Origin of the sequence: Haloplanus natans DSM 17983, assembly GCF_000427685.1 — an archaeon.
Classification (GTDB): Archaea; Halobacteriota; Halobacteria; order Halobacteriales; family Haloferacaceae; genus Haloplanus; species Haloplanus natans.
Map to the genome: position 1 here is coordinate 2,320,437 of NZ_KE386573.1, position 53,579 is coordinate 2,374,015.

Consider the following 53,579-nt stretch of genomic DNA (forward strand, 5'->3'; position numbering starts at 1 on the left):
CGCTGGTCGCGGACCACGACGGCGACGTGCCGGACACGATGGACGAACTCACCGCCCTCAGCGGCGTGGGACGCAAGACGGCGAACGTCGTCCTCCAGCACGGACACGACGTGGTGGAGGGCATCGTCGTCGACACGCACGTAAAGCGGCTCTCCCGGCGGCTCGGGCTGACGACCGAAACGACGCCGACGAACATCGAGACCGATCTGATGGACGTGGTGCCCGAAGGCGACTGGCAACAGCTCACCCACCTACTCATCAGTCACGGGCGGGCGGTCTGTGACGCGCGCAACCCGGACTGTGACGACTGTGTCCTCGAAGACGTCTGTCCCTCCTCGAAGCTGGATGCCGAGGTCGATCTGGCGAGCGGCGAGACGTGGGACTAGAGGTGTAACTGGACGTACCGTACGACACCGATCAGGTAGGCGCCGATCCAGAAGAGCACGTAGCCGAAGACGCCGATGCGGAGGCGCCCGCGCCACGCGCTCATGTTCTCGTGAAGGTCGTCCAGATCCACGTCCCGATCGGGATCGCGATACAGGTTGGCGGCGTGTTTGGCCTGGAAGATGCGGACGATACCTGTCAGGGCGAACGCGAGCATGGCGTAGGCCTGGAGGCCGAGGACGGCGTGCAGAACGGCGAGGCCCCCGAACTGATCCATCAGCCGCGGCGCCATCCATCCGACGACTGGCACCGTCGTCAGGGCGAGGCCGACGACGATGAACTTCAGATGCCGGAGGAGGACGCTCCACGTGACCGTCTCGCTGTCGATGACGATCCACGCGCCGTAGAGGTAGAAGGGGAAACTGGCCGTCACGGACACGCCGGCCAGCGTCGCTGTTGTCGCCTCGCTCACCATCGTCGGTCGTTAGGAAGGGGACGTTAAAACGAACCCGACTCGGGGACGATACGGACAGTCGGAAAGCGTATGCCGCTGTGGACCCAAGTTGAAGCGATGGCTGATTCGTCACCGTCGTCGACCGACGGGACGGCCGACGCCGAGGCCGACGACCGCGACTCCGGGCCGCCGGCGGCGGGGGTCGACGGCGGGGCCGACGCCGACTCGGTCGACGCCCTCCGGCGCGAAGTCGAGGAGAAGTACGACTTCGAGAACTTCGGCCCGAGCGACATGGCACAGATGAGCGCCGAGGAGTGGGAGGCGGCGTTCGATCCGGACACGTGGATCGTCGGCCCCGACCTGCTGGACCGGGTGGAACAGGATCTGAAAGGGCGGATCGCCAGCCGCGAGGTGTTCGCGGTCCTCGAGCGGTTCGAGACGGACGGTGAGGAGCGGTTGATCGCCTACTCCGATGAGGGGTACGCCGTCGTCGCCCCCGACGGCAGCGTCGAGGGACAAGGAACGGTGTTGCGGGACGTGAAACCGACCGTCGCGCTGTGTTCGATGGACAGCTACGAGGTCCCCGAGGCGCCGGACGACGTCTCACTGCCCAGCCCGGCGGACGTGCCTGAGGGGACCGGCCAGCTCGGAAACAACCTCCTCCAACTCATCGCGTTCGCACAAATCCTAGTCGGGTTCGGGCTGGTCGGCGTCTGGCTGTTCACCGACGCCATCCCGACACCCGGCGGCTACGTCGACCTCGTCGCGCCGATGATCGCACTGATTTTCGTCGGCATCGGCGTCTTCCTGTTCGCCGTCGTCGCCAACGCCCGCCTCTCGGATCGCTTCCGGGCCGAGGAGTTCCGGGAACGGCTTCGCGCGACGGGCGTCGAGGACGGCGACCGGCCGGACTTCCTGCCGCCGCTCGACGAGAACGGGGAGCGGCCGGAGATGGAGCCGGGAACGACGAGCGGCGACGGGGCGGAGACGGCCGATTCGGACGACGGCCACGCGTGAAACGCGCGGTGGGGAGTCGGTGGGTTTAAGCGCGTTCCATCCTCAGATTCGACTGTATGAAGAGGCGGGACTTCCTGAGAGTGGCCGGTGGATCCGCCGCCGTCGGAACGGCCGCCGCCACGGCGACGCCGGCCGCCGCGCAGGCGTCGTTCGGCGGGTGGATGAGCGATGTGGGCAACTACAGCGAGGTAGCCGACGCGACCGGGCAGAGCGAGGTGACGATCACCGTCGGCGCCTCCGGCAACGGCGGAAACTTCGCGTTCGATCCGCCGGCCGTTCAGGTCGACCCCGGAACGACGATCATCTGGGAGTGGAACGGCCAGGGCGGGCAACACAACGTCGTCGCCGAGGAAGGCGGCGACTTCGAGAGCGAACTCGTCGCCGAAGCCGGCTTCACGTTCGAACAGACCTTCGACTCCGAAGGCACTATCAAATACTTCTGTCAGCCCCACCGCGCGCTCGGCATGAAAGGCGTCGTCGTCGTCGGCGCGATGCCCGACTCGGGCGGCGGCGGTGGTGGCGGTGGCGGTGGTGGTGGCGAAGTCGAACTCCACACGCTCGGCGTCCCGATCCAGGCCCACTGGGTCGGCGCCGGGACGATTCTCGCCATCATCGTCTCGCTGATATTCAGCTTCTACGTGCTGAAATACGGCGAGTCACCACACACCGGAACCGGGAGGGGAGAGTAAATGTCATCGAGTGGGAGTACCTACGGCGACATTCACCGATACGAACCGGCCCGCGAGAGCACGGCGGCCGCCATCGCAATCGTCCTCCTGACGGTCGTCGAGGTAGTGTTCGTGTTCATGTTCGCCTACGGTCTGGTGAACGGTTGGGGTCTCAGCGAGGAGGGCAACATGTTCCTCGGAGCGATCCTGGCCGTGATCTTCGTCGACCTAGCGTTCATCCTCGCGCTGTACCGCAAGGAGTTCCTGCCGGACGTCGTGATCGTCAAGAAGCGGCGTCGGAAGTGGGAGGACCTCTACATCCGCGAGGACGATGTCGACGGCGAGACCATCGGCGACGGGGCGTGGGACACAGTCAAACGCGCGGTGTATCCGTACTACAAGCGATAACATGAGCTTAGAAAAGAAAGACGACATGGACCACAAGGGGTGGATGAAACGGAAGGAGCTGACCCCCGTCGAAACCACCTTCCTGACGGCGCTCATCTGGATGGACAAGCGGCTCCGGATCGTCGATTATCTGGAGCTCTTGGAGGACCTGTACTACAAGGTCAACATGCAGATGCCGAAAAGCCACACCGAACAGTACGATCTGGACAACAAGTTCTGGTACTGGTACCCGCTGTACGCGCTGGGGTCGTTCTCGACGCTCGCGTACATCGTCGCCGCCGTCTCCGGGGCGTTGCTCGGGTTCTACTACGCCCCGGCACAGACCGGCGACCCCAGTACGGCGTACAACTCGATCACGTTCATCATGACGGATCTACAGTTCGGGTTCATGCTGCGCTCCATCCATCGATGGTCGGCACAGGTGATGGTCGCGGCCGTGTTCCTCCACATGCTTCGCGTGTACTTCACGGGGGCGTACAAGGAACCGCGCGAACTCAACTGGCTGCTGGGTATCGTCCTGATCAGCCTGACGATGGTGTTCGGGTACACGGGCTACCTGCTCCCGTGGGACCAGCTCGCCTTCTGGGCGGGACAGATCGGCGTCGAGATGTCGCTATCGATCCCGTTGGCCGGCGAGTGGATCGCCCAACTACTGTTCGGCGGCTTCACCCTGAGTCAGGCGACGCTCCAGCGGATGTACATCATCCACGTGTTCTTGCTCCCGTTCGTCGTGACGACGCTGATCGCCATCCACATCGGCATCGTCTGGGTGCAGGGCATCGCGGAACCCCACTAAAACCATGAGCGACCACGAAACCTCCGACGACACTCGAACCGACGGCGGCAGCCCGGGCATCGTCGCTCCGGACGACGAGACGCCGACGTGGCGCGAACGCAAAGAACGGACGACGGGCCTCTCGCGGCTCACCTACGAGTACTTCGAACGGGCCCGTCGCGAGGACCAGGACCTCCGAACCGAGTCCGACTACGTCGAACGCGACGTGCTCGCGTTCCCGACGTGGCCCCACGAGACCGTCCGCAACCTCTCCATCGCGGCCTTCTTTACCGGGATGATCTTCTTCCTCTCGGCGACGATGCCGCCACACATCGGCGCACCGGCCAACCCGAGTTCGACGCCGGCGATCATCCTGCCCGACTGGTATCTCTACTGGTCGTTCGGCCTGTTGAAGCTCGGCCCGCTGAACCCCGACCTCGCCATCCTCGGTGGGCAGAAACTCACCGCCGACCGCACGTACGGCGTACTGGCGAACGTCGTCGTCGTCGGCTTCATCGCCATCGTCCCGTTCCTGAACAAGGGATCGGCCCGACGCCCGGTCGAGCAGCCGTTCTGGTCGGCTGTCGGCGTCGGCGGCGTCGTCTTCGCGTTCACCATCAGTCTGCTCGCGGTGAAGAATCTGATGCCGATGAACGTCCACCTGCTCTTTGATCTAACCTTCCTCCTCCCCATCGTGGCGACGACGGTCACCTACGCGGTGTTGAAGACGATGCGCGAGGGGTACATGTATGACCTCAACCGGCGGTACTACCGGCTCCGCCCGCCGAAATAACGTCTCGGTCCACCATGTCTTCTTCCGACGACTCCGACAGCCACGCACAGGAGCGCGTGCGCGATGGGGCTAACGCCGCCGAGTCGGACGGCCGTCGGGACGTGGTCGTTCCCATGCGCCTCTATAAGACGATCACCGTCTTCTCGACGCTCATCGCCATCCTCGGCGTGGTGTTCGGCTTCGTCCTCTTGGACGCCGCGACGATCCGACTCAGCCTCCTGCGCCGCGCCGTGACCGGTGTGCTGCGGGTCGTTGGCGTCGTCCCGCCGGAAACGGTCCTGAGTGCCGTCCTCGCCGTCTTCGGCCTCGCGTCCATCGGCGTCGGCGCCGGCGTCTACGTCCTCGGGACGCGCTTTCGTGCTCGCGGAATGGGAAACCCTCAAGAGGACGCCGACGAATCCTCAGGTAATGGCTGACGAATTCATCAAAGGGCTCGGCATCTTCACGAGTGCCGGCCTCGGCTGGCTCGTGCTCGCGGGGTGGTACCGGACGCCGGGGTTCGAGAGCACGCGCCAACTCGTGAGTCCGGTGTCGCCCGATCCGGCGAGCGCAGACCTGTTCAACCTGATGGCTATCGGACTGATGGAGGTGCTGCTCTGGTTCGCCATCCTGGGCCCGCTCGCGTTCTGGGTGATCCTCCCGGCGGTACAGCAGGCCCGCAGGGCGATAGACGACCGCACGGCGTAGCGCCGAAACGACGATTCTACCGATCCGACTTGGAGACAGCCGTGAGTCGGTACGGGACGTGCGTGGTCACGTCAACGACAGTAGAGAAACGGGCCGCGGGTGAACTCGTCGCCCCTACACCACTAGGTTCCAGAGGGGTTCGATGAAGACGAACAGGCTCTGGTAGCCGGCGTACAGGAGGGCGAGCAGCGACGCCGCGACGGCGCCTTTCGGTCGTTCGAACGCCATCTCGTTCCGGGCTTCGACCTGCCGGGATTCGAATTCGAAGAAGTCGGTCACGAAGACCCCGACGGCGAGCACCGACATCACCATGCCGCCGTGGGGTTCGATGAGCAGGAAGACGAACGACGCGACCACCAAGGCAAGCGTCGACAGCGTATGCGGGACGTACCGGCCCAGTTCCTCAGCACCGTCCTCGACCTGGCTCTGCTGGACGGAGTGAGCGCGGATGCGCGTGAGCATGTTCACCACCACCAGCGCCAGCACGACGTGTGCGATGTACGGTTCGAGCGCGTCGAGAGCGCCGACCGGGACGACGAACTGTAGCGGTTGCATACCCCGAAGTCGGGTGTAGACTCATTAGAAGTTTTCCGTTCCGGTCGGCATCACCACGTCGAGCGAGCCGACGCGGTCGATCCGGAGGTGGGCGCCACGGTCGACGACGCCGCGTCGGACCCCGTCGACGACGAGGGCGACGGCACCCTCGCGCTCGACGGAACAGGTGAACGGGACGCCGGGATCGACCACCCGCGTTTCCGCGGCGGTCGAGAAGGGTGCGATCGGGACGACGGCGACGCCCGCTCCGGCTTCGAGGATCGATCCGCCCGCGGCGGCGGCGTACCCGTCGCTACCGAGCGGCGTCGCGGCGACGATTCCGTCGGCACGAACCGATCCCAACCGCTCGTCGCCGACAGCGAGGGCGTACTCCGAGATGCTCGCGGGCGCGTCGGTCACGAGCGTCACGTCGCGGAGCGCGCGGGCAACGCCGTCGCCGTCGTGATGGAGCCCGAGGACGGGATGGGTGCCGACGCGGCGGTCGCCGGCGGCGATTGCGGCGACGGCGGCGTCGAGGGTATCGCGGGTGACGAGGTGGCGCCCGCCCTCGGGCGTCACCGGGAGGAGTGGGGCGGCGGGCGGATCGGAGACGGCCGACCGGATGGCCGCGTCGCCGACCGCGACGACGGCGTCGGGGCCGGCCGCCTCGTCGACGACCGTCGCGCCGCCGACGCCGACCGCGGCCACGTCGTCGGCGTCGCCACCCCGGACGGCGACCTTCACCGCCGGTGCCCTCCATCCTGTCGTCGCGTCCGTCTCATGGAAGACACGTCGATCCTCGGCGTTAAAAAGTTCCCTCGGTCGCGAACGGCCAGTCGCCAGTGACTCGCATGCCAGGGGCCAGATCCTGTGCGTCGAGGTCGGCCGCGACCGCGTCGGGGTCGCGGCGCTCGATCCGGTCGGCCGCGGCGAGGTCGGCGACGAGCGCCGTCAGGAGGATCGCCCCCTCGCGGAGCGTCCGCCGCTCCAGTTTGTCGAGCGTGTCGGCGCGGGTGTGCCCCCAGCCACGCCCGCGGTCGCCGTCGTCGCTCGACACCAGGATGGCGGGTATCCCGCGGGCGACGAACGGCCAGTGGTCGCTGTGTGGGTGTTGGGTGGGGCGGACGGTGGCGGGATGGCCGAAGCGGTCGGCCACTCGCTCGACGGCCGCGGCGAGGGCGTCGAAGCCGTGGGTGTAGTACTGGAGCGTCCGGCCGCGACAGACGCCGTCGCAGTTGACGACCGCCTGTATCGCGTCGGGATCGATCAGGTCGGCCTCGCGTTTCGACCCCCGGAGCCTGACCTCCTCGGCGCCGAAGCAGACGATCCGGACCCGGCGGTCGAGGGTGGCGTCGCGGTCGAGGAGAGCGCGCGTGATTTCCAGAACCGTCGCCGTGCCGGCGGCGTTGTCGACGGCCCCCTCCGCGATGTCGTGTGCGTCGACGTGGCTGGTCAGGTAGACGGCGCGGTCGGTGTCGGGGCCGATGTCTGCGCGGACGACGCCGCTCGTGGCCCGTGGCGTCTCACAGTCGACGCGGAGCCTGACCTGGTCGCCCGCGTGGCGGCGGGCGAGACGGAGCCCCGCCTCGCGGCTGACGCCGACGGCGGGGATGGGGCCGATGGGGTCGGCGTCGGTGCCGACGCTCCCGGTCGGCGCGAGACAGCCGGGGGCGTGGTTGCGGAAGACGAATCCGACGGCACCGGCCTCGACGGCGCGGTAGTACTTCTCCCTGCGGTGGATGAAACGGTCGTAGTAGTCGGGGACGCCGGCGGAGACGAGTGCGATGGCACTGTCCAGATCGGCGTCCGCGAAGTCGTCGGGGAGGCCGTCGCCACAGTCGACCAGCGGAGCCTCGACGGCGCCGGCGGGACTGCGGGGGAGGGCGATGCAGTCGGCATCGCCGTCGGGCGTCTCGACGGCGCTCGTCCCGCGGACCCAGCCCTGAATCTCGAAGTCGTCGACGCTCGCGTTCCGGGCGCCGACGCCGTCGAGGGCGTCGCGGGTCGCCGCCAGCGCCTCGCGCTCGCCGGGACTCCCGGCCATGCGGTTCCCGATATCGACCAGTCGCTCCAGATGGTCCCAGCCGGCGTCGCTGGTGAACGTTTCGCCGATCCAGTTCATGCGGGGTGGTGTGGCCGCCCGTGACTAACGGTTTCGGTCGACCGAGCGGGGATTCGGCACACGTCGAACGTCGATCGATCGACGGACAGCTGTCGAACGGTAAACGGCCGATACCGGGCGCGAGAGCTTCCGAATCCGGCAGGTCTTTATCGGCTCGTCCGTCTATGAGAACCTATGACAGGCGTACGTGTCGCCGGCGTCGGACTGACGCATTTCGGGCGACATCCGGAGCGGACCGGGCGCGATCTGTTCGGGGAGGCCGCCCTCACTGCTCGCGAGGAGTCGGGCGTACCACCCGAGGACATCGAGTCGATCAACTACGGGAACTTCATGGGGGCGCTGGCGGAGCGACAGGGTCACCAAGCGCCGCTCATGGCCGAGATGGCCGGATTGCAGTGCCCGGCGACGCGGTACGAGGAGGCGTGTGCCTCCGCCGGCGTCGCCGTCCGCGAGGCGGTCCGGACCGTCCGCTCCGGCGAGGCCGACGTGATGCTCGCCGGCGGCTGTGAGCGGATGACCAACCTCTCGACGGCGGACGTGACCGAGGGGTTGGCGACCGCCGCGGACGAACTCTACGAGATCCGGGCGGGGATGACCTTCCCCGGCGCTTACGCCCTGATGGAGCGGGCGTACTTCGAGGGGTTCGGCGGGTCGCGCGAGGACCTCGCGCACATCGCGGTGAAAAACCACGACAACGCCCTCCCCAACGAGTACGCGCAGTTCCACCGCGCCATCACCGTCGACGAAGTGCTCGACGCGCCGATGGTTTCCGATCCAGTTGGCCTGCTCGATGCCTGCCCCGTCACCGACGGCGCGAGCGCCCTCGTCCTCGTCAGCGACGAGTACGCCGAGGCCGAGGGCCTCGACGCCCCGGTGTCGATCACCGGCAGCGGGCAGGGCGGGGACAACCTCGCGCTCCACGACCGGGAACATCTCGCGGTGACGCCGGCGACGGAGCGCGCGGCCGCCGAGGCCTACGACGACGCCGGCTGTTCGGCCGACGACGTGGACGTAGTCGAGGTTCACGACTGTTTCACCATCGCGGAGGTGCTCGCCGTCGAGGGGCTGGGCTTCTACGAGAACGGCGACGGCGTCGGCGCCGCGCGGCGCGGCGAGACGACGGCGACGGGCGAACTGCCGGTGAACCTCTCGGGCGGACTGAAAGCCAAGGGTCACCCCGTCGGCGCGACGGGAGGGAGTCAGATCGCGGAGATGACGCGTCTCCTCCGGGGCGACCACCCGAACAGCGACTACGTCGAGGACGCGACCCTCGGTGTCACGCACAACGCGGGCGGGACCGTCGCGAGCGCGGTCGTTCACGTCCTGGAGGTGGATCGATGACCGACGCCGGCTACGACGAGTGGCTTGACGCCGTCGGCGACGGCGAGGGGTACTACCTCGAATGTCCGAACGGACACGGCTCGCTCCCGCCGCGACGGGTGTGTCCTCACTGTGGGTCGACGGAACTGGACCACACCGACCTGTCGGCGACGGGGACGATAGAGACGTTCACCATCTGTTACGTCGGCGGCCCGGATTTCACCGACGAGGAACCCTACGCCACCGCTATCGCGGACTTCGGCAACGTGCGCCTGACCGGCGTCGTCCGGGGGTCGGACCCCGAGAACGTGACAGTCGGGATGCCAGTCGAAGCCGGAGTCGGCACCAACCGAACGACGGACGAGGATCTGCTCATTCTGCGGGTGCGATAGCTTCGCGGACCGTCTCGACGAACTCCGCCGGATGTTCGACGTGCGGCAGGAGTTTGGCGTGATCGAAGACGACGAGGCGGGCGTCGGCCTCGTCGGCTAGCGCCCGTCCCTCGGAGAGCGGTGGCAGCGTCGCGTCGCGCCCCCAGACGACCGTGACCGGCGCGTCGAGGGCACGGAGGGCGGGACCGAGATCCAGATCGGAGTTGCAGTAGCCGGCGACGAAGGAGGCGACGGCGAAGCGGGCGTTTCGCTGGTGGGTGCTCCGCCACTGGTAGTTGGTCCAGTCCGCCGAGACCGAATTCGGGTCGGCGTAGGCGTGGTCGGCGTTGAAATAGCGGATGGAGGCCCCGGAGACGAGGGCGTCGAACAGGGCAGTACCGATTACTGGTGATCGGAGGAGTTCGCGGAGCCACGCCTTCGGCGGGTCGGGACCGGCGAGGGTCGTCGGGCAGATGGTCAGGAGGGAGTCGACGTCGACTCGGCCGTCGTCGGCCGCGCGAGCGACGTACGCCCCCGAGAGCGACGAGGCGACGACGGCGGGCGAGTCGTATTCGGCGAGGAAGTCGGCGACGAAGTCCTCGTAGAGGGCGGCGGAGTAGCGAAGCGGCGGGCGATCCGAGCGGCCAAAGCCCGGCAGATCCGGGACGATCACGTGGCGGCTCTCGGCGAGAGCGGCGGCGACTTCGCGGAACTCGCCGCTCGATCCGGCGGCGTTGATGCCGTGGAAGCAGAGCAGGGTCGGATCGTCGGGGTCGCCCAGTTCGGCGTAGGCCACGTCCATGCCGCGCCAGCGGTACGTCCGCTCGGTCGCGTCGAGGGCCGGTTCGAGTTCGCCCGCGGCGCCACGGAGGAGTCGGTCACCGGCGACGACGCCACCGGCGAGGCCCGCGACGGCGGCGCCGAGTCGTCTGAGCTTCATGCGTATCCGTTTGGCGCCGGAGACTTATACGGATTAGTGTAACTGTTCACCGGTGGGTCGCCAGAACGGGTCGGCGACCCACCGGTAATGACTTACACTAAACCGTATTATACTCTCAGTCTCGCTCCCGATCCACGCAGTCCGCGACCGGGGCCAGAATCCGGTCGGCGACGGTGTACGGGTCCATCTCCCGCGCCTGCACCGCGTCGACGAGGGCGTCCATCCCGCCGTGGCGCTCGATTTCGTCTTCGAGCAGCGTCGCGGCGTCGCTCCGGAGCAACTGGCGAATCTTCTCGGCGTAGCGCGTCCGCTCGCGGCGGTCGAGCTCTCCCGTCTCGCGGAGGTGGGCGTAGTGGTCGTCGAGGGTGTCGATCAGGTCGTCGACGCCCTCGCCTTCGGTGGCGACGGTTTCGAGCACCGTCGGGTCCCAGTCGTCCGCGTCGTCCGCGTCGTCGCCGTCGGCCATCGACCCGAGTCCGTGGTGGCCGGCGGCGCCGGTCGTCGACCCGTCGCGCAGGTGAAGCATCTCGCGGAGGTCGGTGACGGTGGTCGCGGCGCCGTCCATGTCGGCCTTGTTGACGACGAACACGTCACCGATCTCCAAAATCCCGGCTTTGAGCATCTGCACGTCGTCGCCGCTGCCGGGTTGGACGAGGACGACGACGGTGTCGGCGGTTCGCACCACGTCCACCTCGTTCTGTCCGGCGCCGACCGTCTCGACGACGATCCGATCCTTTCCGAAGGCGTCGAGGGCGGTGATGGCGTCGCCGGTGGCGGTCGACAGTCCCCCTAACTGCCCGCGGGCGCTCATCGATCGGAAAAACACCGCCATGTCGCCGACGTTCGAGGCCATCCGGATGCGGTCGCCGAGGACCGCGCCGCCGGAGTACGGCGAGGACGGGTCGACGGCGATGACGCCGACGGTGAGGCCGCGGTCGCGGTAGGCCTTGGCGAGTTTGTCGACCAGCGTAGACTTGCCGGCGCCGGGGCTGCCGGTGACGCCGATCACCTCCGCGTCGCCGGTGTGGCCGTGCAACGCGGCGACCAGATCGCGGTAGCCCGGTTCGCGGTTCTCGATGATCGTGATCGTCCGCGCGAGGGCGCGGTGTTCGCCGTCGAGGACGCCCGCCACCAGATCGCCAACCCCCGCCTCGCTCATCGTGAGACGTTCTCGCGGACGAAGTCGATCGTCTCCTGCATCGGGGTGCCGGGGCCGAAGATTTCGGCCACACCCGCCGTCTTCAGGTCCGCGCGATCCTCCTCGGGGACGATACCGCCGACGATGACGAGGGTGTCCGCGAACGCACCGTACTCCTTCAGCCCCTCGATCACCTTCGGGATGAGGGTGTTGTGTGCGCCCGAGAGGATCGAGATGCCGAGGACGTCCACGTCCTCCTGAACCGCGGCCTGCACGATCTCCTCGGGGGCGCGGTGCAGACCGGAGTAGATCACCTCGAACCCGGCGTCGCGGAAGGCCCGCGCGATGACGTGTGCGCCGCGGTCGTGGCCGTCGAGGCCAACCTTGGCGACGAGACACCGGATCGTTCGCTGTTCCTGCCCCGTACTCATGTGGTACCGTTCGCCGTGGGGCTGTTTGACTCTAACGGAGTGATCGGGTGTCGACTGCCCATCGTGACGACCATATCTCAGTATCGGGACCCAGTTTTATATCAACCGGCATTCTTAACGAAAGACATGCATCGACTCATACTAACAGTTGGCGAGGGGTTCGAAGTCGTCGCCGCCGCCGCGGCGAGTATCGTCCTGACAGTGCTAGCTATCACGAAGACCGTTCTGACAGTGCACGCCGACCAGTCCGGGTGGGACGCGACGGCCACGACGCCGAGGCGGGGGTCGGAGGCTGACGACTCGACCCGCGAGAACGGAGGTGTGGCAGCGTGGGTCTGATCGGCAAACTGCTGTCGCTGTTCGGCGGGGGGTCGAAGACGGCCGAACCGGAACCGGAGCCGAAACCCGAGCCTGAAGAGGAGGCCGAAGGCGACGAGGAAGAGGAGGAAGCGGACGACGGCATGTCGACCAAAGCCGTCGCGGAGATGGCCGACCCGCGCCGTCGCGAGGACGAAAAAAACACCGTCCGCAACCGCGCGAAAAATCCAGAGGACCACGCGCCCGCCGAGGAACCGGAAGCCGAAGCGGAGGGTGAGGACGAAGCCGAAGCCGAGGGCGACGAGGAAAAAGAGGACGATGGCGGCATGTCGACCAAAGCCGTCGCGGAGATGGCCGACCCGCGCCGCCACGAGGACGAGGAAAACACCGTCCACAACCGCGCGAAAAATCCGGACGACCAGCGGGCGACGTAGCGGATTACCCGGTTTGCGTCGCGCTCCCCAGATGCGTATCGAGGAATTCGACGACGGCGGTGTAGGCCTCGATCCGATTTTCGAGTTTCGTGAAACCGTGCCCCTCGTCCTCGAAGATCAGTTCGCGGACGGGAACGCCCGCCTCGCGGGCACCCTCGACGATGCGATGGGCCTCGCTCACCGGCACCCGTGGGTCGTTCTCACCGTGGAGAACGAAGAGAGGCGCGGTGATGTCCTCGACGTGGTTGATGGGGCTGATCGATTCGAGCATCTCGCGGTCCTCCGCCAACGAACCGTACTCGGCCTCGCGGAGTTCGCGCCGCCAGTCACCCGTGTTTTCGAGGAAGGTGACGAAGTTGGCGATGCCGACGATGTCGACGCCGGCCGCCCAGATGTCGGGGTAGGCGGTCATGGCGGCCAACGTCATGAACCCGCCGTAGGAGGCGCCCATGACGGCGATGCAGTCGGGGTCGACGGCGGGGTGGTCGTGGAGCCAATCGACGCCGGCTTTCAGATCGGCCACCGCGTCCATCCGACTTTCCACGTCGTCGAGGTGGGTGTATGCCTTCCCGTAGCCCGTCGATCCGCGGACGTTCGGTTCGAAGACGGCGTAACCCCGCGAGAGGAAGTGCTGTTTCACGCGGCCGAAGGAGGGGCGCCGTTGGGATTCGGGGCCGCCGTGGACATCGACGACGACGGGTGTCTCGCCGTGCCCCGTGTCCGTCGCGGGCAGGGAGAAGAAGGCCGGAGTCTTCCGGCCGTCGAAGGTGGGGTAGCGGACGAGTTCGGGGGCGACGAAGGAGTCCCGCGGGATGCCGGCGGTGGAGGCGCGGGTCCAGCGTTCCGCCTCGCCGCTCGTGGCGTCGACGACGTAGACGTTGGCGGTGTCGTCGCTCCGGGTGACGGTGAGCGCGAAGCGGTCGCCGTCCGGGCCGAAGCCCACGCCGCCGGCGACGCAGGGTGGGAGGTCCGGCGCCGGGAAGTGGTCGAGGCGGCCGGGCGCGACGAGTTCGCCGACGGCGAGTTCGGTGTAGCCGTCGACGTTGCGGGAGTAGACCAGTCGTCGGGACTCCTGATCGACCGCGACGCCGTCGACGTTCCACGCGTCGTCGGCGAGGGGCGTCTCGCCCGAATCGGCCGCCTCGACGGCCGATATCTCGTCGGTCGCGAGGTCGATGTAGGAGAGTCCGAGCGTGTCCGACTCGCCGTCCGTAACGAGATAGACGCCCTCGCCGTCGGGGCCCCAGTTGGCGCTGAGATGACGGACGGTTCCCTCGTGGGGCGTGAGGTGACGGCGGCTCCCCGTCGCCACGTCGAGGACGTACACGTCCTGATCGAAACTGGAGTGTGATTCGGTGAGGAGGAGTCGGTCGCCGTCGGGGTTCCAGCCGGCGACGGAGAACCAGCCGTCGCCCTCGTGGACGCGTTCGGCGTCGGCGCCGGTAACGTCGCGGTCCTGGACGTACACGTCGAAGACGGACTCGTCGCGGCGGTTGGAGGCGAAGGCGAACTGCTCGCCGTCGGGACGCCAGCCCCCGAACCAGTGTTTGGCGTCGGGATGTTCGGTCAGATCGGTGATGGAGCCGTCGGTAACGTCGAGGCGGTAGAACGTCTCCTTCTCGTCGCCCCCGCGGTCACGGCCGACGACCAGTTCGGGGCGCTCGGGCGACCACGAGGCGAAGGTGACGCGGTCGTCGAAGAAGGTGCGCTGTTCGGGCCACGTACCGGAGGAGTCGAGCGTCCACACCTGCGGGACACCCGTGGTGTCCATGAGGAAGGCGAGTCGGTCGCCGTCGGGGCCGACGGAGGCCCCGTGTGCGCTCCGCACGTTGAGATAGCGCTCGATATCGAACATACGGGCCGTTGGTCGGGGGTAACCAAACGTGTTCTCCCTTAGAGCAGTCCTTCCGCTTCCAGCGCCGCCATCACGTCGTCGACGAGTTCGTCGACGGATTCGTAGGGGAACTCCTGGTGGCCGTCGAGGTTCGCGGCGAGTTCCATCGCCGAGAAGGACGCGTCGCCGGCTTCGAACCGGGTCCCCGGGCCGTCCGGGAGCGCCGGAACGAGGTCCATCTGGTCGGTGACGGGGAAGTCGGCGTTCTCGAATGCCGCCCTGAACTGCTCGCGGAGGTCGGCCGCAACGTCGTCGCTCATGAGTTGTGGTGGACGTATCGCGGGCAAAAGCGTTCCGAAACCGCTAGAAGAGCCCGTAGTCGTCGACGACGCGCTCGTAGCAGTCGACGTAGCGGTCGAGGACCGCGTCGTGGTCGTACGAGGCGTAGGCCTCGTTGACGGTCCAGTGTTCCAGCTTCGCCGCTGCGACGATTTCGTCCGCGAGTTCGCGGGGGCTGGTCACCAGCGACCCGCGGGCGTCTTCCTCGACGAGTTCGTGGGCGGCCGACTCGGCCTGGTACTCGACGACGCCGACGCAGCCACACGCGAGCGCCCGGAGGAGGCTCGTCGCGAAGGGCGCCCACGTCGCCGTCTGGGCGAACACGTGGGCCCCCTTGAGGATCGGCACCTGGTCGGTCGGATCGAGGGCGCCGAGGAACTCGATGCGGTCGGCGATTCGGAGGTCACGGGCGGTCCGTTCGGCCTCCGGCCGGACCGGCCCGTCGCCGATGACCGCCGCCCGCCACTCGCGTTGTCGGAGTTCCGCCAGCGCAAGGAGGAACTCCTCGACGTTGGCGCCCTCGTCGAGCGAGCGGGCGTAGACGATGTCGGCGCGGGGGTCGACGGGCGCGCCCCGGATGCCCGCCAGGTCGACGCTGTCGGGGACCACCTCGACGGTGTCGGCGGGGGCGCCGCACTCGCGGACGGTCGTCCCGACGGTTCGGGAGGGGACGAGCATACGGTCGGGCGAGCGGGCGGCCCAGCGGCGCCGCCACGGCGGCGTCGCGTCGTCGGGATACGCCCACCACTCCCCGACGACGGGGGTTCGCCGGAGGCGAGCGACCGCCTTGGCGGTGGGGGCCGCGAGGCGTGGCTGGGTGGCGACGTGGATCACGTCCGAACGGACGGTATTGAGCACGAACGGGAGTCTGAGGACGAACGCCCGGGGCGCGAGTTCGGTCGTCACCCGGCGGTAGGTGACGCCCTCGAAGTCGAACGAGGGGTGGTCGCCGTCCCACCACTGCGCACAGCAGACGGTCACGTCGTGGCCACGGGCCGCTAGGCGTTCGGCGACCCCCCGCATCCGACTTGCGTGCCAGTCGTCGGCGTGGTGAGCCGTCGTCATCGAAACGAACGTGACGCGCACGGACGAGCCCACGGGACGAGTTGACTAAAAGCCCTGCCGTCGTCGAAGACGGGGCGTTCCCGGCGGCCGAGAACCGGCGCGTAACTTGAGGCGAGCGGGGCCCAACGAACAGTCATGTACGATCGGATTCTGGTGCCGACGGATGGCAGCGACCCGGCGGTGGCGGCGACCGAACACGCGCTGGCCGTCGCCGAGCGTTTCGACGCGACGGTCCACGCGCTGTACGTCGTCGACACGGACGGTATCGCTCACGAAGCACCGGAACTCGGCCTCGACGTGCTTCGCGGCGCGCTCCGTGAGGAAGGCGAGGCGGCGACGGGGACCGTCGAGACGCGGGCAAAAGCGAAAGGCGTCGACGTGACGGCGGCCGTCGTCGAGGGCATCGCGGAGGACGCCATCGTCGACTACGCCGACGAGCACGGAATCGACCTGATCGTGATGGGGACCCACGGCCGACACGGGGTGGATCGGTATCTGGTCGGGAGCGTCACGGAGCGGGTGGTCCGGCGGACCGACGTGCCGACGCTGGTGGTTCGGGGGGAGTGGGACTAGGCGATACGGATAGTTGTCGGTCAGTTCCAGTGATCGTGAGTATTGCAAGTCGTTGCCGGTGGTTCGCCGGACCGGCTCGGCGACGCACCGAAAACGGCGACAACTACCCGTAGAACACGATAGCCGCCTCGACGAACTCCCAACTGTAGACGTGGTTGAGGAGGAGGTAGGTGACGACGCCGAGCGAGAGCGAGAGGATCCACGACCCGGCAGCGATACGGCCGATTCGGGCGTGGGCCGTCTCGCGGAGTTCCGCCGGTGTGTGGGTCACGCCGAGGACGATGGCGTAGAGGACGACGGGCACGGAGACGATAGAGAGGACGATGTGGATGGCGAGCATCGCGAGGTAGGCGTAGTAGACGAGGGTGGGGCCGACGAACTCCTTGGTCCCGCCGCCTCCAATTTTCGTGAGATAGAGGACGAGGAAGACGAGGATGAGCCCGAACGCGGTCGACATGGCGGCCGCGTGCTTTTTCACCTCGTTCCGGCGGATCCACCGCCAGCCGGCGATGAGCGAACAGGTAGCGAGCGTGTTGACGACGGCGATGGCGTCGGAGAGGAGGTTCACCTGCCCGAGCGAGAGGTCGGGAAACACCGATGCGGGCACGACCCCGAGAAAGGTGCCGACGACGAGCGTGTAGCCGACGACCGAGAGGACGAAGGTGGCGGCGGCGGGATGTTCCTTGACCGGACCGCTGGCGCTGGCCGTTGCCATGCTTGGGGGTTGGACCGCACCGGCTTGCCTCTTCCGTTCTACGCGTCGCGGCGGTGACGTTAGATCACGCCGGTGACCGTCGCGGCCTCGTGGGCGGCCGCCTCGCTGATGCCGTTGCCGAGGATCGTATACCGGTCGCGGATGCGGTGGGCGGTCGTCAGCGCCTCGATCACCGTCTCGTCGTCGAAGCCGAGGTCCGCGGCCGTAGTCGGCGCGCCGATGACCGCGAGGGCGTCGCGGATGTTACGCCACATCCCCTTCTCGCCTTCGTGGAGGTAGGCAACGAGGATGGAGCCGACGCCGACCTGGTGGCCGTGGAGGGCGCGCCCGGGCGCGATACGGTCGAGACGGTGGGAGAAGAGGTGTTCGGCGCCGCTCGCGGGACGCGAAGAGCCCGCGATGGACATGGCGACCCCGGAGGAGACGAGCGCCTTCACGACGACCCACGCCGACTCCTCTAGCCCCTGTTTGATCGACTCGGCGTTCTCGACGAGCATCTCGGCGGTCATCCGGGAGAGCGCGCCCGCGTATTCGGAGTATTCGACGTTCTGCAGTCGGTGGGCGAGCTGCCAGTCCTCGACGGCGGTGTAGTTGGAGACGATGTCGGCACAGCCGGCGGTAGTGAGCTCCCAGGGTGCGGCAGCGACGACTTCGGTGTCGGCGACGACGGCGAGTGGCGGGTCGGCGGCCACGCTGTGACGGGTGTCGCCCTCGGGGATCGAGGAGCGGCCGCTGACGATGCCGTCGTGGCTCGCCGCGGTGGGGACGGAGACGAACCCGAAGCCAAGGTGGTCGGCCGCCATCTTCGCCGTGTCGATCGGTTTGCCGCCGCCAAGCCCGACGAGATAGGTGGCGCCCTCGTCCTGGGCGGCATCGACGACCCGTTCGACGGCGCCAAAGCCCGCCTCCTCGACGATGATCGTCGCGGGGTCGCTCCCGAGTTGCTCACGAACGCGGTCACCGACGAGCCGATCCGGGGACGGACTCGTCACGACCAGCGGCCGGCCGACGACCGAGAGGTCGTCGACGACGGCGCCGAGGTCGGCGAGCACGCCGTGTCCCACGACAACGTTCCGCGGGAGCTTGATCCACGTCGACTTCTCGAACATAGACATCGTACTCGACGTGATCCTTTAGTACCTGAGGGTCACCGGCCGTCGCGCTCCACCGTCGGGAACGCGAGCGTGACGGTACTGCCGTCGTCGTCGCTCTCGACGGTGATGTCGCCGTCGGAGAGTCGGGTGACCCAGTAGACAAAGAGCAGTCCGAGGCCGGAGCCGTGGTGGAGTTGGTCGATTTCGTGGTCGAACGTGAGGGTGTGTCGCTCGATGTCCGGAATGCCGGGCCCGTCGTCGGCGACGCGAACGAGGCCACGCGCGCCCTCGTCGACGACCGTGATTCGGACCGTCGGGGTCCCGTCATCGGCGTACTCGACGGCGTTTTCGACGAGTTCGTCGACCGCGGCGGTGAGGTCCGGGAGCGCGGCCACGACCACGGAGTCCGCACGCGTGAGGTCGATGTCGGCGTCGGGGAACCGCTCCCGGAGCGCGGCCACCCGTCGCTCGACGAGCGCACGGAGGTCGATAGCGACCGTGTCGGCCGGGTTCGTCAGGATTTCGACGATCCGACGCTCGCGGTCCGCCTGTTCGAGGAGATGGTCGGCGTACGTTTCGATCCGACCGATGCCCGCGTCGGCGTCCTCGATCCGCCCCTCGCGGAGGTTCTCCGCGATGCCGCGGATGACGTTTACGTCGTTGCGGATGTTGTGACGGAGCCACTGTTCGAGCGTCTTCAACTGGCGCTTTCGCTCCTCCTGTGCGGAGATGTCACGCCCGATGCCGACGACCCTGTGACTATCGCCCCCGTGGAGTCGCCGCCCGCGGAACTCGTAGGGACGGGCGTGGCCGTGCCTCGTGACGAGCGTGGCTTCGATCGTATCGGCGCCCTCGTCGAGGACCGTCGCGATGGAGGCCTGCACCCGTTGTACGTCCGACGCCGCGAAAAGCGTCCCGACGTTCATCGACGCCAGTTCGTCGTCGTCGTAGCCGGTGATCTCGGTCACCGCCTCGTTCCACCGCAGGAGGGTGCCGTCGGCGTCGACGACATAGAACACGTCGTCGAGTGCGTCGAGGGCCTCCTCGACGAACCGGCGTTCGGCCCGGAGCGCGTCCTGTGCCTCGCGGAGCGGCGTGATATCGACGACGACGGCCTGGCCGATGTCCTCGCCCAGAAACCGGCCGACTGCCGTCGACACCTGGACGTATCGCACCTCGCCGTCGGGTCGCTGGAGTCGCATCTGCGTCGGCCCGACGGGCTCTTTCCGTTCGATGACCGTCGCGAGTTCCCGCCGGGCGAGTTCGTGATCGTCGGGGTGGACGAACTCGAAGATGGATCGCCCGACGAGTTCGTCCCGTCCGTCGAGTCCGAGCAGATCGAGCGTGGCGTCGTTACACCAGATGGATTCGCCGGTGGCGTCGAACAGGTTGATCGGGATCGGCGCCATCTCGATGAGGTGGCGATACCGACGCTGGTGTTCGTCCGTGAACCACGGCGCGTCCCGGTCGAGGGCGGCCCGGAGTCGGGCGAGGATCGTCCGCTCGTCGGCGTCGGCGGGCACGTAGCCGCTCACGCCGGCGTCGACCGCCTCGCTCGCCACCGACGGCGACGCGGATTCGAGGATCAGAACGAACGGGAGTCCCGGGTGAGAGACGCGGATCGATCGCAACAGGCGAACGCCGTCCAGATCGGGCAGCGCGTAACCGCTGACGATGCCGTCCACCTCGCCGCGTGCCACGAGACGGAGACAGTCACCCGCCGAGTCGACGGTCGTCGCGTCGATATCCGCGTCGCGAAGCGCCGACGCCAGCCGCCCTTCGAGTCGATCGGGGAGAGCAACGAGCGCGATCCGCGACGACCCGTCGGGCATAGCAACGTCGTGACACAGGATCGCAAGCACCAAACGTTTTGGGCATCGCCCGCACGAGCGCCGCGAAGGGGAAAGCGTCGCCGAATCCGTCCTCTATCCTTCGAGAACGACGACGCGGCGTGCCGGTCATCCACGCGTTCGCGGGTGCCGTCGACGTGCTCGCAGGCAGTCAGCACGGTTCCGGGTTCGGTAGCCTGATACCGCGGCCGCCCGACCGATCCGCTATGGACGTGGACATCAGCCGCTCACGGGTCGGGGGGCGAGCGCGCGCGCCGCCGTCGAAGAGCTACACGCACCGGGCGATCCTCGCCGCGGGCTACAGCGACGGCGCGGTGGTCGCCGATCCGCTCGTGAGCGCGGACACGCGGGCGACGATGCGGGCGGTCGAGGCCTTCGGCGGGCGGATCGAACGGAGCGACGGCGACCTCGACGTGACGGGCTTTGCCGGCCGGCCGGGCGTCCCGGACGACGTGATCGACTGTGCGAACAGCGGGACGACCACCCGGATCGTCACGGCGTGTGCGGCGCTCGCGGACGGGCTGACGGTATTGACCGGCGACGACTCGCTCCGCTCGCGGCCACAGGGGGCGTTGCTCGACGCCATCGCCCAACTCGACGGGCGGGCGGAGAGCACGCGCGGCAACGGGCAGGCACCGCTGGTCGTGGGCGGGGACGTGGGAGGCGGCACGGTGTCGATTCCCGGCGACGTGTCCTCGCAGTACGTCACGGCGCTGTTGATGGCGGGGGCGGTGACGGCGGACGGGATCGACATCGACCTGCGGACCGAACTCAAGTCGGCGCCGTACGTCGACATCACGCTCGAAGTGCTCGACGCGTTCGGCGTCGAGGCGACGGAGACGGACGCGGGCTATCGGGTGCCCGGCGGACAGCGGTACGGCCGGGACGGCCCGTATCCGGTCCCCGGCGACTTCTCGTCGATGTCGTACCTGCTCGCGGCGGGCGCGGTGGCCAGCGGCGACGACGGTGTCGTCGTCGAGGGGGCGTATCCGAGCGCGCAGGGCGACAGCGCCATCGTCGACGTACTGGAGCGCATGGGCGCCGATATCTCGTGGGATCGCGAGGCCGGGGAGATCACCGTTCGCCGGAGCGACCTGACGGGCGTCGAGGTGGACGTGGGCGATACGCCCGACCTCCTCCCGACGGTCGCGGTCCTCGGCGCCGTCGCGGACGGGGAGACGCGGGTCATCAACTGCGAACACGTCCGGTACAAGGAGACCGACCGGGTGCGGGCGATGGCGACGGAGTTGGAGACGCTTGGCGCCGCGGTCACGGAGGAAGCGGACGCCCTGACGATCCACGGCGGCGAGAGCGACCTCCGGGGGGCGGCGGTGGCGGGCCACGACGACCACCGGATCGTCATGTCGCTCGCGGTCGCGGGCCTCGTCGCCGGGGGGACGACCACCGTCGAGGGCGCCGATCACGTCGATGTCTCCTTCCCGGGGTTCTTCGATGTGCTTTATGACCTCGGAGCCGAAGTGGACGAACATGAACGGTAACCGATTCGGTCGTCTGTTTCAGGTGACGACCTACGGCGAGAGCCACGGCGACGCGATGGGCGTCGTCGTCTCGGGCTGTCCCGCCGGCCTCGAACTCGCCGAGGAGGACATCCAGCGCGACCTCGACCGGCGCAAGCCGGGCCAGTCGATGATCACGACCAGCCGCGGCGAACCCGACGAGGTGCGCATCCACAGCGGCCTGCAGGACGGCTACACGACCGGCACGCCGCTCGGGATGGTCATCCAGAACAAGGACGCCCGCTCTGGCAAGTACGAACCCTTCGTCACCGCACCGCGGCCCTCCCACGGCGACTTCACCTACTCCGCGAAGTTCGGCACGCGCAACTGGGGCGGGGGCGGGCGCTCCTCGGCCCGCGAGACGGTGAACTGGGTCGCGGCCGGCGCGGTGGCGAAGAAGGTTCTGAGCGACCACGGCGTCGAACTCAAGGCCCACGTCAACCAGATCGGCGACATCGAGGCGCCCGAGGTGAGCTTCGAGGAGATGCTGGAACACAGCGAGGACAACGAGGTGCGGTGTGCCCACCCCGAGACGGCCGAGCGGATGCGCGAGCGGATCGAACAGTATCAAAAAGAGGGCGACTCCATCGGCGGTTCCGTCGAGTTCGAGGCGCGTGGCGTCCCCCGCGGCCTGGGCGCGCCGCGATTCGACTCGATGACCGCCCGCCTCGGGCAGGCGATGATGTCGGTGCCGGCGGCGACGGCGTTCGAGTTCGGCCTGGGACGCGAGGCGCGCCGCTACACGGGGTCGGAGCGCAACGAGGACTGGGAGTTCGACGAGAGCGAGGCACAGAGTGCCTCGAAAGACGCGAGCGGCGACGAGCCGCGAGCGCGAGGCGACCCGGTGCCCGTCGGCAACGACCACGGCGGCATTCAGGGCGGCATCACGACCGGCCAGCCGATCCGTGGTGAAGTGACGATTCACGCCCCCACCTCCATTCCCAAAACGCAGACGACGGTCGACTGGGAGACGGGCGAAAAGAAGGAGATTCAGGTCGTCGGCCGCCACGATCCGGTGCTCCCGCCGCGGGGGGTGCCCGTCGTGGAGTCGATGCTCGCGCTGACGCTCGTCGACTTCATGCTCCTCGGTGGCCGCATCAACCCCGACCGGATGGACGACCGGCCGGGCGCGTACGAAACCGACTACCATCCGCGCAGTCCGGACAACGTCGACTCGTAGGAGGGTTTCACTGCTGATAACCCGGGGCAAGGGTATATCACACAGTAGTACTCCCCTCGAATCAGATGGCCGTCGACGCCAATCCGTCCGGAATCAGGGACTTCTTCGACGAGGTGAGCCGCGACGACATCTCGCTCGTAACGATCAACCGGACCCATCCGAAGCCAGTCCAGGAGTTGCTCGCCGATGTGTTCAGCACGCAGACCGTCGATCTGGTGGAGCGGTCGTTACCGGACGACGTCGACGACGACATCGTCGCGCTACGCAGGGACGGCGAGGTCAGCGCCGTCTCCTCGTTGCGGGAACTGATGCAGTCGTTCCTGCTCGTGAACGCCGATCGGTTCAAGACGGGGACCAAGGGGTTCGACGACGGTGTGCCCGACGTGCTCAGGGGGATGGACGAGACGCTCTTCGACCTGCGTGGCTATCCGGCGTCGAACAAGGAGAAACTCCTTCTCATCCTGATTTCACGGCATATCGAGCGGCTGGCGTACGAAGCGGGGACGGGAACGCTCCGCTCGACGTTCCAGCAGCTCTCGCGGCTCGAAGACGAACTCGGCACGAAGACGGTGTACGAACGGCTCGCGGGGCGGACCGTCGACGTCCACGTCTACGGGGTTCCGGACGGGATGCCGGAGCAACTCGACGCGACGGTCCACGCCGGAACGACCGACGAGTACCGAAACTCGTGGTGTGTCGTCTTCCGACCGCCGGAGGGGGCGGGGGCGGCGCTGATCGCCCATCAGCAGGAGACGAACCGCTGGAAGGGGTTCTGGACCTACGACCGCGACACCGTCGAACGGGCCGACCGTTATTTCGCGGACTCGTTTTGATACTGTCGGCTGTAAGTCAATCATGACATTCGCCACCCCGGGTGGCGAATGTCTTGAAACAGTTACAGCCGATGGTATGAGCACGGCCGGACACGAACGGCGCCAAACCTCCGAAATCGGGAGTCTTACATCATTTTTGCTTGGTAACGTATAGCAAAGGCTTTAGTCGAACCGTGGACAACCGTCTCGGTAGTGGCCCCCCGAGGGCCGTGATATAAATATGACTGACCACGAGCTCATGTGGCGAATTGCTGGTGGCTCCGGCGACGGTATCGCGTCGACCAGCCAGAACTTCGCCAAGGCCCTGATGCGCGCGGGCCTCCACGTCTTTACGCATCGACATTATCCGTCGCGGATTCGCGGCGGCCACACCTACACCGAGGTACGGGCGGATTCGGAGCCGGTACGGTCCCGCGGCGACGGGTTCAACTGCCTGCTCGCGCTCGGTGACTCCTTCGCCCGGAACCCGAAAGAAGGCGCCTACTACGGCGACGAGGAGGTCAAGCCGCTGGCGGAGAACCTCGACGAACTGAACGACGGAGGTGTCATCGTCTACGACACCGGCCTGCTCGACGCCGAGGACATCCCGAACTTCGAGGAGCGGATCGAGGAGAACGACTGGCACGTCTACCCGATCAACCTCCGCGAGATCGCCCGCGACCACGGGCGCGAAGTGATGCGAAACACCGCGGGCGTCGGGGCGACGGCCGCACTTCTCGGGATCGACCTCCAGTATTTCGAAGACCTGATGGCCGAGTCGATGCCCGAGGAGATCCTCGAGCCCAACAAGGAGATCCTTCACTACACCCACGACATGGTGCAAGAGGAGTTCGAGTTCACCCACGACCTCCGCGTGCCAGAGGGAAGCCACGACGAGGAGCAGGTGCTCCTGTCGGGCAGCGACACCATCGCCTACGGCGCCATCGACGAAGGCTGTCGGTTCATCGCCGGCTACCCCATGACGCCGTGGACCGAGGTGTTCACCATCATGTCCCAGGCGCTGCCCGAGGTGGGCGGCATCTCCGAACAGGTCGAGGACGAAATCGCGGCCGCGGCACTGGCACTCGGCGCCTCCCACGCCGGCGTCAAGGCGATGTCCGGCTCCTCGGGCGGCGGGTTCGCGCTCATGTCCGAACCGCTCGGGCTGGCGGAGATGTCGGAGACACCCGTCGTGCTCGTCGAGGCGATGCGCGCCGGCCCGTCGACGGGCCTGCCGACCAAGCCCGAACAGGCCGACCTCGAACACGTCCTCTATACGAGTCAGGGTGACTCGAACCGCGTCGTGCTGGCGCCGGGGACGGTCGCCGAAGCGTACGAACAGTCGCGGCTCGCCTTCCAGCTCGCCTACGGCTACAACATCCCGGCCATCCTGCTGTACGATCAGAAGATCGGCGGCGAACTGATGAACGTGCCCGCGAGCCACTTCGACCGCGAACCCAACCCAGACCTCGGCGCCGTCACGACCGAAGCCGAGCTGCAGGACGCCCCCCACGGCCCCGGCGGGAAGTTCCACCGCTACCGCTACGACGCCGAGGACGGCGTCAGCCCGCGGTCGATCCCCGGGCAGAAGGACGGCCACTTCCTCGTGACCGGCAACGAACACAACCCGGCCGGCCACATCGACGAGGACCCGACCAACCGCGTCACGCAGGTCGAGCGGCGGGCGTCGAAACTCGACGCCATCCGCGAGTTCCTCGACGACCAGGGCACCCAGACCCACATGGGCCCCGACGAGGCCGACTACGGCCTCATCACCTTCGGGAGCCAGCAGGGCACCGTCGCGGAGGCGGTCGACCGTCTCAACGATGCCGGTCACTCGGTGAAGGGAATCGGCGTCAGCGACATGATGCCGTACCCGGTCGAGGAGATGACCGAATTCTTGGAGAGCGTCGACGAGGCGCTGGTGGTGGAGATGAACTCGTCGGGCCAGTTCCGCGGCCTCACGCAGAAGGAACTCGGCCGCTTCGGCGGAAAGCTGTCCAGCCTCCTGAAGTACAACGGCGAACCGTTCGAACCCGCCGAAATCGTCGCGGGCTTCGAAGCCAGTATCGAGGGCCAGGACGTGCCCGAACAGCAGACGACCTACGTCCCAGCGGCAGGTGACTAACATGAGTGCATTCTCAGCCATCGGCGAGGAGCGAGAGATCGACCGCGAAGAGTTCACGCCCACCCTGGAGCCACAGGCGACGTGGTGTCCGGGGTGTGGGGACTTCGGCGTTTTGAAGGCGCTGAAACAGGCGATGCCCGAGATTGGCCGCAACCCAGACGAGGTGCTGCTGGTCACCGGTATCGGCTGTTCCGGCAAGCTGAACAGCTACTTCGAGTGTTACGGCTACCACTCGATCCACGGCCGGTCACTGCCCATCGCCCGCGCGGCCAAACTCGCGAACCCCGAACTCGAGGTCATCGCGGCCGGCGGCGACGGCGACGGCTACGGCATCGGCGGGAACCACTTCATGCACACCGCCCGCGAGAACCACGACATGACCTACATCGTCTTCGACAACGAAATCTTCGGCCTGACGAAGGGTCAGACATCGCCCACGTCGCCGAAAGGTCACAAGTCGAAGACCCAGCCCCACGGGAGCGCCAAGGACCCGATCCGGCCGCTCTCGCTGGCGCTCACCTCCGGCGCCTCCTACGTCGCCCGGACGGCGGCGGTCAACCCCAACCAGGCCAAGGAGATTCTCGTCGAGGCGATGCAACACGACGGCTTCGCCCACGTCGACTTCCTGACCCAGTGTCCGACCTGGAACAAGGACGCCCGGCAGTACGTCCCCTACACGGACATCAACGACTCCGACGACTACGACTTCGACCCGACGAACAAGACGGAGGCCCAGGCGATGGCGAGCGAGGCCGAACAGTCGCTCTACGAGGGTGAAGTCCTGACGGGGCGGTTCTACGTCGACGCCGACCGCCCGTCCTACCAGGAGGAGAAACAGGCCATCGGCGAGATGCCCGAGGAACCGCTCGCGGAGCGGTACTTCGACGACGACTACGAGTGGGAACGGACCCACGACATGCTGCTCGACCGACACAAGTAGCCGCCACGGCCGACTTTCCGCTTCGCAACATATTTTTTCCGTGGACCGAAACGAGGAGATATGGGTACGCTCGATACGGAACGTCGGATTCTCTCCGTCCTCGAGGAGGACGCACAGGCGTCCTACGGGGAGATTGCCGACCGAGCCGGGGTTTCGAAGCCGACGGTCCGGAAGTACATTCAGCAGATGGAAGACGAAGGCGTCATCGTCGGCTACTCCGCGGAGGTGGACCCGAAGAAACTCTCCGGGCAGTCCATCGCCATCGTCGGCATCGAAGTCGAGAGCGAGCGCTACGTCGAGGTCACCCGCGCGCTGAAGGGGATGGGGGCGGTCGAAACCCTCTACACCTCCTCGGGCGACCACATGCTGATGGCGGAGGTGCGGGCACCCGACGGCGACGCCCTCGGCGACGTGATCAACGACGACATCCTCGACATCGACGGCGTAACCGCCACCCACCCTTCCTTCCTGCAGGAACGGCTGAAGTAGTCGGAACGGAATCTTGAGGACCGTCGGCGATCACACTCCCCTATGGCCGGCGAGGGCGGTACGCTCCCCGGGGCGGACGACGACGGCGCCGACCGCATCGTCTGTCACGTCGACATGGACTGTTTCTACGCCTCCTGTGAGCGGTTGCGAGAGCCCGAACTGCGGGGCGACCCCGTCGTCGTCGGGATGGGCTACGAGTCGGGCGAGCCCCACGGCGCCGTCGCCACTGCGAGCTACGAGGCCCGGGCGCGCGGCGTCGAGAGCGCCCAGCCCATCTCGCAGGCGCTGGAGTCGCTGCCGCGGAAAGCACGGGGCCGCGAGGACCCCGACCTCGACCCCGCCGAGGCGGGCTACTACCGCCCGGTCGACCTCGACTACTACCGCGAGATAGCGGGGGAGATCAAGGCGATCATCCACGAGTGTGCGGACCGCGTGCGCGAGGTGAGTGTCGACGAGGCGTATCTCGACGTGACCGAGCGGACGGCGTGGACGGTGGTGAACGGCCGACCGCTCGCGGAGGGGTACGCTCGATACATCAAAGAACGGATCGCCCGCGAGGTGGGCGTGCCAGCGAGCATCGGCGTCGCGCCCACGATGAGCGCCGCGAAGGTGGCGAGCGATCACGACAAACCGGACGGCCTCGTCGTCGTCGAACCCGGCGAGGTGCGTGCCTTCTTCGACCCCCTCCCGGTCGAGGCGGTCCACGGCGTCGGCCCGGTGACCGCGCGGACGCTGGGCGAGATGGGCATCGAGACGGCGGGCGACCTCGCGGCCGCGAATCCGACGACGATCCGCGAGCGGTTCGGCGAACGGGGCCGGACGCTCTACGACCGGGCGCGCGGGGACGACGACCGGGAGGTGACGCCGACGGGCCGGCCAAAGAGCCTGTCGCGGGAGTCGGCGTTCACCGAGGCGACGGCCGACGCCGGGAGACAGCGCGAGACGGTCGCGGGGCTGGCGGCGGACGTGGCCGAGCGTGCCGAGGGGAAGGGGGCGCTCTACCGCACCATCGGTATCAAGATCGTAACGCCGCCGTACGACGTGAACACGCGCGAGCGGTCACTCCCCGGCCCCGTCGCGGACGCCGACCTGGTCGGGGAGGTTGCGCTCGACCTCCTCGCGGAGTTCGCGGGCGAGGAGATTCGAAAGATCGGCGTCCGGGTGTCGAACCTGCAGTTCGACGCCGCGGAGCAGGCGCGACTGGACGGGTGGGGCGATGGGGGTGGCGGGTCGGCAGCCGACTCGGGGGCGAACGGCCAGTCGTCGCTGGCGGATTTCGACCCGTAGGACGCCCGTCTGACGCGGAACTATGGGGGACGGGACACTCTCACAGATCGATGACGGAGACGGATACGGAAACCATCACGGTCGCGGACGTGAGCGACGGCCCCGGCGGCGACGCCGACGCCGATCCGGGGACGCCGGTCTCGCTCCCGGTCGTCGAACTGCTCACCGGCCGGGGGTTCGTCACGGGGAAGTCGGGGTCGGGGAAGTCCAACACCGCGTCGGTGCTGGTCGAAAACCTGCTTGCGAACAACTTCCCGGTCCTCGTCGTGGATACTGACGGCGAGTACTACGGCCTGAAAGAGGAGTTCGAACTCCTGCACGCGGGCGCGGACGACGAGTGTGACATCCAGGTCAGCCCGGAGCACGCCGAAAAGATAGCGTCGCTGGCGCTGGAAGGGAACGTCCCCATCATCCTCGACGTGTCGGGCTACCTCGACGAGGACGAGGGCAAGGAACTCTTACTGGCGGTCGCCCGGAACCTGTTCGCCAAACAGAAGAAGCTAAAAAAACCCTTCCTGATGCTCGTCGAGGAGGTTCACGAGTACATCCCCGAAGGCGGTGGCCTCGACGAGACGGGGAAGATGCTGATCAAAATCGGGAAGCGCGGCCGAAAACACGGTCTCGGCATCGTCGGCATCAGTCAGCGACCGGCCGACGTAAAGAAAGATTTCATCACCCAGTGTGACTGGCTGGTGTGGCACCGGCTGACGTGGAACAACGACACGAACGTCGTGAGCCGGATCATCGACGCCGAACACGCGAGCGCCGTCGAGGATCTGGGCGACGGCGAGGCGTTCCTGATGACGGACTGGAGCGAGTCGGTGCGTCGGGTGCAGTTCCACCGCAAGCGCACCTTCGACGCGGGGGCGACGCCCGGCCTCGACGACTTCGAGCGTCCGGAACTCAAATCGATCAGCGACGACCTCGTATCGGACCTCCGGGAGATCAGCGACGAACAGGAGCGTCGGGAGAGCGAACTCGCGGATCTGCGCCAGGAGGTAGAGAAGAAAGAACAGCGCATCCGTGACCTCGAATCGGAACTGGAGGAGGCCCGCGACCTGTCGCGGATGGCCGACCGGTTCGCGCAAGCGATGCTGCAGAAAGCCGAGGCGCCGTACCGCGGCGGCGAGGGCCGTAACCTCGCCCACACGGGAACGGTGGCGGCCGACCAGGCGGAACTCCGGGAGTACGAGGCGGGCAACGACGCCGAAGCGGACGCGGAAGCCGGCACGGCCCCCGACGCGGAAACGGACTCGGAAGCCGGCACGGCCCCCCGTCCGGACATCGAACCGAACGAGTGGCCGACGCCGGGCGTGATGGCCGGGTCCGGGGACGGTGGCGAAGGCGCCGGCTCGGCGAGCGAGCAGACCGACGTGACCTTCGGGGACGCCGACCCGATGGCTGCGGACGGGACGAGCGAGGCGCCGGCGGACACGAACACGGACGCCGAGAGCGAGTCAGGCGTCTCGACCGGCCCCGAACCCGGCACGCGGGAGGCGGTCGTCGCTGGGCTCCGCGAGGAAATCGAGGCGCTGTCGGGCCTCTCGCGGCGGATGCTGGCTCACTACCGCACGGAGGGACCGTCCGCACCGGTCGACGCCCACGTCGCTGCGGGCGGGACGCCGGCGGAGCCGATGGCGTACGGACGGAATCGCCCGCTCCGGACGGCCGGCTTCGTCGAACACGTCGAAGAGGACAGATACCGCTACGTCCTCCCGGAGCGGGTCGCGGACGCGTTCGACGGCGGCCTCGCCGGCGACGCCCTCGACGAGGCGGTTCGGGATGTCGAACGGGCGTTCGTCGACGAGGAGACGCTGGCGGCCGAGGCAGCAGACGTGCGCGCCGACGACGAACGCGACGAGGTGGAAGTCGTCCACGACGACGTGGCCGGCGACGACGGCTTCGTCGACGAGGACGCCGTCCTCGTCGAGGAGAGCGGGGGGACGCCGGCGTCGGCGGACGACGCCACGCGCCAGCAGATGGCGTCGGGAAGCGGGGACGACGATCCGGCCTCGCGGACCGACGCGGAGATTCTGTAGCCGCCCGAGATCGATGTTTTGTTTCATACCCATTAGTGTAACTGTTTACCAGTGGTTCGCCATGACGGGTCGGCGAACCACCGGTGATGACTTACACTAAACCGTATCAGACGCCCGAGACGAGGTCGGACAGCGCCGCCCGTGGATCGTCGGCCTTGGCGACGCCGCTCGCGAGGAGGACGCCGTCGGCCCCGAGATCGGCGGCCGCGGTCAGATCCTCGCCCGTGGAGACCCCGGCGCCACAGTAGACGGACACGTCGGGGTCGACGGCGGCCGCAGCGGCGACGGCCCCTTCGACGATATCGGGGTCGGCGGTCCCCACCGACACGTCGCCGCCGATGAGTTCGGGGGGTTCGACCGCGACGGCGTCGGGGCCGAGGGCCGCCGCCGCCGCGACCTGGTCGGGGTTGTTCGCGCAGACCACGGTGTCGAGTCCGGCGCGGTCGGCGGCGTCGAGGGCGCCGTCGATGTCGGCGAGTGTCAGGCGGTGCTCGGAGTGATTGAGAAGGGTGCCGGTGGCGCCCGCGTCGGCGACGGCCTCCGCGAGCGTGTGGCCGGTGTGGCTGCCGTGGGCAACGGGTGCGACGTGTTGGGCCCACGTCTCGACGCCGGTGGCGGCGACGCGTTCGAGGTGGGCGGCCTGTGGGGCAACGGCGATGCGGACGCCGCTCGCGTCCGCGACCGCGTGGGCCGCCTCGGCGACATCGACCGGATCACAGGGGTACGCCTTCAGGTTGACGAGGACGAACATGGTGTGAGGAGGGGCGGGGGCGGTCAAAAAACGTGGTTATCCCTCGTCGGCGATGGCGTCCGCGACGGCCTCGACCGTCTCCACGTTCACCTCGTACTCCTCGGCGAGCGACTGGGCGGCGGCGGGCGAGAGGGCGGGACGGTCGGGGTCGCCGTGGTGGTCGTGGATCGGATCGAGACGCCCGTCGGACACCTCCAGGTTCACCGCGTCCCAGCGGGCGTAGTGGCCCATCGCGTCGAAGTAGGCCTTGGTGGCGCGACGCTCGGAGCGGTCGAACTCGGCGGTCAGCAGGGTCTCCTCCCCGATGGCGGGGCCGGCCTTCACGATGCCGGCGGGGTTGACGAGCATGCTCCCGCCGTTGCCCACGCCGAAGCCGAGTTCGCCCTCGTCGAACCCCTCGGGGACGCCCTCGCTCATGTAGGCGGAACACGAGACGACGAACGACTGCGTCTCGAAGGCGTACTCGCGGACGGCGGGGTAGATGTCGCAGGTGTCGCGGGCCTCCGCGGAGGCGGCGCGGGTCTTGTCGCCGGGGTGGCCGTGCTGTTCCCAAAACCCCGGCCAGACGGCGGCGTGAATCTCCTCACCCTGCGCACAGAGTGCGGCCTTCGAGAGCGTCATGTGGTTCTCGTAGCAGACGAGGCCGCCGAGTCGACCCACGTCGGTGTCGTGGGTAGTCAGGTGTTCGGGGTCGCCCCGGCCCCAGATGGCGCGTTCGTCGTGGGTGGGCATGAGTTTCCGGTGGCGCCGAACCAGGTCGCCCGAGCGATCGAAAAAGAACAGCGAGTTGTAGAGCGTGCCGCTGCCCGGACGGTCGTCCACCTCGTTCGTGCCGAGGACGAGATGCAGGTCGGCGTCGGCGACGGCCTCACCGATTATCGAGACGGCGTCGTCGTCGACGTGGAGGCTGTTTTCGGCGAGGTCGACCATCAGGTCGGTCCAGCGGGCGATGGAGGTGCTGCGTCGCCAGTAGGGGTAGCCGGGGAAGTACGTCTCGGGGAAGACCAGTACGTCGACGCCGCGGTCACCGGCGCGTTCGATCCACCGGCAGGTCTTATCGAGGGTCACCTCGGCGTCGTGATAGGCCGGTTCGATCTGTGCGGCGCCGAGGGTGAACGATTCGGCGGCGTCGTGGTCGCGTGACATGGTCGAGCGATTCGACGGCGGGACGTATAATCGTACGCCCGCTAGTCCTTCCGCTTCACCACGTCGCCGAGCGTTGTCGTCGTCGACGACCCGCCGGACCACTCGGCGTCCTCGTCGCTCGCCCCCTCTGACAGGGAGATGTCGAGTTTCCGTTCGAGTTTCGTCTGGACCTCGTCGCTCGGCAGGATGTCGCCGCGTTCGAGTTTGCGGATCAGACTCGCCTTCTCGTTGAGTTCATTCGCGAGGTCCTCCTGGCTCAGGCCGCGGTCCTCGCGAGCCGTACGGATACGGTCGTCGTAGTCGGCCGCGAGTTCCTCCATGTCGTCGAACATATCGCGGCGGCGGCGGGAGCCACCGGACGACGACCCGCCGGAGGTGGACGAGGACGAGGACGAGGAGGACGAAGACGACGTGGAGTACTTCGTCGAGGACGAGCTGCTCGACTCCGTCCGGACCTCGGTGCCGAAGTCGGTACAGCTGTCACAGAGTTCGAGTTCGGCCCCCTCGACTTTCGTCGTCGTGAGCGACGAACTCTCCGCACCGCACATTTCACACTGGGGCATGCTCGTCCGTAGCGGACGACCGGGGATAAAAGATGCGCCCCATCAGGAGAGGTCGCTCCACGCGCCCCAGAACCGCTGGAGCGCGGTGACGTGACCGACGACGGCGAAGAACACGAGGAGGTAGCCGACGACCGAAAGCGAGAGCGGACCGACAGGGCCGCTCACGACGGCGGCGACGAGGGCACCGATGCCGATGAGCGCGAGGCGGTCCGCGCGGCCGACGAGGCCGCCGTACTCCCGGCCCAGCCCCACGGCCTGTATCTGCGTCCCGAGATAGGAAGTCATCAGGACGCCGGTGACCGCGAGGAGGCCGAGGTCGTAGCGGGAGACGCCGGCCGCGAGGCCGACGACGAGGACGATGTCGGCGTAGCGATCCAGCACGTGATCCAGCAGGTCGCCGCCGCGTGAGTCGACGTTCTGGGTGCGCGCGAGGGCGCCGTCCAGCAGATCCAACCACCCGTTCGCGAGCACACAGACCGCGCCGAGGCCGTAGCCGAGCGGCGTCGCGAGGGAGAACCCGCCCGCGGCGGCGACGGCGAACGCGAAGGCGAGGACGCTGATCCCGTCGGGCGTGAGGCCGCCCCGATCGGCCGCCGCGACCATCGGATCGAGGACGAGTTCGGCCACGGGCCGGAGGCGATCCAGCGTCATCGTCGTCGTAACTCGGTACCGGTGGGTCGCCGGCACGGGACGGCGAACCGCCGGAATCGGCGTCCGTTCGACGGACTCATATGTAGTCCGTGAACTCCACGTCGCCGGCGCTCGGGGCTCGATCACCGTCGACGACGGCCTCGATGTCGGCGGCCACGTCGGCGGGTGTCCGGTCGGTCGTGTCGATTTCGTAGACGTTATCGAGGCCGTGGCGGTCGACCGCTTCGGAGAGGATCACGTCGAGCGCCTCGCTCTCGGCGTTCTCGGTCGCTTTCGCCTCGTCGGCGCCGCGCTCTCGGAGGCGGTCGGCGAGGGCGTCGGGCCGACACCGAAGGACGACAACCCGGTCCGCGTCGAAGTGGTGAGCGAGGTGGGACTCCGCGACGCCCGACCAGTCGCCGATAGCTTCCCGGACGGCGTCGAGGTCGGCGACCAGGGAGTCGCGGTCGTCGTCGCGTTCGGACCACAGGCCGGCCTCGCGGATCAGGTCGTTGAGGTGGATCACCTCGGCGTCGAGCAGGGTCGTCGCCGTCGTCTTCCCGGTGCCGGGAGTGCCGGTGACGGCGACCCGAAGGTCGTCGGTCACACCCGGACCTCCGCGAGGGCGTCGTTGAGTACCTCGACGGCGTGGGGCGTGGTCTCGCGGGTGCCACAGGAGACGCGGATGCAGTCCGGGAGGCCGAAACTGGTACAGTCCCGGACGATGACGCCCAGGCGCTTGGTCGTCTCGGCGACGGCGGCGGCGTCACCGACTTCGGCGAGGACGAAGTTACCGCCGCTCTCCCACGTCGGCGCGTCGAGATGCTCGCGGAGGTAGTCGCGGGCCCAGCGCGCCGTTTCGACCGTCCGTTCGAGGTGGTCGTCGTCGTCGAGGGCCGCGAGGGCGGCCCGACACCCGACTTCGCTGGCGGCGAAGGGCGTGTTGACGCGGGCGTAGGCGTCCGCCCACGCATCGGGGACGACGCCGTAGCCGACGCGCAGGCCCGCGAGGCCGTAGGCCTTCGAGAACGTCCGCAAAACGGCGAGATTGTCGTGGTCGTCGAGGAGACCGATCGAGGAGGGGGCGTCGGTGTACTCCCCGTACGCCTCGTCGACGACGACGAGGGTGTCCTCGGCAACGGCGTCGGCCAACTCGACGACCGCCTCGCGGGAGAACTCGGCGCCGGTCGGGTTGTGCGGCGACGTGAGATAGACCATCCGTTCGCCGTCGTAGGCGTCGAGGACGGTGTCGGCTGTCTGTGCGAAGTCCTCGGCCTTCCGGAGCGGATAGGACGCCACGTCGCCGTGGTGGTACCGGGCGCTCATGCGGTAGTACGAGAAGCCCGGTTCGGGCACGAGGACACTGTCACCGGGATCGAGGAAGGCCCGCGAGAGGTAGTCGATGGCGCCATCGGCGCCGGGAGTCACCCACACCTGCTCGGGCGTCACGCCCCAGCGGTCGGCGACGGCCTCGCCGAGGTCGGTGTGTGAGGCCTTGGGGTAGACGCCGACGGTCGGCGCAGTCTCCCGGATCGCGTCGATGGCGGCCGGACTCGGTCCGTGTGGGTTCTCGTTCGACGAGAGTTTCGTGAGGTCGTCGGGGTCGATTCCCAGTTCGCGGGCGACCTCCTCGGCGCCGCGGCCGGGGACGTACGGCGAGAGGTCCGAAAGATCCCGTGGTTGCATGGTCGGACGATGCGGACGCCGACGCTTAAGCGTGATTGTCGTCACCGACGATGGCCTCGATACCGTCGTGAGCCAACTCCAGCGTCTCCGTCGCGGCGGCCGGCCGGTCGGCGACGAGCTCCGGGCCCGACCACCGGGTCGGCGTCGCATCGCGACAGCGCCACCCTCGCGCCCGCTCGCCCGCGTCGTCGAGGAGGAACACCCGCACGTCCCGCGTCTCGACGCGTCCGGTCACCCAGCCCTGGAGCCAGTCCCAGAGCCGTCTGTCGTCGGTGACGCCGCGACGGAGCGTGAGCGGTGGCGAGGCGGTTCGGCGGCGCTGTACGGACGGCACGGGGCCGATGGCGTGCCCGAGGCGGTCGCCCCAGTCCACGTCCACCTCGGACGCCGCATCCGCGTCTTCCTCGGCGGGACGGGCCTGCACGCGCACCGAGAGGCCCGTGACCTCGGTGAACCCCAGCGGGGGGCGGTCGTCACCGAGGTCCACGTCGAACCGGTGGCGCACGTAAGGGTCGACGGGCCGGTCGCTCATTTCTTCGATTTCGACGGCTTCTCGTGTCTCGTCGGGCGCGTCTCGGGCTTACCCGCGGACGTCTCGGTGGTCTCCGTCCCACGGCGCGATCCGCCGTCGGTCTCGCCCCCACCGTTGGCCCGTTCGAACCCTTCGGAGACGATTTCGAGCGTCTCGATGGCGACGGCGGATCGGTCGGCGGCGAGGGTCGGGGCCTCGTACGTGGCGGGCCAGGCGTTCCGGAACTCCCAGCGCGCCGCCGGCGTGCCCTCCTCGTCGAGGAGGACAACGGCGATCGATCGCCGCGCCTCGTCCACTTTTCCCTGCTCGACCAGCCGGCGCCACTCGGCGAGCGCGATGGAGTCGGTCGTGACGCCGGAGCGCAGTTCGAGTGGGCCGTATCCGTTCAGTCCGGCGAGCTTTCGTGGCGTCGGCGGCTCGTTGCCCTCGCGGTACTCGACGACATCGGTCGTCGTCTCGGGGAGTCGACAGTAGCTGAACCCGGCCTTCGCTACCCCGTCTATTTCGAGGAGGAAGCGTGCGACACGGAGGGGGCCGTGCCTGTCAGGCATCGTCCCGGCCCGGTCGGACGGCGGTCGGTGTCGGTCCTCGTGAACTGATATCGTGTCTCATTTCGGGTGAGGGGACACCTTCCACTCTCTTGAAACTTTCCGCACCCTACAGCCAGTCGTCGAGGCGGTCGGCGAGCCGACAGCTCAGGGCGGCGATGGTGAGGGTGGGGTTCATCGCACCGCCGGTGGGGAAGACGCTGCTGCCGGCGATCCAGAGGTTGTCGCAGTCGTGGGCGCGGCAGTCGGGGCCGACGACGCTCTCGGCGGGGTCGGTCCCCATTCGGGTCGTGCCCATATGGTGGTAGGCGGGGCCGGTCTCGTCGGGGCCGACAACCCAGTCTATCTCCGCGCCGAGTTCCTCCAGAACCGCACGCTGGACCTCGTTGGCCCGCTCGATGGCCGCGCGGGTCTCCGGGCCGACCGACCAGCGCACGTCGGGGACGGGGTTGCCGTGGTCGTCAGTCGTCGAGCGATCGAGAGTGATGCGGTTCTCAGCGCGGGGGAACTGCTCGACGAGGCCGCCGACGGCGAGGTGGGTGCCGTAGGAGTCCCGGAGGGAGTCGAGGAGGGAGTCTCCCCAGTCGTCGGCGTGGAGCGCCTCGATGACGGGGGAGGGACCTGCGTAGTTGAGAAACTCCAGTTTGACGCCCGGCAAGGGGTCAGTGCCGTCGTAGAGGGCGTGACACTCGGTCGTGTTGAAGCCGACGTGGTTCTGTCGTGTCGGGCGGTCGATCCGGCCGCCGACGCCCGCGAAGCAGTGATCCATGAAGTATCGACCCACCGCCCCGGAGGAGTTGGCGAGGCCGTCCGGGTGGGCGTCGGAGGCGGAGAGCAGGAGGAGGCGGACGTTCTCGACGCCGCCACAGGCGAGGACGACGGCGCGGGCCTCCTGTCGGTGCTCCGCGCCGTCGGGGGTGGCGTAGACGGCGGCTTCGATCCGCTCGCCACCGTCGGCCGCGGGGCGGCTAGGCGTAGACCGTCGGTCCCCGCCGTCGTGTTCGAGTCGCTGGACGGGCGCGCGGTCGATGACCCGTGCACCCGCCGCCTCCGCGCGGGCGACGTGGCGCTCGGCGGTGTATTTGGCGCCCGACGGACAGACGGGTTTGCAGGTGCCGTAGCCGACACAGGCCGACGCGTCGTCGTACGGCTCGGAGTTGCGGGCGTTGGGCACGGAGTGGGTGGGGAGGCCGAGCGACTCGCAGGCTTCGGCGAAGATGGCGTCGCTGTGAGAGGGCGGGAACGCGGGGAGCGGAAAGGGCTCCTCGCGGGGCGGGGCGAAGGGGTTGTCGTCGGCGCCGGCCACGCCCAACTCCCGTTCGGCCTCGGCGTAGTACGGGCGGAGGTCGGCGTAGTCGAGGGGCCAGTCGACGCCGACGCCGTGGCGGGAGCGGAGTTCGAAATCGCGTTCGTGCAGCCGCATCACCATCCCCTGCCAGTGGAGGGTCGAGCCGCCGACGCCCTTGACGCGGGCCGCGTTCAGCGGGTAGCCCCTCGGTCCGCTGGAAGTGTATTCGTCGCGCTCGCCCCCCATGCCCCAGAGGCCGTCGGCGGCCTCACCGTCTTCCCCGGGGGTCGCCGACACTCCCCCGTCGACGCCGGGGCGGACGTGCGCGTCGAGTTGCTCGGTCCGGTCGTCGAGGTCGAACCGGGGGCCGGCGTCGAGGACGACGACATCGTGACCGGCCTCGGCGAGGCGGGCGGCGACGATGGCGCCCGCGGGGCCGGCGCCGACGATGCACACGTCGGCGCGGGGCGACGGCGACCGATCAGCCATCCCCGCCCTCCGCGTCCATCGAGGCGCGTCGGTAACTCTCGGTGCCGCCGGGGTAGGCGATGGGGTTCTCGATGCCGACCAGCCGGCCGCCGGCCGGCGACGCGTAGAAGGCATAGAGGAGTTCGTTCACGAGGTGGAACCGAATCCGCTCGGAGAGGTAGCCCTCGGGTTCGGGAGCAGCCACGTCGACCCCGAGGTCCCGGAGGAGGCCGTCGCGGGTCGATCGGTCGAGGTCGGCGAGGGGTGCATCGTGCCAGTCCCGCGCCGTCGCGTCGAGGTCGGCGGCGACGGCGAGGACATCGTCCCGCCGGCCGTCCGGAAGGCCGTCGACGTACGTCCCGACGAAGGCGTCGACACCCGTCGCCGCGGAGGGGTAGACCGTCTCCGCGACGGCGACGAGGATGTCGAGACCGTCGACAGCGTCGTTTTCGGGCGAATCGACGGGCGCACCGTCGGCGTCGTCGGGGGTCGCCACGGCGGCGACTCCGGCGACGCCGGTGGCGGCCAGCGCAACCAGCGCGTCCCGTCGGCTCAGGTCCATCGACAGTGGATTAGGTGGGCCTAAATTTATGACTTGTCCTCTCGGGCGGCAGGCGGCGAAAGAACGAGAGCCGAAGTTTAGTCGCGGCGGGCGGTGAATTCGAGGGTTTCGACGCCCTCGACGTGCACTTCGACCTCGTCGCCGTCTTCGAGGCCGCCGACGCCGGCGGGCGTGCCCGTCGAGATGACGTCACCGGGTTCGAGGGTCATGTACGTGGAGATTTCCTCGATCAGTTCCGGCACCGAGAAGATCAGTTGCGTGATGTCGGAGGACTGCTTTTCCTCGCCGTCGACGCGGAGGCTGATTGCGGCGTCGTCGGGGAGGTGGTCGGGATCGGCCACGACCGGTCCCATCGGGGCGCCGCCGTCGAAGGCCTTGCCGCGGACCCAGTTTTGCTCCTCGCGCTGGTCGTCGCGGTTCGAGATGTCACAGACGACGGTGTAGCCGGCGATCACGGCGTCGGCGTCGGCGGCGTCGACGTTGCGACACTGTTCGCCGATGACGACGCCGAGTTCGGCCTCCCAGTCGACCTGTTCTTTCCCCTCGGGGAGGGTGATCGTGTCGCCGTGGGCGGCGACGGTGTTCGGCGTCTTCAGGAAGAGCATGGGGCGGTCGGGGACATCCATGCCCGTCTCCTCGGCGTGGTCGGCGTAGTTGAGGCCGATACAGACGATCTTCGACGGCTCACACGGTGCGAGGATATCGACCTCGTCGAGGTCGTACGTCGAGTCGGCAAAGACCACGGTGTCGCCGTGCCATTCGCCCGTCCGTACCATCCCTGCGGGATCGCGGAATCTAACGCGTCGCATAGGCGTGCCGTCAGCCGCGGGCGAAATAAGCCTTCCTCGTTGCGATGGGAGTGACGGCTATCGACCGACGGCGACCCTAAAGATTGATGTTTGCAGACAGACAACTACGGAACATGGAGCTAACTTGGCACGGCCACTCCACGTGGCACGTCTCCGTCGACGATACGAGTCTGTTGATCGATCCGTTCTTTGGGAATCCTTTCACCGACGTCGATCCCGCGGCCCTCTCGCCGGACTATGTCCTCCTGACTCACGGCCACGCCGACCACATCGGCGACGTGGGCGCGTTCACCGACGCGACCATCGTGGGCACGCCGGAACTGGTCGGCTGGGTCGCGGACGAACACGGCGCCGACGACACGGTCGGGATGAACATGGGTGGCACCGTCGAGTGTGGGTCGGCGTACGTGACGATGCACCGCGCGGATCACACGAACGGCATCGGGACGGACTACGAGTACAGCGCCGGGCCGCCAGCGGGCTACATCATCGGCGACACGGTGCCCACACAGGAGAACGACGAGGACGCCTTCGCGTTCTACCACGCCGGCGACACGGGCCTGATGAGCGAGATGCGCGACGTGATCGGGCCGTTCCTCGAACCCGACGCGGCGGCGCTGCCCGTCGGCGACCACTACACGATGGGGCCGGCCCAGGCCGCCATCGCGGCCGACTGGCTCGACGTGGATCACGTCTTTCCGATGCATTACGATACGTTCCCGGCCATCGAAATCGACGTTACAGACCTCGAACGCGAGGTGGCAGCGGCGGGCTCCGACGCCGAGGTACACGTTCTCGACGGCGACGGGAGTTTCCGGTTCGAGCGCCCGTACGCCGACGGGTAGGGAGAAGGACAGTATTTAGACGCCGCGGCACCATCGAACAAGTGGTATGAGCGATATCGAGACCATCACCGTCAGCGACGAGGGCTTCGCGTGTGTCAACCAGGTCGGCGACTTCGAGTTCACGATCGACGCCACGGACGAGGAGGGACCGAACCCGAACGCGGCACTCGTGGCGACGTACGCCTCCTGTTTCTTGCCGGCGTTCCGCGTCGGCGGCCAACAGCGTGGTCACGACGACCTCGGGGAGATCCAGATCGACGCGAGCGCCGACCTCGACGACGACGACGACCTCGAATCGATCCACTTCGCGATCCACGTCGGCGCCGACCTCGACGACGAGACGCTCGCCGAAATAGTCGAGCGTGCGGAGGGCATCTGCCACGTACACACGGCGCTCCGCGAGGGCCTGCACGCCGACATCGATGTCTACGGCGACGCGTTCTGAAACGGATCACCGCTGTCGAGTGGGGCACCGCTCGCGGGGGCTCTCCTCGACTACCGGTACTCCCGTGAGCAACTGCTCTTCGACGGGATGCGGCGCCGGCCACGAAGGAGACTCAGCGACGGTACCAGCGGTAGCTCATCGCACGGCCGTCGACGATGACGACCTCCTGTCCTTCGGTCGTCGGTCGCTCGTCGGCGTCGTCCACGTCCCCGGCTTCGTCCCGAAAGACGTAGGGGCTGTCACTCGATGACATACACCGTGATAGGAACCCACACGTAAATAAAGTTGCGTCAGACGCGTCAGCGCGGCCGTCCGGCTTGATTCGCATCGGTGCGCGCGTTCGATCCTTTCTCATAGGGGTTATCGTAACTGTCCAGAGATTCTCGCCGGACCGTCCCGGCGAGAATCTCTGATGACTTCCGATAATCCCTATCAGTGGGAACGACACCGTGCTTTCTTGTGTCCAGTTTTCATCGATGTTCGTAGCTGGATGGACCGGAAAACCACGAACGCCGACCGCGAGAGGGACGCCGGGGCGGAGCGAGGGGCACAGGCACGAGGGTGGTGGGTGACGTGAGCGGCCACGGCGAGCGCGCGCCCGAGGCGGACCTGGGGTTGCTTGACGCGACGATGATCGGCATGGGCGCGATGATCGGTGCGGGAATCTTCGTCCTGACGGGATTGGCAGCGGAGATTGCGGGGCCGGCGGCCATTCTCGTCTTCCTGCTCAACGGGGTCGTGACGGCCTTTACCGGGCTGTCGTACGCCGAACTCGCCGCGTCCATTCCGAAAAGCGGCGGCGGGTACGCGTTCGTCCGGGAGGTGTTCGCCGACCTCCCCTCGTTCGTGATGGGCTGGATGTTGTGGTTCGCGTACATGATCGCGGGCGGCCTGTACGCGCTGGGGTTCGCACCGAACTTCCTCGAACTCCTGCACGTCTACGACCTGACGCCGCCACCGGATCAGGTGGGCGCCGTTGCGCTCCCGGTCGTCGACGCCGCCGTCCCCGCGGCCGTTGGCCTAGCCTTCGTCGCCGTGCTCGGACTGGTAGCGCTGAACGCGGTTTCGACGGCCGCCAGCGGGAGCGTCGAGACGATTTTCACGCTGATCAAGGTGAGCATCCTGGTCGTCTTCGTCGCGTTCGGCGCCACGTCGCCGATGTTCTCCAGCGCCGAGTTCCAGCCGCTCTTCCCCGGGGACGCCGGGGCGCTCAGCATTCTCCCCGCTATGGGCCTGACCTTCATCGCCTTCGAGGGGTACGACCTCATCACGACGGTGACCGAGGAGGTGAAAAATCCGCGCGAGAACATCCCGAAGGCCATCTTCGTGAGCCTCGCGGTGACGGTGCTCGTCTACCTCGCGGTGGTGGGCGTCGCAATCGCGACGCTCGGCGCCGAGGGGCTGGCAAGGGCGGGCGAGGCGGGCATCGCACAGGCGGCGACGGAGTTCATGCCGACCGGACTGCCGGTCATTCAGAACGGCGGCGCGATCATCGTCTTCGGCGCCGTCTTCTCTACGCTGACGGCGCTGAACGCCGTGGTCATCGCCTCCTCGCGGGTGGCGTTCTCGATGGGGCGGGAGGAACAGCTCCTCCCCTCCTTTGGGCAGCTACACCACCGCTACGGTACGCCTCTGGTCGCCATCCTCGCGAGCGGCGTGGTGATGCTCGGGTCCGTCGCCCTCCCCACCCAGAGCGCGGGCAACATGTCCAGCCTCTTTTTCCTGCTCTCGTTTATCGTCGTCAACGGCTCGGTCATCAAACTCCGGCGGGAACGGCCGGATATGAACCGACCGTACGAGATGCCGTACTATCCGCTCCCGCCGATTCTCGGCATCGTCCTCAACCTGATCCTGACGGGCGTGCTGATCGAATACCTGCTCCGAACCGACGTGCTGGCGCTCGTCCTCAGTGGGAGTTGGATACTGCTCGGGATCGCGGCGTACGCCGTCTACACCCGGCTTGGATCGAGCGACGAACCGTCCGAGGCGGCCGAACCCGACGAACCGATACCACAGACGGACGACTGATACAATGACTCTCGACATCATCATCGCTGGCGGTGGACGTGTCGGCTTCGAGACAGCGGTGCTCCTCGACACTCGGGGCCACGACATCACGGTCGTCGAATCCGACGACGATCGCTGTGACGAAATGGCCGACGAGTACGTGGCGACGATCATCAACGGCGACGCCTCCAACCCCGACATCCTCCGACAGGCCGACGTCGACGGTAGCGACGTGATCGCCGGCCTGACCGGGCTCCCGGGGCAGAATCTCGCGATCTGTATGGAGGCGACGGAGATGAACCCCGAGATTCGGACGGTCGCGCGCATCGCCGACCGCGATCAGGAGGGGTACGGGCAGTTCGTCGACGAGACGGTCTTCCCCGAGGGTGCCGGGGCGCGCGTGGCCGCGAACGAAATCGAGGGGAGCGACGTGCGGACGCTCGCAGACGTGACCGGGACGCTCGATATCATGGAGATCAAAGTCGAGGAGGGCGCGCCGGCCGCAGAGAAGGCGCTCCGCGAGATTCGGTTCCCCGCGGGGACACTGGTCATCTCCGACGACGACGGGGAGCGTGTCGCCCGGCCGGAGACGACGCTCGCGCCCGGGAAACGCTACGTCATCGCGGTCGAACCGGACGTGGCCGACGAAGTGATGAATCTCCTGCGGGGCTAGAGGATCGTCTCCACGTCGGCCAGCGAGTCGAGGACGTAGTCGGGCGATATATCGCTCCGCTCCAAGTCGCGGTCGTCGGTGACGCCGGTGCGGACGAGAGCGGTCGTCATCCCCGCCTGCTCGCCGAGGGCGATGTCGGTGTCGAGGCGGTCGCCGACCACCAGACAGTCCGCGGGCGGGAGGCCGAGGCGTTCGCGGACGATCCGCTGGGCGGGGTCGGAGGGTTTGCCGAGCACCACGTCCGGGTCGCGTCCGACCACGCCCGCGACGGCGTTGATGATGGCGCCCGAGCCGGGCAGGTCGCCCTCGGCGGCGGGGATCACCATATCGGGGTCGGTGCCGACGAGGGTCACCTCCTCGTCGTCACAGACGCGAAGCGCCGCCGAGAGCCGGTCGTAGTCGAACGTGCGGTCGATAGAGAGGACGGCGGTGTCGGCACGGTTCTCGTCGGTCACGACGGTCAGGCCGGCGTCGGTCAACTGCTCGACGAGGGCGCCCTCGCCGACGACGAACAGGGCGTCGTCGGCGTGGTTGCTGGCGAGGTAGTCGGTGGTGATCGTCCCCGCGGTGACGATTTCGTCGGGATGGGCGTCGAAGCCGGCCCGACGGAGTCGCTCGGCGTAGGCCGGCGGCCGCTTGGTCGGGTTGTTCGAGACGAACAGGCGCCGGAGGCCCGCCCGCTCCAGTCGGTCGAGGCCCTCGGCGGCGCCGGGGATCGGCTCGTCGCCACGGACGACCGTTCCATCCACGTCGAGGACGACTCCGCGGTGGGTCATTGCACCCGGTAAGCACGGGGGACAGTTGAACTTCGCGCTCGGCCAGAAGCCGGTTAATCGCCCGTTAGTCAGCACAAGGCGTCATTAGCTAACTGGGGAGGTACTAACGATACGGCCAACCCGAATCGGACGGCGCCGTCGGTGACCGTCCGGCAGGGAGCAACCATGACCGACGATTTCGAACTCACGAGACGGAAGGCCCTCGCTGCCCTCGGCACCGTCGGCGTCGCCTCCGCGGGCGCGGGGCTGGGAACGAGCGCCTACTTCAGCGATCAGGAAACCTTCGAGAACAACTCGCTCACCGCGGGGACGCTGGACATGAAAGTCGCGGCGACCGAATACTACTCCGACTGGTCGGCGGACGAGGCCCAGCACGCGGGGATGGCGTCCGACGAGGAGTCGGCCGACATCCTCCTGCCGCCGGGGCCGGCCCAGACCGACGCGCGGCCCATCGCCATCGACGTCGACGACGACGAGTATCTGAGCTTCTCGGCCGCCATCGCGTCCGACGAGAACGGGACGCCGTACAACCGAATCAACGGCGGCGTCTTCGCGGCGGCCGACAGCCTCTGTGGTACGGGAAGCGACGCCGACGGGCCAGCAGTTATCGAGATTGCGGACGTAAAGCCCGGCGACTTCGGCGGCACGCAGTTCGCGTTCGAACTGTGTGACAACCCCGGCTACGTCTGGCTCACGGGCGGGCTAGACGCGGCCAGCGAGGGCGTCACGACCGAACCCGAACGTGACGACCCCGACGAGGAGAGCGGGACGGTCGAACTCTTAGACGAGATTCAGGTCGGCTACGGCGTGCTCTCGCTCGACGGCGACTCCCCGGACGCCGGGGGAGCCAATCCGGTGTTTTACTCCAGCGAGCAGTACACGCTCCGGGAGTTCCTCGCGAGACTGGACGGCGACGGCATCGCACTGGATGGGAACATCAACGCGGAAATCGGGGGTGGCACGGGCGATCAGGGCTGTTTCTCGGGTGGCAATCCCGACGATCCGAGCGTCCACCTCGTGAGCATCGCCTGGTGGCTCCCCATCGACCACGGCAACCAGGTGCAGTCCGACTCCGTGCAGTTCGACCTCGGCTTCTACACCGAGCAGTGCCGCCACAACGCGGGCGAGACGGATCTGGTCGCGTACTACCCGTTCGAGGGGAGCGCGGCCGACCTGAGCGGGAACGGGTACGACGGGACGCTGAACGGTGACGTGTCGTTCGCGAGCGGGCAGATTGGACGGGCGGCGTCGTTCGACGGGGACGACGACTACGTTCAGACGCCGTACAGCCCTTCGCTATCGGATCCACTCACGCTGTCCGCGTGGGTATCCGTCCCGACGGCGCTGTCGGGGCGTCGTCAGATAGTCTCGCCCGACGACGCCGGCTACGACTGGAGTATTCTCTACGACGAGTTCGACCAATGGGCGCTCTTCACGGGGGAAGGAGTCCTCCGGGGCCCGTCGATCACGACCGGCCAGCCGACGCTCGTCACCGGGGTCTGGGATCCCGAGGCATCCGAGACGCGACTGTACGTGAACGGCTCGCTCGTTGCGACGGGGCCGCTGGCGACCGGAACGACGACGAACGCGTTCCGAATCGGGGACAATCCCGATTTCGACGAGAACTTCAACGGGTGGATCGACGACGTCCGCATCTACACCCGCGCCCTCTCCGCGAGCGAGGTCCAGGCGCTGTACGACTCGGCGTAGCGACCCCACCTCCCCGTCCTCCGTCCACCACAGAACCAAAGAGCCATTTGAACGCCGCCCTAGCCTCCGGTACCGTGACGAACACGCAGTTGACGCTCATTCAGATCGACAACTACGGGCCGTGGACGGTGACGCCGGAACCGCGCCGCGAGATGGACCTGCAGACGCTCCAGTCGCGGCTGTTCGCCGACATCGCGCAGTTCGTCGGCCAGCGCGGTGGCTACGCCTTCTTCACCCGATTCGACAACATGGTCGCGGTGACCAACGGGCTCGACGCCGACGATCACCGTCTCCTACAGGAGTCGACGGGCAACCGGTATCCGGTCACGCTCAGCCTCGGCATCGGCGTCGACGCGAACCCGGCGGTCGCGCTCGAAGAGGCGACCGCGGGGCTCCAGCGCGCCGGCAGCGCCCAGGACGGCGACCGGCGGGAGGTGTTGGCCGGGACGCCGGTCGCGACGCCGTCGAATGGGGACGTGTCCATCGCCCACTTCGACGTGAACGACGCGACCGAGAAGTACACCGATCAGCTCAACGAGTTCGACTCGTTCATCCAGATCGAACAGGGGTACGCGACGCTGATGCGCTACCTCCGGGAAGAACACGGCGCCCTCTCGTTTTTCGTCGGCGGCGACAACATCATCGCCGTCACGCCCGAGATGCGTGTCGACGACTACCACGGCGCCATCGACCACGTCGAGGAGGCGGTCGGGGTCGACCTCAAAGTCGGCGTCGGCCGAGGGGAACACGCCCACAGGGCGGGGATGGCCGCAAAGCACGCGCTGGAGGAGTGTCGACACCGTGGGACGGCAGTCGAACTGGGAGAGACGGCAGGAGAAGTCGAGAGCGAGTGATAGTGATTATTGTGAGTCATCACCGGTGGGTCGCCAGGACGGGTCGGCGATCAACCGGTAAACAGTTACAATAATCACTATGAGAGGAGTTACGCCTCGATAGCCGGTTCGTCCACGTCGAAGTTCTGTGCTTCGAGGGCCTCCTCCATCGCGGTCAGGAGGCAGGCGACGTTCTGTCGGCGGGCGGAGTAACCCATGCACCCGATCCGCCAGACGTCGCCTTCGAGGGCGCCGAGGCCGCTCGCGATTTCGATGTCGTACTCGTTCAGCAGGAACTCGATGACGGCCGTGTCGTCGACGCAATCGGGCACTTCGATGGTGTTCAGGCTGGGGAGCCAGTACTCCCGCTCGGCGGCGGGCGTGAGACCGAGATTCCGGAGTCCGTCACGGAGTTCGCCCGCGATGTCGAGGTGGCGTTCCCAGCGGTTTTCGAGCCCTTCCTCGGCGACGAGGCGAAGCGCCTCACGGAGCCCGTAGAAGTTGGTCGTCGGCGCGGTGTGGTGGTAGTTGCGCTCGTCGCCCCAGTACTCCATGACGAGGTCGAGGTCGAGATACCAGGAGCCGGTGTCGTCGTCGCGGTTCAGGATCTTCTCGCGGGCACGCTCGCCGACGGTGAGCGGTGTCGCCCCCGGCGTACAGGAGAGACACTTCTGCGGGCTGCCGTAGGCGGCATCGATGCCCCAGTCGTCGATGCGGAGTTCGACGCCGGACAGGGAGGTAACGCAGTCGGCGATGACGATGGCGTCGTGGTCGTGTGCGATGTCGGTCAGGTCGGGGACGTTCGGCTGCCGGACGCCGGTACTCGTCTCGGCGTGGATAAACCCGAACACGTCGGGCTGGTGTTCGTCGAAGGCGTTGGCCACGTCGGCGGGCTGGAGCGGTTCCCCCCACGGTGCGTCGACGGTCACCACGTCGCCGCCGGCGCGGCGGGCGATCTTTCCCATCCGCTCGCCGAAGTACCCGTTGGTGGGAACCAGCATCGTGTCGCCGGGTTCGACGATGTTGCCGATGGCCGTCTCCATCGCCGCGGTGCCCGTGCCGCTCGTCGCGAGCGTCCACTCGTTGTCCGTCTGGAACGTATAGCGCAGGAGCTCCTGGATGTCGTCCATGATCTCCAGGAATTTCGGGTCCATGTAGCCAAGCGCCTGCGTCGACATCGCGCGGAGGACGCGCGGTGCGATCATGCTGGGACCGGGACCCATCAGGATGCGTGACGGTGTATCGAGTTCGCTCGTCTCGGGTGGACTCCTCATACGTTCGATGAAGGTAGAACGGGATAAAAACGTGCGTGTTCGTGGCAATATATTGTCGAAGTTTGGGTTCGACGATTGCGGTATGTGCGCACGTTACACGGTCACAGCAGTCGTGGAACGAGTCGGCGCCAGAGCACGGTCAGAACGATTACGACCACGTAGGCGCCGACGAGCGAGCCGCCGAAATACAGCGCCAACTGACCGAGGGGCATCGATCCGGCGGAGACGGCGGCGCTGGCGCTGTAGGTAACGGCGAGCGCGTGATGATACCAGCTCAGAAACGGGCGTGAGCCACGAGCCGTCGCGGACGGCTGCCCGGCGGGGTCGGCCGCATCGGGTGACGGCACCATACGTCGCGTCGAACCCCCACGGGCAAAAGCGCCGGGGGGCAGGCAGTCGCTCCGGTGGGTGCTTATCTGCCGTGATAGGCGGGGGCATCGTTTTTTACGTTTCGTCGTGAACATCCGCACGTGCACGGAGCGGGGTCCAACGGCCAGCGGGGGGTCGCGCCGGTCATCGCGGTGACGTTACTCGTCGCCCTCGCCGTCGTCCTCGTCACGACGGTGTCGGCGTTCGTTCTCACTGACGAGTCCGACATCCCGCCGCCCGCGCCGCAGATCAGCGTCTCCGAGACGACGGTTCCGGACGGCGGCGAGCGAACGATTGCGGTGACACTCGAAGTCGGCGACGCCGTCGCCACCGATCGGCTCTACGTCATCGGGTCGAAGCCGCTGGATATCGGTGGCCCACCCGATAGCGATACGCCTGCGAACGAGGCGTACGCCAGCGACAGGGAGAACTTCGTCGAGGCATCGGATGACAACCCGCCACAGGTCGGGATCGGCGATCGGTGGGAGTCCGGCGAGACGATCTACCTCGATTCCGAAGGGTCGGCCCGAGGGGTGACAGTCGAGATCTACTGGAACACCAAGCCGATTCAGGGGGTCAATCCCGGCACCGTGGAGGGTGACGACGCCTACCTGATCGCGGAGTTCAGAGTCTGAAATCGGATCGGATTGGGTCCGGCGTTCGTCGGGAGAACGGAGGCGTCCGGTTTCGCGTCGATGTCCCGATTTGCATCTGCTCGGCCAGGAGCGGTACTGCTCTCGGGGAGAAACAGCCCCTCGATAGGCAACTCAGTCTCTCTTCTGTGGAGTGCTACGGCTACAGGGTCAGGAAGCGGACCCCGATAAGGTGTCGGGCCCGCATGTGCTTCCGTATCCTAGGCGGAAGCCGTGATGAGAGACGAGTTCAGCGGTCTTCAATCCTCCGTATGGGAGATCGACAGTATGACAGGCGAGTTGCGACTCTTTTTTCAGCTCCTCGGTTGGGAGGTCGCCGACGAGCCACGCTCGACGAAAAGAACAGCTACGCTCAGGGAACAGCCGCCACTCGCGTTTCGTTAGTGGACTGCCGATTAGGAGTCATAAAACCCGCCGTAGGAGTTTATTTTAGAGTGGGGTCGGAGGGATTTGAACCCCCGATCGACTGATATCTCCGGTTACGCCTCGGTACTCCAGAGGGTCGTCGTCGCGCGGCGATGATCAGTCGCGCGCTCGGTATATCAGTCTGGAGTGTCGTCACCGGGCGTTGCCTCTGGAGTCAGTCGCCATGCCGGGCTTGGCCACGACCCCTCGATACGCACTTATCCGAAAGACGGTAAAGGGATTTCGGTTATCGGTCGGTAGCGGACCAGTCGCACTCCTGGCATTTGTACCCAGTGATCAGTTCGGTGACGGAAGGCATGTACGCGACAGCGAGGACGTCGCCGTCGCAGTCGGGACACTGGCGGTCGGCGTCCTCGATGGCGTCGGCCTCCATCGGCGGTTCACCCTCGATAAGTTCGGCCAGGCGTTCGGCGGTCACCATTCGACCCTGCACGACGCGATTCGTCATGAATCGACGGTGGATACGGAGACAGGTAAGCCCTGTGTACGCCGCCCCACCGGAGGAGTGGCGACCGGTAGTTTTTGATACTATGGACTGGTATGGACCCATACGGATAGATACCATGTACGGTGGCGTACGCGGCCGATACGGCGAGGTGGGAACCCTGTGACCGCGCCATACAGCTACGACGGGATGTTGCCACTGGGACCGGAACGCGGGACCGAATATGTCTGTTCGGAGTGTGAGTCGACGTTCGACGACGACCACTACCTCTGTCCCGTCTGTGGGACGCTCACGATCGAACGGCGCTCGGCGGCGGAACCGTAGAGACGCGGCGAAGCCGGCAGAACTATGATTCTTCCTGTCATCGTACCCCATTGTAGCCGGGCAACTCGGCGTCGTCATGACTTCGTCACAACCACGCGTCCTCGTCGTCGAGGACGAAACCGAACTGGCCGAACTGTTCGCCGAGTGGCTCTCCGAGAAGTACGACGTCGAAGTCGCGACGAAAGGCGAGGAAGCGCTCGAACTCGTCGACGAGGACACCGACGTGGTGTTGCTCGACCGTCTGATGCCCGGGCTCTCCGGGGACGAGGTGCTCGAGACGATCCGTGACCGCGGCCTCGACTGCCGGGTCGCGATGGTCACCGCGGTCGAACCCGACTTCGACGTCCTCGATATGGGCTTCGACGACTACGTCGTCAAGCCGCTCTTCCGGAAGGACATCCAGCGTCTCGTCCGCGGACTGCTCGAACGCGACGCGTACGACCGCCACCTCTCGAAGCTGTTCTCGACCGCCTCGAAACTCGCCGCTCTCGAATCGCACAAAGAGCGGGAAGAACTGGACGGAAACGAGGAGTACCTGCGGTTGAAGGCCGAACTGGAGCGAACGCGCGAGCGCGTCGAACGACTCGAAGCCGAGATGAGCGAAGGGGATTTCGAGGCCGTCTTCTACGACTTCGACCGCGTCGATCTGTGAGGAGATCGCCGCAATCGTTCGATTCGAATCGGTGTTTCGAAGATCGTACCAATCGATCTTTATCTCGCGCGATTGACAGTCGGGTGTATGACGCGATCCGACAGCAGTTCGACCGCCGTCCCGTCACGATCGGTCCCCGAATCGTCGCCCGAACGGAGGGATGATCGATGAGCGTGAGCAACACCCAGGCGAGCGACTCCTTCCTGAGTCTTCCGGGAAACCCACTCGGCTACGTAGCGATTCTGCTGGCGTTAGTGACGGGCGTGATCCACTTACTGCTGGGGCCGCAAGTCATGGGCTTCAGTCAGACACTCGGGATCCTGTTCATCCTCAACGGCCTCGGCTTCGTGGGCGGCATCGTGGTCTACCTGACCCGCTACTGGCGGCGCGAACTCTACCTCGTCGCCGCCCTCTACGGCCTCGTGACGGTGCTTGCCTTCTTCGTGTTCCAGGGCTTCGGCGTCGACGCCTTCTACCGCCAGGGGAGTCTGAACGGGATGGCCGCCGTTTCGAAGGCAGTGGAAGTGCTGTTCGCCGTCGTCACCGGGTATCTGTACACGAGTACGGAGTAGCGCCTACGCGTCGGGTCCGTCGAACACCTTCCCGGGATTCATGATGCCCGCCGGGTCGAGCGCCGCCTTGATCGACCGCATCGCATCCACCGCCGCTTCGCCGTGTTCGGCGACGAGGTAGTCCTGCTTGCCGAGGCCGATGCCGTGTTCGCCGGTCGATGTGCCGCCGAGTTCGATGGCGCGTTCGACGATTTTTCGCGAGACTTCCTTGCCGTGAGCCACGTCCTCTGGGTCGTCGGGGTCGACCATGACCGCGTAGTGGAGGTTGCCGTCGCCGGCGTGGCCGAAGCAGGGGATGAGAAAGTCCTCCGCGTCGGCCAACTCCTTCGCGTAGCGGATGATGCCCGGATATTCGCTGATCGGGACGGTCACGTCGCCGGGCGTGAGCGGCGAGAGGTGGTCCTCGTACGGTTCGAGCGCCTCGGCGAGTTCCCGCCGCGCCGCCCACAACTCGTCCATATCTCGGTCGTTCTCGGCCACCTCGAAACTCGTCACGTTGTGGGCCTCGAACACCGACCGGCAGAAGTCGATCTCCTCCTCGATGCCGTGGTTGGCGTGGAATTCGACGAACACCATCGGCACGTCGGGGAGGTCGGTGTCGAGGTGGGCGTTCGACATCGAGGCGCTCAGGCGGTCGATGAGTTCGATCTTCGCCACGTCGACGCCGGAGCGGACGGCGTCGAAGACGGCCTCCGCGGCGTCGTCGAGCGTCTCGAAGTGGGCGCGGCCGCCACGAACCTGCGCGGGTCGTCCAGCCAGCTTGATCGTGACGCGGGTGATGACGCCCAGCGTGCCCTCGCTCCCGACGATGATGTCGCCGAGGTCGTAGCCACTGGAGGTTTTGACTGCCCGGCTCCCCGTCGTTATCACCTCGCCCGTGGGGAGGACGACCTCCATCCCCAGCACCCAGTCGCTTACCTCGCCGTATTTCACGGTCTTCATCCCGCTGGCATCGTTGGCGAGCATACCGCCGATGGTCGAGATGGCGCCGGAGGACGGGAGCGCGGGAAGAAAGAGCCCGTGTTTCGCCACCGCCTCGTTCACGTCGTCGCCGAGGATACCCGGCTGTACGTCCACCTGCAGATCGTCGGGCCGAACGTCCAGCACGGCGTCCATCCGGCTCATATCGAGGGTGATCCCGCCCTCGATGGGGACGGCGTTGCCCTCTAAGCTCGTGCCCGCCGCGTAGGGCGTGACGGGGACGCCGTGTTCGGTCGCCGCACGCATGATCGACGCCACGTCGGCGGTCGACTCGGGCCAGACGACGGCGTCGGGACGGACGCCCTCCTCGCGGGGCGTCCCCCAGTCGTGGGAGCGCTGGTCGCGGTCCGCGTCGGCGACCGAAATCTGATCCGGGTCGAGGCCCAGACCGTCGACGAACGTGGTATCGTGGTGCATACCCCGATCCAGCGCGGGCGTGAGTATAGACCTGTTGCTCGACGGTCGGCGGGGGCGACCGTCGAACCGCCGATCGACAGCGTGCCCGAATATCAACGCGTAGAATCGGCCGATCGAACTTTGTACGTCGGACGGTTGTGTACGCGCATGTCGTGGTCCGATCCGGAGGCCGGCGGCCGCCGGGCGCAGTCCGAGGTACTCGCAGTCGTCCTGCTGGTCGGACTCACCGTTGTCGGAACGGGTGCAGTCGTGGTATTCGGCGCGGACGCGGTCCGGGACACCACGCAGTCGGCGGACGTGGGGCGGGCGGAACACGCGATGACGCAACTGGACTCGAAGACGAGCCTCGTCGCACACGGCTCCTCCGAAATCCAGCGGGTCGACGTCGCCGGTTCCGGACGGGGGAGCGTTCGAGTCGACGAGGACGCGGGCTGGATGCGCATCAGGATCATCAACGAGTCGACCGGGAACGTGGAGAGACAGGTGATGAACGAGACGATGGGTGCCATCGTCTACGAGCGCGGCGAGACGACCCTCG

Annotated in this window: 62 protein-coding genes and 1 tRNA gene (2 of these 63 cut by a window edge); 32 read left to right on the top strand and 31 right to left on the bottom strand. The window is 67.4% G+C overall.

All coding sequences use genetic code 11. The annotated features are described in order from the left end of the window. Positions 1-386, top strand: partial view of an endonuclease III gene (gene nth / locus HALNA_RS14025; protein WP_049936964.1) — the 3' portion only. Its footprint begins 301 nt before the window's first position; the window shows 386 of its 687 coding nt (coding positions 302-687); its start codon lies beyond the left edge, outside the window; it ends in the stop codon at positions 384-386. Here nth and HALNA_RS14030 read toward each other — a convergent pair. Further along, positions 383-859, bottom strand: coding sequence for a DUF7321 family protein (locus tag HALNA_RS14030; protein WP_049936965.1), 477 nt, complete (start codon positions 857-859; stop codon positions 383-385). The genes nth and HALNA_RS14030 overlap by 4 nt on opposite strands. Positions 860-955: 96 nt before the next feature. On the opposite strand from HALNA_RS14030, the gene HALNA_RS14035 reads away from it, so the two are divergent. The 7 genes from HALNA_RS14035 to HALNA_RS14065 are packed head-to-tail and all read left to right on the top strand — an operon-like array spanning position 956 to position 5,186. Further along, positions 956-1,855: a DUF7319 domain-containing protein gene (locus tag HALNA_RS14035; RefSeq protein WP_049936966.1), complete on the top strand. Its 900-nt coding sequence runs from the start codon at positions 956-958 to the stop codon at positions 1,853-1,855. Between the two features lie 56 nt (positions 1,856-1,911). Further along, a complete protein-coding gene (locus tag HALNA_RS14040) occupies positions 1,912-2,544 on the top strand; it encodes a halocyanin domain-containing protein (RefSeq protein WP_049936967.1) in 633 nt (210 codons plus the stop codon). After that, entirely contained in the window at positions 2,545-2,931 is a 387-nt protein-coding gene (locus HALNA_RS14045) for a DUF7318 family protein (protein WP_049936968.1), read from the top strand. A gap of 1 nt (position 2,932) precedes the next feature. Next, positions 2,933-3,727, top strand: coding sequence for a cytochrome b (locus HALNA_RS14050; RefSeq protein ID WP_049936969.1), 795 nt, complete (start codon positions 2,933-2,935; stop codon positions 3,725-3,727). A 4-nt stretch (positions 3,728-3,731) separates the two neighbouring features. Further along, complete coding sequence (locus HALNA_RS14055; protein ID WP_049936970.1) at positions 3,732-4,499, top strand: cytochrome b family protein; 768 nt, start codon at positions 3,732-3,734, stop codon at positions 4,497-4,499. A gap of 14 nt (positions 4,500-4,513) precedes the next feature. After that, positions 4,514-4,915: a DUF7315 family membrane protein gene (locus tag HALNA_RS14060; protein WP_049936971.1), complete on the top strand. Its 402-nt coding sequence runs from the start codon at positions 4,514-4,516 to the stop codon at positions 4,913-4,915. Continuing rightward, positions 4,908-5,186 carry a DUF7314 family protein gene (locus HALNA_RS14065; protein ID WP_049936972.1) on the top strand — a complete coding sequence of 93 codons (279 nt, stop codon included), beginning with the start codon at positions 4,908-4,910 and terminating at the stop codon, positions 5,184-5,186. The genes HALNA_RS14060 and HALNA_RS14065 overlap by 8 nt, the downstream gene beginning before the upstream one ends. 114 nt (positions 5,187-5,300) lie before the next feature. On the opposite strand, the gene HALNA_RS14070 is transcribed toward HALNA_RS14065, so the two are convergent. The 3 genes from HALNA_RS14070 to HALNA_RS14080 form a co-directional block, all read right to left on the bottom strand. Next, positions 5,301-5,741 (bottom strand): DUF7313 family protein, encoded by a 441-nt coding sequence (locus HALNA_RS14070; protein ID WP_049936973.1) that lies wholly within the window; start codon positions 5,739-5,741, stop codon positions 5,301-5,303. Positions 5,742-5,765: 24 nt separating this feature from the next. Beyond that, positions 5,766-6,464, bottom strand: a complete 699-nt coding sequence (locus tag HALNA_RS14075) for an NAD(+)/NADH kinase (protein ID WP_049936974.1) — start codon at positions 6,462-6,464, stop codon at positions 5,766-5,768. A gap of 61 nt (positions 6,465-6,525) precedes the next feature. Beyond that, positions 6,526-7,842 (bottom strand): M28 family peptidase, encoded by a 1,317-nt coding sequence (locus HALNA_RS14080; RefSeq protein ID WP_049936975.1) that lies wholly within the window; start codon positions 7,840-7,842, stop codon positions 6,526-6,528. A gap of 174 nt (positions 7,843-8,016) precedes the next feature. Here HALNA_RS14080 and HALNA_RS14085 point away from each other — a divergent pair, with 174 nt between their 5' ends. Both HALNA_RS14085 and HALNA_RS14090 read left to right on the top strand, forming a co-directional pair. Beyond that, positions 8,017-9,183, top strand: coding sequence for a thiolase domain-containing protein (locus tag HALNA_RS14085; protein WP_049936976.1), 1,167 nt, complete (start codon positions 8,017-8,019; stop codon positions 9,181-9,183). Then, entirely contained in the window at positions 9,180-9,554 is a 375-nt protein-coding gene (locus HALNA_RS14090) for a Zn-ribbon domain-containing OB-fold protein (protein ID WP_049936977.1), read from the top strand. Before HALNA_RS14085 ends, HALNA_RS14090 begins: the two co-directional genes overlap by 4 nt. On the opposite strand, the gene HALNA_RS14095 is transcribed toward HALNA_RS14090, so the two are convergent. The 3 genes from HALNA_RS14095 to HALNA_RS14105 all read right to left on the bottom strand — a co-directional run bounded on the left by HALNA_RS14095 (position 9,535) and on the right by HALNA_RS14105 (position 12,042). Next, on the bottom strand, positions 9,535-10,473 hold the full coding sequence (locus HALNA_RS14095; RefSeq protein ID WP_049936978.1) for an alpha/beta fold hydrolase: 939 nt from the start codon (positions 10,471-10,473) through the stop codon (positions 9,535-9,537). The two genes, HALNA_RS14090 and HALNA_RS14095, sit on opposite strands and share 20 nt — an antisense overlap. Positions 10,474-10,588: 115 nt before the next feature. Further along, complete coding sequence (gene meaB, locus HALNA_RS14100) at positions 10,589-11,632, bottom strand: methylmalonyl Co-A mutase-associated GTPase MeaB (protein ID WP_049936980.1); 1,044 nt, start codon at positions 11,630-11,632, stop codon at positions 10,589-10,591. Next, positions 11,629-12,042, bottom strand: a complete 414-nt coding sequence (locus HALNA_RS14105; protein ID WP_049936981.1) for a cobalamin B12-binding domain-containing protein — start codon at positions 12,040-12,042, stop codon at positions 11,629-11,631. The genes meaB and HALNA_RS14105 overlap by 4 nt, the downstream gene beginning before the upstream one ends. 126 nt (positions 12,043-12,168) lie before the next feature. On the opposite strand from HALNA_RS14105, the gene HALNA_RS14110 reads away from it, so the two are divergent. Both HALNA_RS14110 and HALNA_RS14115 read left to right on the top strand, forming a co-directional pair. Further along, positions 12,169-12,381, top strand: coding sequence for a hypothetical protein (locus tag HALNA_RS14110; RefSeq protein WP_049936982.1), 213 nt, complete (start codon positions 12,169-12,171; stop codon positions 12,379-12,381). Beyond that, positions 12,372-12,794, top strand: a complete 423-nt coding sequence (locus HALNA_RS14115; RefSeq protein WP_049936983.1) for a hypothetical protein — start codon at positions 12,372-12,374, stop codon at positions 12,792-12,794. The genes HALNA_RS14110 and HALNA_RS14115 overlap by 10 nt, the downstream gene beginning before the upstream one ends. Before the next feature lie 4 nt (positions 12,795-12,798). On the opposite strand, the gene HALNA_RS14120 is transcribed toward HALNA_RS14115, so the two are convergent. Genes HALNA_RS14120 through HALNA_RS14130 form a run of 3 tightly spaced genes read right to left on the bottom strand, consistent with a single transcriptional unit; the run spans position 12,799 to position 16,053 of the window. Then, positions 12,799-14,649 carry a S9 family peptidase gene (locus tag HALNA_RS14120; protein WP_049936984.1) on the bottom strand — a complete coding sequence of 617 codons (1,851 nt, stop codon included), beginning with the start codon at positions 14,647-14,649 and terminating at the stop codon, positions 12,799-12,801. Positions 14,650-14,687: 38 nt separating this feature from the next. After that, entirely contained in the window at positions 14,688-14,948 is a 261-nt protein-coding gene (locus tag HALNA_RS14125) for an MTH865 family protein (RefSeq protein WP_049936985.1), read from the bottom strand. A 43-nt stretch (positions 14,949-14,991) separates the two neighbouring features. After that, positions 14,992-16,053: a glycosyltransferase family 4 protein gene (locus HALNA_RS14130; protein WP_049936986.1), complete on the bottom strand. Its 1,062-nt coding sequence runs from the start codon at positions 16,051-16,053 to the stop codon at positions 14,992-14,994. 114 nt (positions 16,054-16,167) lie between these two features. On the opposite strand from HALNA_RS14130, the gene HALNA_RS14135 reads away from it, so the two are divergent. Further along, positions 16,168-16,605: a universal stress protein gene (locus tag HALNA_RS14135; protein ID WP_049936987.1), complete on the top strand. Its 438-nt coding sequence runs from the start codon at positions 16,168-16,170 to the stop codon at positions 16,603-16,605. A gap of 103 nt (positions 16,606-16,708) precedes the next feature. Here HALNA_RS14135 and HALNA_RS14140 read toward each other — a convergent pair whose 3' ends face one another. Genes HALNA_RS14140 through HALNA_RS14150 form a run of 3 tightly spaced genes read right to left on the bottom strand, consistent with a single transcriptional unit; the run spans position 16,709 to position 20,246 of the window. After that, positions 16,709-17,320, bottom strand: coding sequence for a DUF420 domain-containing protein (locus HALNA_RS14140; RefSeq protein ID WP_049936988.1), 612 nt, complete (start codon positions 17,318-17,320; stop codon positions 16,709-16,711). Positions 17,321-17,379: 59 nt separating this feature from the next. Then, positions 17,380-18,429 carry an NAD(P)-dependent glycerol-1-phosphate dehydrogenase gene (locus tag HALNA_RS14145; RefSeq protein ID WP_049936989.1) on the bottom strand — a complete coding sequence of 350 codons (1,050 nt, stop codon included), beginning with the start codon at positions 18,427-18,429 and terminating at the stop codon, positions 17,380-17,382. Between the two features lie 38 nt (positions 18,430-18,467). Continuing rightward, positions 18,468-20,246 carry a PAS domain S-box protein gene (locus HALNA_RS14150; protein ID WP_049936990.1) on the bottom strand — a complete coding sequence of 593 codons (1,779 nt, stop codon included), beginning with the start codon at positions 20,244-20,246 and terminating at the stop codon, positions 18,468-18,470. 224 nt (positions 20,247-20,470) lie between these two features. On the opposite strand from HALNA_RS14150, the gene aroA reads away from it, so the two are divergent. The 8 genes from aroA to HALNA_RS14190 all read left to right on the top strand — a co-directional run bounded on the left by aroA (position 20,471) and on the right by HALNA_RS14190 (position 30,656). Then, positions 20,471-21,763, top strand: a complete 1,293-nt coding sequence (gene aroA / locus HALNA_RS14155) for a 3-phosphoshikimate 1-carboxyvinyltransferase (protein WP_049936991.1) — start codon at positions 20,471-20,473, stop codon at positions 21,761-21,763. Continuing rightward, a complete protein-coding gene (gene aroC, locus HALNA_RS14160; protein WP_049936992.1) occupies positions 21,753-22,961 on the top strand; it encodes a chorismate synthase in 1,209 nt (402 codons plus the stop codon). The genes aroA and aroC overlap by 11 nt, the downstream gene beginning before the upstream one ends. Positions 22,962-23,026: 65 nt before the next feature. Then, positions 23,027-23,794, top strand: coding sequence for a DICT sensory domain-containing protein (locus tag HALNA_RS14165; RefSeq protein ID WP_049936993.1), 768 nt, complete (start codon positions 23,027-23,029; stop codon positions 23,792-23,794). A 220-nt stretch (positions 23,795-24,014) separates the two neighbouring features. After that, entirely contained in the window at positions 24,015-25,901 is a 1,887-nt protein-coding gene (locus HALNA_RS14170; RefSeq protein WP_049936994.1) for a 2-oxoacid:acceptor oxidoreductase subunit alpha, read from the top strand. Position 25,902: 1 nt separating this feature from the next. Then, a complete protein-coding gene (locus HALNA_RS14175; protein ID WP_049936995.1) occupies positions 25,903-26,841 on the top strand; it encodes a thiamine pyrophosphate-dependent enzyme in 939 nt (312 codons plus the stop codon). 60 nt (positions 26,842-26,901) lie between these two features. Further along, the gene (gene lrpA1, locus HALNA_RS14180) at positions 26,902-27,330 is read left to right on the top strand and encodes an HTH-type transcriptional regulator LrpA1 (RefSeq protein WP_049936997.1); all 429 of its coding nucleotides are present in this window, start codon (positions 26,902-26,904) and stop codon (positions 27,328-27,330) included. A gap of 42 nt (positions 27,331-27,372) precedes the next feature. Continuing rightward, positions 27,373-28,617, top strand: coding sequence for a DNA polymerase IV (gene dinB, locus HALNA_RS14185; RefSeq protein ID WP_084510052.1), 1,245 nt, complete (start codon positions 27,373-27,375; stop codon positions 28,615-28,617). A gap of 50 nt (positions 28,618-28,667) precedes the next feature. Further along, positions 28,668-30,656, top strand: a complete 1,989-nt coding sequence (locus HALNA_RS14190) for a helicase HerA domain-containing protein (protein WP_084510054.1) — start codon at positions 28,668-28,670, stop codon at positions 30,654-30,656. Positions 30,657-30,762: 106 nt separating this feature from the next. Here the strand turns inward: HALNA_RS14190 and tpiA are convergent, their stop codons facing one another. From tpiA to HALNA_RS14245, 11 genes are all read right to left on the bottom strand, one after another. Beyond that, on the bottom strand, positions 30,763-31,407 hold the full coding sequence (gene tpiA, locus HALNA_RS14195) for a triose-phosphate isomerase (RefSeq protein ID WP_049936998.1): 645 nt from the start codon (positions 31,405-31,407) through the stop codon (positions 30,763-30,765). A 36-nt stretch (positions 31,408-31,443) separates the two neighbouring features. Continuing rightward, a complete protein-coding gene (locus tag HALNA_RS14200) occupies positions 31,444-32,553 on the bottom strand; it encodes a carbon-nitrogen hydrolase family protein (protein WP_049936999.1) in 1,110 nt (369 codons plus the stop codon). A 41-nt stretch (positions 32,554-32,594) separates the two neighbouring features. Further along, positions 32,595-33,116 (bottom strand): multiprotein bridging factor aMBF1, encoded by a 522-nt coding sequence (locus HALNA_RS14205; protein ID WP_049937000.1) that lies wholly within the window; start codon positions 33,114-33,116, stop codon positions 32,595-32,597. A 42-nt stretch (positions 33,117-33,158) separates the two neighbouring features. Further along, positions 33,159-33,767 (bottom strand): CDP-alcohol phosphatidyltransferase family protein, encoded by a 609-nt coding sequence (locus tag HALNA_RS14210; protein WP_049937001.1) that lies wholly within the window; start codon positions 33,765-33,767, stop codon positions 33,159-33,161. Positions 33,768-33,843: 76 nt separating this feature from the next. Then, complete coding sequence (locus HALNA_RS14215) at positions 33,844-34,353, bottom strand: adenylate kinase family protein (protein WP_049937002.1); 510 nt, start codon at positions 34,351-34,353, stop codon at positions 33,844-33,846. Then, positions 34,350-35,432: a histidinol-phosphate transaminase gene (gene hisC, locus HALNA_RS14220; protein ID WP_049937003.1), complete on the bottom strand. Its 1,083-nt coding sequence runs from the start codon at positions 35,430-35,432 to the stop codon at positions 34,350-34,352. Before hisC ends, HALNA_RS14215 begins: the two co-directional genes overlap by 4 nt. A gap of 25 nt (positions 35,433-35,457) precedes the next feature. After that, the gene (locus HALNA_RS14225) at positions 35,458-35,964 is read right to left on the bottom strand and encodes a phage tail protein (RefSeq protein WP_049937004.1); all 507 of its coding nucleotides are present in this window, start codon (positions 35,962-35,964) and stop codon (positions 35,458-35,460) included. Continuing rightward, a complete protein-coding gene (locus tag HALNA_RS14230; RefSeq protein ID WP_084510056.1) occupies positions 35,961-36,515 on the bottom strand; it encodes a phage tail protein in 555 nt (184 codons plus the stop codon). Before HALNA_RS14230 ends, HALNA_RS14225 begins: the two co-directional genes overlap by 4 nt. A 106-nt stretch (positions 36,516-36,621) precedes the next feature. Beyond that, entirely contained in the window at positions 36,622-38,289 is a 1,668-nt protein-coding gene (locus HALNA_RS14235; RefSeq protein ID WP_049937005.1) for a GMC family oxidoreductase, read from the bottom strand. Then, positions 38,282-38,830, bottom strand: coding sequence for a gluconate 2-dehydrogenase subunit 3 family protein (locus tag HALNA_RS14240; RefSeq protein ID WP_049937006.1), 549 nt, complete (start codon positions 38,828-38,830; stop codon positions 38,282-38,284). The genes HALNA_RS14235 and HALNA_RS14240 overlap by 8 nt, the downstream gene beginning before the upstream one ends. 77 nt (positions 38,831-38,907) lie before the next feature. Continuing rightward, on the bottom strand, positions 38,908-39,639 hold the full coding sequence (locus HALNA_RS14245) for a fumarylacetoacetate hydrolase family protein (RefSeq protein WP_049937007.1): 732 nt from the start codon (positions 39,637-39,639) through the stop codon (positions 38,908-38,910). A 113-nt stretch (positions 39,640-39,752) separates the two neighbouring features. On the opposite strand from HALNA_RS14245, the gene HALNA_RS14250 reads away from it, so the two are divergent. Beyond that, positions 39,753-40,484, top strand: coding sequence for a metal-dependent hydrolase (locus tag HALNA_RS14250; protein WP_049937008.1), 732 nt, complete (start codon positions 39,753-39,755; stop codon positions 40,482-40,484). A gap of 46 nt (positions 40,485-40,530) precedes the next feature. Continuing rightward, complete coding sequence (locus HALNA_RS14255) at positions 40,531-40,929, top strand: OsmC family protein (protein ID WP_049937009.1); 399 nt, start codon at positions 40,531-40,533, stop codon at positions 40,927-40,929. 112 nt (positions 40,930-41,041) lie between these two features. Here HALNA_RS14255 and HALNA_RS20660 read toward each other — a convergent pair whose 3' ends face one another. Beyond that, positions 41,042-41,182, bottom strand: coding sequence for a hypothetical protein (locus tag HALNA_RS20660; RefSeq protein ID WP_169719048.1), 141 nt, complete (start codon positions 41,180-41,182; stop codon positions 41,042-41,044). A 377-nt stretch (positions 41,183-41,559) separates the two neighbouring features. Here HALNA_RS20660 and HALNA_RS14260 point away from each other — a divergent pair, with 377 nt between their 5' ends. Next, positions 41,560-42,957: an APC family permease gene (locus HALNA_RS14260; RefSeq protein WP_049938081.1), complete on the top strand. Its 1,398-nt coding sequence runs from the start codon at positions 41,560-41,562 to the stop codon at positions 42,955-42,957. A gap of 4 nt (positions 42,958-42,961) precedes the next feature. Beyond that, positions 42,962-43,609: a potassium channel family protein gene (locus HALNA_RS14265; RefSeq protein WP_049937010.1), complete on the top strand. Its 648-nt coding sequence runs from the start codon at positions 42,962-42,964 to the stop codon at positions 43,607-43,609. On the opposite strand, the gene HALNA_RS14270 is transcribed toward HALNA_RS14265, so the two are convergent. Further along, a complete protein-coding gene (locus HALNA_RS14270; RefSeq protein ID WP_049937011.1) occupies positions 43,606-44,385 on the bottom strand; it encodes an HAD-IIA family hydrolase in 780 nt (259 codons plus the stop codon). The genes HALNA_RS14265 and HALNA_RS14270 overlap by 4 nt on opposite strands. A gap of 165 nt (positions 44,386-44,550) precedes the next feature. Between HALNA_RS14270 and HALNA_RS20665 the strand changes: the two genes are divergently transcribed. Together HALNA_RS20665 and HALNA_RS14280 are read left to right on the top strand one after the other, a co-directional pair. After that, a complete protein-coding gene (locus HALNA_RS20665; RefSeq protein WP_049937012.1) occupies positions 44,551-46,095 on the top strand; it encodes a LamG domain-containing protein in 1,545 nt (514 codons plus the stop codon). Positions 46,096-46,169: 74 nt separating this feature from the next. Continuing rightward, positions 46,170-46,949 carry a GTP cyclohydrolase III gene (locus tag HALNA_RS14280; protein ID WP_049937013.1) on the top strand — a complete coding sequence of 260 codons (780 nt, stop codon included), beginning with the start codon at positions 46,170-46,172 and terminating at the stop codon, positions 46,947-46,949. An 89-nt stretch (positions 46,950-47,038) separates the two neighbouring features. On the opposite strand, the gene HALNA_RS14285 is transcribed toward HALNA_RS14280, so the two are convergent. Then, a complete protein-coding gene (locus HALNA_RS14285) occupies positions 47,039-48,202 on the bottom strand; it encodes a pyridoxal-phosphate-dependent aminotransferase family protein (protein ID WP_049937014.1) in 1,164 nt (387 codons plus the stop codon). Positions 48,203-48,303: 101 nt separating this feature from the next. Beyond that, positions 48,304-48,552: a hypothetical protein gene (locus tag HALNA_RS14290; RefSeq protein WP_049937016.1), complete on the bottom strand. Its 249-nt coding sequence runs from the start codon at positions 48,550-48,552 to the stop codon at positions 48,304-48,306. A gap of 120 nt (positions 48,553-48,672) precedes the next feature. Here HALNA_RS14290 and HALNA_RS14295 point away from each other — a divergent pair, with 120 nt between their 5' ends. After that, positions 48,673-49,206 carry a type IV pilin gene (locus HALNA_RS14295; RefSeq protein WP_084510058.1) on the top strand — a complete coding sequence of 178 codons (534 nt, stop codon included), beginning with the start codon at positions 48,673-48,675 and terminating at the stop codon, positions 49,204-49,206. A 453-nt stretch (positions 49,207-49,659) separates the two neighbouring features. Here the strand turns inward: HALNA_RS14295 and HALNA_RS20130 are convergent. Both HALNA_RS20130 and HALNA_RS14300 read right to left on the bottom strand, forming a co-directional pair. Beyond that, positions 49,660-49,836, bottom strand: a tRNA-Trp gene (locus HALNA_RS20130). 40 nt (positions 49,837-49,876) lie between these two features. Continuing rightward, positions 49,877-50,098 (bottom strand): DUF5795 family protein, encoded by a 222-nt coding sequence (locus HALNA_RS14300; protein ID WP_049937017.1) that lies wholly within the window; start codon positions 50,096-50,098, stop codon positions 49,877-49,879. A 159-nt stretch (positions 50,099-50,257) separates the two neighbouring features. Here HALNA_RS14300 and HALNA_RS20135 point away from each other — a divergent pair, with 159 nt between their 5' ends. The 3 genes from HALNA_RS20135 to HALNA_RS14310 all read left to right on the top strand — a co-directional run bounded on the left by HALNA_RS20135 (position 50,258) and on the right by HALNA_RS14310 (position 51,643). Then, a complete protein-coding gene (locus tag HALNA_RS20135; RefSeq protein WP_157573551.1) occupies positions 50,258-50,419 on the top strand; it encodes a hypothetical protein in 162 nt (53 codons plus the stop codon). A 76-nt stretch (positions 50,420-50,495) separates the two neighbouring features. Beyond that, positions 50,496-51,071 (top strand): response regulator, encoded by a 576-nt coding sequence (locus tag HALNA_RS14305; protein WP_049937018.1) that lies wholly within the window; start codon positions 50,496-50,498, stop codon positions 51,069-51,071. 167 nt (positions 51,072-51,238) lie between these two features. After that, a complete protein-coding gene (locus HALNA_RS14310) occupies positions 51,239-51,643 on the top strand; it encodes a DUF7475 family protein (RefSeq protein ID WP_049937019.1) in 405 nt (134 codons plus the stop codon). Positions 51,644-51,646: 3 nt separating this feature from the next. On the opposite strand, the gene HALNA_RS14315 is transcribed toward HALNA_RS14310, so the two are convergent. Continuing rightward, positions 51,647-53,041, bottom strand: a complete 1,395-nt coding sequence (locus HALNA_RS14315) for an FAD-binding oxidoreductase (RefSeq protein WP_049937020.1) — start codon at positions 53,039-53,041, stop codon at positions 51,647-51,649. A gap of 147 nt (positions 53,042-53,188) precedes the next feature. On the opposite strand from HALNA_RS14315, the gene HALNA_RS14320 reads away from it, so the two are divergent. Next, positions 53,189-53,579 carry the 5' end (the start) of a DUF7289 family protein gene (locus HALNA_RS14320; protein WP_049937021.1) on the top strand. 1,022 nt of this gene lie beyond the right edge of the window, so the window shows 391 of its 1,413 coding nt (coding positions 1-391); its start codon is at positions 53,189-53,191; its stop codon lies off the right edge, out of view.

Bases quoted from the DNA above. Each gene is read 5' to 3' on its own strand.
- HALNA_RS14245 (WP_049937007.1), bottom strand. From the start codon at position 39,639: ATGCGACGCGTTAGATTCCGCGATCCCGCAGGGATGGTACGGACGGGC.
- HALNA_RS14285 (WP_049937014.1), bottom strand. From the start codon at position 48,202: ATGAGGAGTCCACCCGAGACGAGCGAACTCGATACACCGTCACGCATC.
- HALNA_RS14135 (WP_049936987.1), top strand. From the start codon at position 16,168: ATGTACGATCGGATTCTGGTGCCGACGGATGGCAGCGACCCGGCGGTG.
- HALNA_RS14200 (WP_049936999.1), bottom strand. From the start codon at position 32,553: ATGTCACGCGACCACGACGCCGCCGAATCGTTCACCCTCGGCGCCGCA.
- HALNA_RS14055 (WP_049936970.1), top strand. From the start codon at position 3,732: ATGAGCGACCACGAAACCTCCGACGACACTCGAACCGACGGCGGCAGC.
- HALNA_RS14190 (WP_084510054.1), top strand. From the start codon at position 28,668: ATGACGGAGACGGATACGGAAACCATCACGGTCGCGGACGTGAGCGAC.
- HALNA_RS14210 (WP_049937001.1), bottom strand. From the start codon at position 33,767: ATGACGCTGGATCGCCTCCGGCCCGTGGCCGAACTCGTCCTCGATCCG.
- HALNA_RS14230 (WP_084510056.1), bottom strand. From the start codon at position 36,515: ATGCCTGACAGGCACGGCCCCCTCCGTGTCGCACGCTTCCTCCTCGAA.
- HALNA_RS14040 (WP_049936967.1), top strand. From the start codon at position 1,912: ATGAAGAGGCGGGACTTCCTGAGAGTGGCCGGTGGATCCGCCGCCGTC.
- HALNA_RS14105 (WP_049936981.1), bottom strand. From the start codon at position 12,042: ATGAGTACGGGGCAGGAACAGCGAACGATCCGGTGTCTCGTCGCCAAG.
- HALNA_RS20665 (WP_049937012.1), top strand. From the start codon at position 44,551: ATGACCGACGATTTCGAACTCACGAGACGGAAGGCCCTCGCTGCCCTC.
- aroC (WP_049936992.1), top strand. From the start codon at position 21,753: ATGAACGGTAACCGATTCGGTCGTCTGTTTCAGGTGACGACCTACGGC.
- HALNA_RS14095 (WP_049936978.1), bottom strand. From the start codon at position 10,473: ATGAAGCTCAGACGACTCGGCGCCGCCGTCGCGGGCCTCGCCGGTGGC.
- HALNA_RS14085 (WP_049936976.1), top strand. From the start codon at position 8,017: ATGACAGGCGTACGTGTCGCCGGCGTCGGACTGACGCATTTCGGGCGA.
- meaB (WP_049936980.1), bottom strand. From the start codon at position 11,632: ATGAGCGAGGCGGGGGTTGGCGATCTGGTGGCGGGCGTCCTCGACGGC.
- HALNA_RS20660 (WP_169719048.1), bottom strand. From the start codon at position 41,182: ATGTCATCGAGTGACAGCCCCTACGTCTTTCGGGACGAAGCCGGGGAC.
- hisC (WP_049937003.1), bottom strand. From the start codon at position 35,432: ATGCAACCACGGGATCTTTCGGACCTCTCGCCGTACGTCCCCGGCCGC.
- HALNA_RS14170 (WP_049936994.1), top strand. From the start codon at position 24,015: ATGACTGACCACGAGCTCATGTGGCGAATTGCTGGTGGCTCCGGCGAC.
- HALNA_RS14060 (WP_049936971.1), top strand. From the start codon at position 4,514: ATGTCTTCTTCCGACGACTCCGACAGCCACGCACAGGAGCGCGTGCGC.
- HALNA_RS14250 (WP_049937008.1), top strand. From the start codon at position 39,753: ATGGAGCTAACTTGGCACGGCCACTCCACGTGGCACGTCTCCGTCGAC.
- HALNA_RS14120 (WP_049936984.1), bottom strand. From the start codon at position 14,649: ATGTTCGATATCGAGCGCTATCTCAACGTGCGGAGCGCACACGGGGCC.
- HALNA_RS14110 (WP_049936982.1), top strand. From the start codon at position 12,169: ATGCATCGACTCATACTAACAGTTGGCGAGGGGTTCGAAGTCGTCGCC.
- HALNA_RS14310 (WP_049937019.1), top strand. From the start codon at position 51,239: ATGAGCGTGAGCAACACCCAGGCGAGCGACTCCTTCCTGAGTCTTCCG.
- tpiA (WP_049936998.1), bottom strand. From the start codon at position 31,407: ATGTTCGTCCTCGTCAACCTGAAGGCGTACCCCTGTGATCCGGTCGAT.
- HALNA_RS14255 (WP_049937009.1), top strand. From the start codon at position 40,531: ATGAGCGATATCGAGACCATCACCGTCAGCGACGAGGGCTTCGCGTGT.
- HALNA_RS14150 (WP_049936990.1), bottom strand. From the start codon at position 20,246: ATGCCCGACGGGTCGTCGCGGATCGCGCTCGTTGCTCTCCCCGATCGA.
- HALNA_RS14045 (WP_049936968.1), top strand. From the start codon at position 2,545: ATGTCATCGAGTGGGAGTACCTACGGCGACATTCACCGATACGAACCG.
- HALNA_RS14205 (WP_049937000.1), bottom strand. From the start codon at position 33,116: ATGCCCCAGTGTGAAATGTGCGGTGCGGAGAGTTCGTCGCTCACGACG.
- HALNA_RS14290 (WP_049937016.1), bottom strand. From the start codon at position 48,552: ATGGTGCCGTCACCCGATGCGGCCGACCCCGCCGGGCAGCCGTCCGCG.
- HALNA_RS14050 (WP_049936969.1), top strand. From the start codon at position 2,933: ATGAGCTTAGAAAAGAAAGACGACATGGACCACAAGGGGTGGATGAAA.
- HALNA_RS14260 (WP_049938081.1), top strand. From the start codon at position 41,560: ATGATCGGCATGGGCGCGATGATCGGTGCGGGAATCTTCGTCCTGACG.
- HALNA_RS14300 (WP_049937017.1), bottom strand. From the start codon at position 50,098: ATGACGAATCGCGTCGTGCAGGGTCGAATGGTGACCGCCGAACGCCTG.
- lrpA1 (WP_049936997.1), top strand. From the start codon at position 26,902: ATGGGTACGCTCGATACGGAACGTCGGATTCTCTCCGTCCTCGAGGAG.
- HALNA_RS14070 (WP_049936973.1), bottom strand. From the start codon at position 5,741: ATGCAACCGCTACAGTTCGTCGTCCCGGTCGGCGCTCTCGACGCGCTC.
- HALNA_RS14265 (WP_049937010.1), top strand. From the start codon at position 42,962: ATGACTCTCGACATCATCATCGCTGGCGGTGGACGTGTCGGCTTCGAG.
- HALNA_RS14065 (WP_049936972.1), top strand. From the start codon at position 4,908: ATGGCTGACGAATTCATCAAAGGGCTCGGCATCTTCACGAGTGCCGGC.
- HALNA_RS14270 (WP_049937011.1), bottom strand. From the start codon at position 44,385: ATGACCCACCGCGGAGTCGTCCTCGACGTGGATGGAACGGTCGTCCGT.
- HALNA_RS14315 (WP_049937020.1), bottom strand. From the start codon at position 53,041: ATGCACCACGATACCACGTTCGTCGACGGTCTGGGCCTCGACCCGGAT.
- HALNA_RS14165 (WP_049936993.1), top strand. From the start codon at position 23,027: ATGGCCGTCGACGCCAATCCGTCCGGAATCAGGGACTTCTTCGACGAG.
- HALNA_RS14225 (WP_049937004.1), bottom strand. From the start codon at position 35,964: ATGAGCGACCGGCCCGTCGACCCTTACGTGCGCCACCGGTTCGACGTG.
- HALNA_RS14175 (WP_049936995.1), top strand. From the start codon at position 25,903: ATGAGTGCATTCTCAGCCATCGGCGAGGAGCGAGAGATCGACCGCGAA.
- aroA (WP_049936991.1), top strand. From the start codon at position 20,471: ATGGACGTGGACATCAGCCGCTCACGGGTCGGGGGGCGAGCGCGCGCG.
- HALNA_RS14240 (WP_049937006.1), bottom strand. From the start codon at position 38,830: ATGGACCTGAGCCGACGGGACGCGCTGGTTGCGCTGGCCGCCACCGGC.
- HALNA_RS14035 (WP_049936966.1), top strand. From the start codon at position 956: ATGGCTGATTCGTCACCGTCGTCGACCGACGGGACGGCCGACGCCGAG.
- HALNA_RS14305 (WP_049937018.1), top strand. From the start codon at position 50,496: ATGACTTCGTCACAACCACGCGTCCTCGTCGTCGAGGACGAAACCGAA.
- HALNA_RS14235 (WP_049937005.1), bottom strand. From the start codon at position 38,289: ATGGCTGATCGGTCGCCGTCGCCCCGCGCCGACGTGTGCATCGTCGGC.
- HALNA_RS14145 (WP_049936989.1), bottom strand. From the start codon at position 18,429: ATGTTCGAGAAGTCGACGTGGATCAAGCTCCCGCGGAACGTTGTCGTG.
- HALNA_RS14125 (WP_049936985.1), bottom strand. From the start codon at position 14,948: ATGAGCGACGACGTTGCGGCCGACCTCCGCGAGCAGTTCAGGGCGGCA.
- HALNA_RS14030 (WP_049936965.1), bottom strand. From the start codon at position 859: ATGGTGAGCGAGGCGACAACAGCGACGCTGGCCGGCGTGTCCGTGACG.
- HALNA_RS14090 (WP_049936977.1), top strand. From the start codon at position 9,180: ATGACCGACGCCGGCTACGACGAGTGGCTTGACGCCGTCGGCGACGGC.
- HALNA_RS14140 (WP_049936988.1), bottom strand. From the start codon at position 17,320: ATGGCAACGGCCAGCGCCAGCGGTCCGGTCAAGGAACATCCCGCCGCC.
- HALNA_RS14080 (WP_049936975.1), bottom strand. From the start codon at position 7,842: ATGAACTGGATCGGCGAAACGTTCACCAGCGACGCCGGCTGGGACCAT.
- dinB (WP_084510052.1), top strand. From the start codon at position 27,373: ATGGCCGGCGAGGGCGGTACGCTCCCCGGGGCGGACGACGACGGCGCC.